Here is a 50258-nt window from a genome sequence, read left to right on the forward strand (position 1 = left end):
AGAGCCGGCTGCTGTTGGCGCTGCGACGCTGCCGGCCAGCGGCCGGCACTACCTGCGTGGATGCACAGCGTGCCAGTGTCCGCCGGGCATGGCTCGGCACAAACGCCGCGCGTCATCCGCCGACGATGCGCCCGTCCACCACGCGCGCCWCCTGCTGGCCGAACACCGCCACATCCTGATTTGAACCGTCCYTCGGGTAGAGCCGGCCGCTGGCCGGCTGCTSTTSGCRCTACGACGCTGCCGGCCAGCGGCCGGCACTACCYGCGTGGATACACGGCGCGCCAGGATATGGCCCGGCAYGACCGCCGCGCGTCATCCGCCGACGATGCGCCCGTCCACCACSCGCGCYACCTGCTGGCCGAACACCGCCACATCCTGCGGGTCGTGGCTGATCAGCAGCAGTGGAATACCGGTTTCATCCAGCACGGCTTCCAGCTCCTGGCGAAGGTGCTGGCGCAGGTCGTGGTCGAGCGCTGCGAACGGTTCGTCCAGCAGCAACGCCTGTGGCCGGGTCACCAGTGCACGCGCCAACGCCGTGCGCTGGCGCTGTCCGCCGGATACCTGCGACGGCAGCAGATCCGCCACGTGCTCGATCCGGAATGCCTGCAGCCACTGCTCCACTGCCTCGATACGGGTGCCGCGCGGTGGATTCAACCAGCCCCGCTGCAGCCCGAACGCCACGTTCTGGCGCACGCTCAGGTGCGGAAACAGCGCGTAGTCCTGGAACACGTAACCCAGTCGACGACGCTGCGGTGGCAGATCGACCCCCGCTCCCGCATCGAACAGTGTCTGCCCGTGCAGGCGCACATGCCCATGCTCCGGGCGCAGCAGGCCGGCCACCGCTTTCAGCGTCAGGCTCTTGCCGGCACCGGAAGGCCCGAACAGCACCACCTGCCGCTGCGTGCACTGCAGTGCAACGTCCAGCTCGAACGTCTGGCCGGACGCCTGCAATCGCCGCTGCACCTTTAGGTCAAGCCACATCGCGCAGCTCCCGACGGCGCCCGCCCACCAGCCGCGCGGCCAGCAGCAGGATCACGATGCACACGACCGACGTCAGGATCACCAGCGCATTGGCCCTGCCATCCTGCCCCGCCTGCACCGCTTCATAGATGGCGATCGACAAAGTCTGCGTGCGGCCCGGAATGCTGCCGGCCACCATCAGCGTGGCGCCGAACTCACCCATCGCCCGTGCGAACGCCAGCAGCAGGCCCGCCAGAATCCCGCGCCATGCCAGCGGCAGGGTGATGCGGAAGAACACCGCCGCTTCGGACACGCCCAGCGTGCGCGCGGCCTGCTCCAACTGACCGTCCACTTCCTCGAATGCAGCGCGTGCTGGCTTGAACACCAGCGGAAACGACGCCACCGCAGCAGCGATCACCGCCGCCTGCCAGGTAAACACCAGATTGATGCCGAACCACGACTGCAACCAGGCGCCGATCGGGCCATTGCGCCCGATCAGCACCAGCAGGTAATAGCCCAGCACCGTCGGCGGCAGCACCATCGGCAGGGTCAGTATCGAATCCAGCAGTTCCCGACCGGGAAAGCGCCGTCGCGCCAACAGCGCGCCAAGCGCCACGCCGGCAACAAGATTGATCGCCGTGGCCCAGCCGGCCACCTTCAACGACAATCCCAGTGCGCTCCAGTCCAGGTCCATCCGTCAGGGCTTGCCGAACCCGTGCTTGTGCAGGATCGTCTGGCCCTGCGCCGAGCGCACGAACGCCGCGAAGCGCCTGGCTTCCACCGGCTGCGTGCTGGCCTGCACCACCGCCAGCGGATAGGTGATGCGTCCGGCAACCGGAACCTCGAACGCGCGCCGCACGCGATCAGGCATTGCCTGCGCGTCGGTGGCGTAGACAAAGCCCGCATCCACCTCGCCCCGCGCAACGTAATCCAGCGACTGCCGCACGTTCTGCGTACTGATCACCTTGCCCTGCACGGCCGGCCACAGCTTGGCGGCCTGCAACGCCCCCTGCGCGTAGCGGCCCACCGGTACGCTGTCCGGGTTGCCCAGTGCGATGCGCTGCACGCCGGCACCCGCCAGATCGGCCAGTGCGCGCGGCGGCGCCTTCGCCCGCGGTGGCACGACCACCCACAACGCGTTCACCGCGAAGACCTCGCGCGTACCCGCCACCAGCAGCTTCTGCTGCGCGGCCTGATCCATCGTTGCCTCATCGGCCGAAGCGAACACATCCACCGGTGCGCCGCGCGCGATCTGCTGCAGCAGTACGCCGGAAGCGGCAAAGTTGAAGTCGACCCTGCTGCCCGGGTTCGCCTTCTCATAGGCTGCGCCCAGCTCGCGGAAGCTCTCGGTAAGGCTGGATGCCGCCGACACGGTGAGGTTGCCAGCCCACGCAGGCAACGTGGCCAGAAGACCCAGAAATACCAGTACCCATCGCTTCATCGTCGGCTCCCTGGCAAGGTTCAATCGGGTTCGTTTTCATCGGCCACGGCCAGTGCCGCCAGCCGGTCAGGTTGCAGCAGCAGGATTTCGCGCTGCTTCACCGCAATCACGCCATCATCGCTCAACCGCCGCAGCACGCGACTGGCCGTCTCCGGCGCCATCCGCAGATAATTGGCGATCTCGGTGCGGGCCATGGTCAGGTTGAAGCGGGTCGCGGAAAAACCACGCCGCGCGTAACGCGCCGACATATCCAGCAGGAACGCTGCCATCCGCTCCTCGGTGCGGTGATTGGCCGCCAGCGTGGCGACCTTGCCGATCTCCGCGCTGAGCAGGCTGAACAGCTTGGCCTGCAGCCCTGGCATGCGGGTGGCCAGCAGGCTCAGCTTGGGGAACGAAATGCGGCACAGGTGCACCGTATCCAGTGCCACCGCATTGCAGGGGAAGCGCGAACCGTGAATCGCATTGAGCCCGATCACCTCGCCCGGCAGAGCAAAGCCCAGCACCTGCTCGTTGCCCTGGCTGTCGTCGACGAAGGTCTTGACCATGCCTGCGCGCACAGCGGCGATGGAATCGAAGGCCTCACCCGCACGGAAGATGTAATCACCCGCATGGAACGGCCCCACGTGGTCGACCAGCACATGCAGTTCGCCCAGCGCCGTCTTGTCATAGCCCTGCGACATGCATGCATCGGAGAAGGCACAGGTGCTGCAGAAATGCAGCGCGTCGCCATCATCGGCGGCGGCAGGATTCGGCGTGGTCCGGCCGGGCCGGGCCTGTGAGGGCGGAGTTGAAGACATCGGGACAGCACTCAAGCGATGGCGGCCGCCGGCCGGAAACATGCGGCCATCATACGCCACAGCAACCGCCCTTCCTCGGCCAGGCGAAGCACGCGGCCGTCCCAGCGCGCCCAGCCCCGCGCGAGCAGCGGTGCGAGTGCAGGCAGGGTCTCGGCAAAGCATTCATCGAACGGAACATCATTGCGCCATTCGAAGGCAGCAGCATCCAGCGCATGATCGCAGGCGATGCTCTGCGCGACCTCCGCAGCCAGCCGCTCCTCCTCCGACAGGATCAGGCCAGCGGCCACGCCCACATGCCCTGCCCGCAGGCGAGCCTGCCAGCGCTCCAGGTCATCCTCCGTCCGGCAGAACACCTCGCCAATCTGGCTGCACGCCGCCAGGCCGATGCCGATGAAATCGCTGCGATCGCGGCGGGGCACGCCTGCCAGATCGCAATGACGCTGGCCGTCACCCGGGCCGTTCGGGTCCGGCAGGTCCCCGCGTTGGTAATGGTCGCCGCCGATACCCACATAGCCTGCCTCGCGCAGCAATCGCCATGCCTGCAGCCAGCGTTCCGATGAGGGATGCTCTGGCAGCGCACACGGCGCCGGCAACAGCACGCGTTCGGGCGCATCTGCCAGCACGGTCTGCAGGCGCCCGATGAATCCGGCATCCTCCGCAGCGGGCACACGCAGCTGGTAGTAGCGGGCAGTGAAGCCGGCATCGCGCGCCTGCGCCAGCACTGCCGGGCCAGGCGCATCGGCGCGGTCGATCACGTTCAGTCGCGTGCAACCCACTGCACGTAATTGTGCAGGCGACAAGCCGCTGCCGGCATCCAGCCGTGCCTCCACCTGCGGCCGGGCCACGGTGCGCAGGTACTGCGGCACTGCATCCAGCAGCTGCCCCAGCAGAACCGGCGGCAGTGCCTCGGCCAGACCCAGCTGCAGCACCATCGCCACTACCTCGCGGTCCTCGGCCAAGGCATCTGCCTGCAGGCGCAACCCGGCCAGCAATGTGTCGAGATAGCGTTCGGCCGGCACATCGGGCCCCATGCGCCCGGTCTGGAAGCCCAGCGTCAGGCCACGTGGAATCAGGTGCTCGTTGCTGGCCTGCACGGCAGTACGCCAGCCGCTTTCACCGAAGCCGGCACTGAAATGGCCGGCCGGTGGAAACAGCACATGGCGCGGCTGCCGCAGCAATGCGGCCTGCAGCGCTGTGTCCTCGCTCGCATCAACGTGGAAGCTCATGGCTGTCATCCTCGCGCGTTCCTCTTCGCGTAGCCCTGATTGAAATCAAGCGTGACGTATTGCGCTGAGGTGCCGGCCAGCGGCCGGCACTGCCATTCACGTGCCGCGTGCCCGTTCCGCGGCAGCCGCATCGATGGCCTCCGGCAGATCGGTCTCCCGAGCGATCTGCGGGAAGTGTCGACGCTCCATCCGGCGGATCGCGAAGTGCATCCACGCCAGGGCAGCGGACACCACCACGAACAGCAGCATGAAACAGCTGCTCCAGATACCCAGCGCATCGTTCAATGCACCGAACACGATCGGCAGGATGAAACCGCCGAGGCCGCCGATCATGCCCACCACGCCGCCCACCGCACCTACGTGCCGGGGGTAATACACCGGGATGTGCTTGTAGACCGCAGCCTTGCCCAGCGACATGAAGAACCCCAGCACGAACACCAGCACGGTGAACATCACCACGCCGATGGCCAGGTGGAAGTGGATCGGACCATGGATGCCCTTCACCACGTACTCGGTATCGGGATAGGCCAGCAGAAAGGTGCAGATGGCCGAGACGCTGAACGTCCAGTACATCACCCGGCGTGCGCCCATCCGGTCCGACATCCAGCCACCCACCACGCGGAACAGGCTGGCCGGAATCGAATAGCAGGCTGCCAGCATGCCGGCGGTGCCGACGTCCATGCCGTACGCCCCCACCAGGTAATGCGGCAGCCACAACGCCAGTGCCACAAAACCACCAAACACAAAGAAGTAGTACAACGAGAACCGCCACACCTGCAGGTTCCTCAGCGGAGCCATCTGCTCGGAGAACGGCACCGGCTTCACCCCGTCACGGCGGCGCTGTTCCAGCGACGGGTCTTCCTTGCTGAACAGGAAGAACAGCACGGCGGTGACCGCCAGCGCGACCGCCCAGACCTTGGCCACCATGGTCCAGCCCGCGGCCACCATTACCAAAGGCGCCAGCAGCTTGGTCACCGCCGAGCCGATGTTGCCGGCGCCGAATATGCCCAGGGCGGTGCCCTGCTTGCTGGCCGGGAAGAACCTGGACACATAGGCCACGCCCACCGAAAAGTTGCCACCGGCAATACCCACGCACAGCGCGGCGAACAGGAACTGGGGGTAGGTGTGGGCATAGGTCAGCATCCAGGTAGCCACTGCGCCGCACAGCATCACCAGCACCAGCACCTTGCGGCCGCCGAACTGGTCGGACCATATGCCGAGGAACACGCGGCTGACCGAGCCGGTCAGCACCGGGGTGGCGATCAGCAGGCCGAACTGGGTGTCGGTCAATCCCAGCTGCTCGCTGATCTGTATACCGATGATGGAAAAGATCATCCACACCGCAAAGCACACGGTGAAGGCGAATGTGCTCAGCCAGAGCGCACGCTGCTGCTGCCCGGCACTGGCGGGGGCAAGGGCCTGGTTCATGCAATCTCCTTCCTCAAGAGTGGATCAGCCGACCTCGGCTTCGGCTTCGATCTCGTCCAGTCCGCGCACCGGGTAGCGCTCCTGCAGCTCCAGCAGGTACGCCTGCACCTCGCGTTGGCGCACCTGCAGCTCCAGGTAGTCCCGGATCTGTGGCAGCACTGCGTCGAACGGCAGCGGCTGCCCCTCCTCGCGCCCATCGATGCTGACCACGTGGTAGCCCCAGCGTGATTCCACCGGGAAGCCAGCCAGGCCCTCGCGCAGGCGGAACACCTGGCGATCGAACTCCGGCGTGGTCTGCCCACGCTGCAGCCAGCCCAAGTCACCGCCGTCACTGCTGGACGGGCAGCGCGAATGGCGCAGGGCGAAGTCGGCGAACAGGTGCGGCGCTGCTTTCAGTTCATTGGCCAGACGCTCGCCCTCGGTGCGTGCGGCCAGCCGCCCGGCCACATCATCGGCCGGCGCGGCCAGCAGGATATGGCGCAGCCGTACCCGATCCGGTGAGCGGAATCGCTCCGGGTTCTGCTCGAAGTAGCGTTGGCAGTCCTCGTCGGTCGGCACGCGGTCTTCGATCGCGTCTTCCAGCAGTTGCTGGATCAGCACTTCCTCATCGCTGACCCGGCCGCCTGCCGGCGCCAGCAGGCCCAGGCGCTGCGCTTCCAACCGCAGCAGTTCACGCACCACCAGTGCGCGCGCCGCCTCGGCACGCGACTGTTCCGGGCGCAGTGCCCGATGGTGCTGCATCTCGCGGGCGATGTCGGCCTCGCTTATCGCCGTGTCCTCCACGAACAACCGGCACGGTGCCGGTTGCCCGAGCGAGCGCGGCCCCTCCCCTGCCCCGTCATGCTGGTGCTGGTGGGCCTCGGCCGGAACCGCCTGGGCGGAATCGATCACGGTGATCGGCAGGAACTTCGGCAGGTTGCCCACGGCTTACTCCCGCGGCCCGTAGCGCAGCGCCGCCTGGCGACGGCGCACCACCTGGTACGGCCGCCACAGATAGCTGACCGGAATGCTCCACACATGCACCAGCCGGGTGAAGGGCGCGATCAGGAACAGGGTCAGGCCCAGGAAGATATGCATCTTGTAGACCCAGCTGACGCCCTCGATGTAGTCAGCAGCACCGGCACGGAAGGTCACGATGTGCTGCGCCCATTCGGCCAGCTGCACCATCACCCCACCGTCCAGATGCCCGGACGATACGCGGATGCTGTACAGGCCAAGACAGAGCTGGGCGAACAGCAGCACCAGCACCAGGGTGTCACCGAAGCTACCGGTGGCGCGCACGCGGGCATTGGTCAGGCGACGCACCAGCAGGATGCTGATGCCGATGAAGCACAGCGCACCGAACACGCCGCCCACCACCATCGCCAGCATCTGCTTCTGCGAGGAGGTGATGAAGTGCTCATACACCGCGTGCGGGGTCAGCAGGCCGACCAGATGGCCGCCAAGGATGGCGAGGATACCGATGTGGAAGCAGTTGCTGCCGATCCGCATGCCCTTGTCCGACAGCATCTGGCTGGAACCGGTGCGCCAGGTGTACATGGCCTTGTCATAGCGCGCCCAGCTGCCGATCAGCAGCACCGCCACGGCAATGTACGGGTAGTACTGGAAGGCGAATTGATGCAGGTAGTAGTTCATGGCTGGACCTCACGATGCACAGGACGGGCCGGCGAGCGCGTCGGTGGCTTGCAGTCTTCAGCGGGCGCTTCGGCACCGAAACGCACCGCTTCCTCTTCCCACAACCGGTCCATCGCCTCGGCCGTATCGTCGCGGGGTTCCTCACTGGCGCGTTGCCGCAGCGCCTCCAGGTTGACCTTGCCGTCACCAGCTTCCACCAGGATCTCCAGCAGCGGCACGTGCGGCAGCTCACGCTCGGTGGCGCGCGCGGCCAGCATCCCGGCGATGTGGCCGATATGGTGCAGCCACTCGCGCGCTTCGGTCTCCGGCTGGTGGGCCAGGAACTCCAGCAGCAGCGGCAGGTAGTCCGGCAGCTCACGGGCATCCAGTTCGAAGCCGTTGCGGCGGTAGGTCTCCACCAGGTCCACCATGGCCTGGCCACGGTCACGCGATTCGCCGTGGATGTGTTCAAACAGCAGCAGGCTCATCGAGCGGCCACGGTCGAAGGTCGCCAGCCAGGCGGCCTGCGCATCCAACGGATCGCTGTCCAGCAACTGCTGTACGAAACCACGCAACTGCCTGCGCCGCGCCGGTGTCAGTGCCGCCTCATCGCACGCCGCCAGCAGTTCCTCGCCGTGCTGCCACAGTTCGTCGCGGGGGTAGTCCAGCAGCACCCCCACCAGCTTCAGTACGCTCATCACACCACCTCCTTGCGGCGGTGGTTCGGGCCGTTGTTCACCACGAAGCTGGTGCTCTTGCGCTGCCCGAACAGGTCGGCCGGGCTGTCGCCGTTGCAGCCGTTGCCGAATGTGAAACCGCAGCCGCCGCGCTCGCCGAAGGCATCGTTGGCGTACTCGCGGTGTGCGGTCGGAATCACGAAACGGTCCTCGTAGTTGGCAATGGCCAGGTAGCGGTACATCTCTTCAACCTGGGCCACGGTCAGCCCGGTCTGGTCCAGCACCGCCGTGTCTTCCACGCCGTCCACGTTCTTGGCCCGGCGCCAGGCGCGCATCGCCATCAGGCGTTCCAGCGCACGCACCACCGGCGCCTCGTCACCGGCCGTCAGCATGTTGGCCAGGTAGCGCACCGGAATGCGCAGCGAGGCCACGTCCGGCAACTCGCCGCTCATGCCGATGCGGCCACGCTCGGCGGCCGACTGGATCGGCGACAACGGTGGCACATACCAGACCATCGGCAGCGTGCGGTATTCCGGGTGCAGCGGCAGGGCCAGCTTCCAGTCGATGGCCATCTTGTAGACCGGCGACTGCTTGGCCGACTCCAGCCAGCTGTCCGGAATGCCTTCTGCACGTGCGGCAGCAATCACCGCCGGGTCATGCGGGTCCAGGAAGATGTCCAGGTGGGCCTGGTACAGATCCTTCTCGGCGGCCACCGATGCGGCTTCGGCAATGCGGTCGGCGTCGTACAGCATCACGCCCAGGTAGCGGATGCGGCCGACACAGGTTTCCGAACATACCGTCGGCTCACCCATCTCGATGCGCGGGTAGCAGAAGATGCACTTCTCCGACTTGCCGCTCTTCCAGTTGTAATAGATCTTCTTGTACGGGCACGCCGACACGCACATGCGCCAGCCACGGCACTTGTCCTGGTCGATCAGCACGATGCCGTCTTCCTCGCGCTTGTAGATCGCGCCCGACGGGCACGCCGACACGCACGCTGGGTTCAGGCAGTGCTCGCACAGGCGTGGCAGGTACATCATGAAGGTCTTTTCGAAGGCGCCGTAGATCTCCTTCTGTACTTCATTGAAGTTGTAGTCGCGCGAGCGCTTGCTGAACTCCGAGCCCAGAATCTCCTCCCAGTTCGGGCCCCACTCGATCTTCTGCATGCGCTCGCCACTGATCAGCGAGCGCGGCCGTGCGGTCGGCTGGTGCTGGCTGTCCTTGGCGGTGTGCAGGTTCTGGTAGTCGAAGTCGAACGGCTCGTAGTAATCGTCGATCTGCGGCAGGTCCGGGTTGGCGAAGATCTTGGCCAGCATCCGCCAGCGACCGCCAGCGCGTGGCACCAGCTTGCCGCTGCCGGTACGCACCCAGCCGCCGTTCCACTTCTCCTGGTTCTCCCATTCCTTCGGATAGCCGATGCCCGGCTTGGTTTCAACGTTGTTGAACCAGGCGTACTCGACACCCTCGCGCGAGGTCCAGACGTTCTTGCAGGTGATCGAGCAGGTGTGGCAGCCGATGCACTTGTCCAGGTTCAGCACCATCGCGATCTGTGCACGGACCTTCATCACACCACCTCCTTGGCCATTGCAGGAACACTTTCACCGGTCGCTCCTGCGCGTCCTGCGCCCGCGACACTCGAACTTCCCTGTTCATCGTCCAGCCAATCCACCTTGTCCATCTTGCGCACGATCACGAACTCGTCGCGGTTGGTGCCGCAGGTGCCGTAGTAGTTGAAACCGTAGGCCAGCTGCGCGTAACCGCCGATCATGTGGGTCGGCTTGAGCACGATGCGGGTCACCGAGTTGTGGATGCCGCCGCGGGTACCGGAAATCTCCGAACCCGGCACGTTGATGATGCGTTCCTGGGCGTGGTACATCATCGCCATGCCCGGCATCACGCGCTGGCTGACCACCGCACGTGCGGCGATCGCGCCGTTGACGTTGAACAGCTCGATCCAATCGTTGTCGACAATGCCGGCACTGCGCGCGTCGTCCTCGCTGATCCACACGATCGGGCCACCGCGCGACAGCGTCTGCATGATCAGGTTGTCGCTGTAGGTACTGTGGATGCCCCACTTCTGGTGCGGGGTGATCCAGTTCAGCACGATCTCCTTGTTGCCGTTCGAGCGCTGGTTGAGCAGCGGCTCGATGGTGCGGGTGTTGACCGGCGGCCGGTAGCTCATGAAGGCCTCACCGAAGTCGATCATCCACTCGTGGTCCTGGTAGAACTGCTGGCGACCGGTCACCGTGCGCCACGGAATCAGCTCGTGCACATTGGTGTAGCCGGCGTTGTAGCTGACGTTGTCGTCTTCCAGCCCGGACCAGATCGGCGAAGAGATGATCTTGCGTGGCTGCGCCTGGATGTCACGGAAGCGGATCGCCTCGTGTTCCTTGCCCACCGCCAGATGGGTGTGCTCGCGGCCGGTGAAGCCGCCCAGCGACTCCCAGGCCTTCACCGCCACATGGCCATTGGTTTCCGGGGCCAGGTGCAGGATCACTTCGGCCGCGTCGATCGCGGTCGAGATGGCCGGCCGCCCCTGGCTGACGCCCTCCTCGTGCACGGTGTGGTTCAACTTGCCGAGGAATTCCACCTCGTGCTTGGTATCCCAGTTCATGCCCTTGCCACCATTGCCGTGCTTGTCCAGCAGCGGCCCCAGCGAGGTGAACTTGCGATACAGGTTCGGGTAATCGCGTTCCACCACCGTCATCGACGGCATGGTCTGGCCGGGGATGGCCTCGCACTCGCCCTTCTTCCAGTCGGCCACGCCGAACGGCATGCCCAGCTCGTTGGGGGTGTCGTGCAGGGTAGGCACCAGCACCAGATCCTTCTCAACGCCCAGCACGCCGGGCGCCATCTCGCTCACGGTGCGCGCAACCTCCTTGAAGATGTCCCAGTCACTGCGCGATTCCCACGCCGGGTCCACCGCCTTCGACAGCGGATGGATGAACGGATGCATGTCCGAGGTATTGAGATCGTCCTTCTCGTACCAGGTGGCGGTGGGCAGCACGATGTCCGAGTACAGTGCGGTGGTGCACATGCGGAAGTCCAGCGTCACCAGCAGATCCAGCTTGCCTTCCGGCGCCTCGTCGCGCCACCTCACCTCCTCCGGCTTCACTGCGCCCATCTCGCCCAGGTCCTTGCCCTGCAGGCCGTGGCGGGTGCCCAGCAGGTGCCGCAGCATGTACTCATGGCCCTTGCCCGAAGAGCCCAGCAGGTTCGAGCGCCAGATGAACATCATCCGCGGGTGGTTCTGGATGGCATCCGGGTCGGCGAAGGCGAAGTCCAGCGAACCGTCCTTGAACTTGCCCAGTGCGTAGTCGGCAGGTGCCACGCCAGCCGCTTCGGCTTCGCGCACCAGCTGCAGTGGGTTGCGGTCCAGCTGCGGCGCACTTGGCAGCCAGCCCATGCGCACCGCGCGCAGGTTCAGGTCGGCCAGGCTGCCGCTGTACTTGCTGGCGTCGGCCAGCGGTGACAGCAGTTCGTCCACCTGCAGCTTCTCGTAACGCCACTGCCCGGTGTTGAAGTAGAAGAACGACGTACCGTTCATGTGCCGCGGCGGCTTGCTCCAGTCCAGGCCGAACGCCAGCGGCTGCCAGCCGGTCTGCGGGCGCAGCTTTTCCTGGCCCACGTAGTGCGCCCAGCCGCCGCCGGTCTGGCCCACGCAACCGCACATGATCAGCATGTTGATCAGGCCGCGGTAGTTCATGTCGTTGTGGAACCAGTGGTTCATGCCGGCACCGACGATGATCATCGAGCGGCCATGGGTCTTGTCGGCGGTACGCGCGAACTCGCGGGCGATCTCGATCACTTCCCCGCGCGACACGCCGGTGATGCGTTCCTGCCAGGCGGGCGTGCCCGGCACGTTCTCATCGAAGCTCCTGGCGACGTTGGCGCCGCCGAAACCGCGGTCCACGCCGTACTGCGCAAGCAGCAGGTCATACACCGTCGCCACCAGCGTCTGGCTGCCATCATCCAGCGCCAGGCGACGTACCGGAATGTTGCGATCCAGTACTTCCTCGGCCGGGGCGGCGGTCCAGCCGTCACTCTCGATGCCACCGAAATACGGGAAGCTGACCGCCTCGATGCCATCGTTGGCCTCGGACAGGCTCAGGCGCAGGCGCGTCGCCGCACCGTTGCTGGCCTTCTCCTCGATGTTCCAGCGCCCCTTCTCACCCCAGCGGAAACCGATCGAACCGTTCGGCACCACGATCTGGCCACTGGTCTCGTCGTAAGCGAGGGTCTTCCAGTCCGGGTTGTTGGCTTCGCCCAACCCTCCCAGCTCACTGGCACGCAGGAAACGGCCGGCCACCAGGCGGCCATCGGCGCGGCGCTCCAGGCGCACCAGCATCGGCATGTCCGAGTACTGGCGGCAGTAGTCCTGGAAGTACTGCGACGGCGAATCCACATGGAACTCGCGCAGGATCACGTGGCCGAAGGCGAACGCCAACGCGGCGTCGGTGCCCTGCTTGGGGTGCAGCCAATGATCGGTCAGCTTGGCCAGCTCGGAATAGTCCGGGCAGATCGAGACCGTCTTGGTGCCGTTGTAGCGGGCCTCGGTGAAGAAGTGCGCATCCGGCGTGCGCGTCTGCGGTACGTTCGAGCCCCAGGCGATGATGTAGCGGCTGTTGTACCAGTCGGCCGATTCGGGAACGTCGGTCTGCTCGCCCCAGATCTGCGGCGAGGCCGGCGGCAGATCGCAGTACCAGTCGTAGAAGGAAAGGCAGGCGCCGCCCAGCAGCGACAGGTAACGCGCGCCGGCGGCGTAGGACACCATCGACATCGCCGGAATCGGCGAGAATCCGACCACGCGGTCCGGCCCATACTGCTTCACGGTGTACAGGTTGGAAGCCGCGATGATCTCGTTGGCCTCTTCCCAGTTCAGCCGCACGAAACCGCCCATGCCGCGCCGGGTCTTGTACGAGCGCGCCTTTTCCTTGTCCTCCACGATGCTGGCCCAGGCATCCACCGGCCCCTGGGTCCTGCGTGCTTCGCGCCACAGGCGCAGCAGCGTGCCGCGGATCAGCGGGTACTTCAGGCGGTTGGCGCTGTACAGGTACCAGGAATAGCTGGCGCCACGCGGGCAGCCACGCGGCTCGTGGTTGGGCAAGTCCGGGCGCGTGCGCGGGTAGTCGGTCTGCTGGGTTTCCCAGGTGACCAATCCGTTCTTGACGTAGATCTTCCAGCTGCACGAACCGGTGCAGTTCACCCCGTGGGTGGAGCGCACGATCTTGTCGTACTGCCAGCGCTGCCGGTAGCTGTTCTCCCAGTCACGGCCTTCGCTCTTGGCAAACCCATGGCCATCGGCAAAGGGCTGGGGGTCACGCTTGAAGAACTGCAAGCGATCAAGAAAATAACTCATCGGGGGTCTCCCTTTGCGGACATCTGCATCGTGGCTGTGTGTGTCATCTGGCTGCGGTGCGTTTTCATGTCAGCAGGGCGTCTCAGCGCCACGCCGGTAGTACCACCACCAGGTCACGGCCAGGCAGGTGACATAGAAAACGACGAACCCGTACAGCGCCATATCGGGGCTGCCGGTCAACGTGATCGAAGAGCCATAGCTCTTGGGAATGAAGAAGCCGCCGTAGGCACCGATCGCACCAGAGAAGCCCACCACCGCAGCCGACTCGATGCTGGCCTGGTGCGCCGACGCGGCCTTGCCTTCAGCGTTGGCCCCTGCCGACAGGCGCTCATGCAGCGTGCGGAAGATCACCGGGATCATGCGGAAGGTGGTGCCGTTGCCGATGCCACTGAGCACGAACAGCGCCATGAAGCTGAAGAGGAAGCCGTAGAAGTTGCCGCCCTGGCCATCGCTGGGCAGGAAATGCAGCACGCCGAACACCGCTGCGATCATCAGCGCGAACACCCAGAACGTCAGCCGCGCACCACCCCAGCGGTCGGCCATGCTGCCGCCCACCGAGCGCATCAGCGCACCCAGCAACGGGCCGATGAAGGCGTAGGCCAAGGGGTTCACGGCGGGGAACTGGCTCTTCACCAGCATCGGGAAGCCAGCAGAGAAGCCGATGTAGGAACCGAAGGTGCCGATGTACAACCAGCACATCAGCCAGTTGTGCTTGCGGCGGAAGATCACCGCCTGCTCGGCGAACGAGGAACGCGCGCTGGTCAGGTCATTCATGCCGAACCAGGCCGCCACCGCGCAGAACGCAATGGCCGGCACCCAGATGAAGCCGGCATTCTGCAGGTACAGCGGTGCACCGCCCTCCACCACCGGCTGCGGCGCACCACCGAGGGCACCGAATACGCCCACCGTGATCACCAGCGGAATCACCGCCTGGGCCACCGACACCCCGACATTGCCCAGGCCGGCATTCAGGCCCAGCGCCAGGCCCTGCTTCTGCTTGGGATAGAAGAAGGAGATGTTGGACATCGACGAGGAGAAGTTCGCCCCACCAAAGCCGCACAGGATCGCGATCACCACGAACACCCAGTACGGCGTGGCCGGGTTCTGCACCGCAAAGCCCAGCCAGATCGTCGGGGCCAGCAGCGACGCAGTGGACAGCGCCGTCCAGCGGCGACCGCCAAAGATCGGAATCACGAACGAATAGAAGATGCGCAGCGTCGCGCCGGACAGGCTGGGCAGTGCCACCAGCCAGAACAACTGATCGGTGCTGAAGCCGAAGCCGATCTTCGGCAGGCTGATGGTCACCGCCGAGAACAGTACCCAGACCGAGAAGGCCAGCAGCAGCGAGGGAATGGAGATGACCAGGTTGCGGGTGGCGACCCGCTTGCCGGTGCGCTCCCAATAGCCGGGATCTTCCGGCGTCCAGTCGCTGATGACGCGACCGGGACTGGCAGTGCTGCGGACAACAGGATCGCTACCGACGGTCATACATGGCTCCAAGGCTGTGGAATGACGTGGGTACTGCTTTCAAGTTGTAACCCGTCGTCATGCAGCCATTAGGCCGTGCAGCAGCAACGACGGGGTTGATCTGGATCAATCAGGGGCGGGTTTTCAGCCTACCCCTGACAAATGTCAAACCGGTGACGCGGAACCGCGGCGGGTCACGCCACGCTGGCGCACGCTGTCGCGCACATCCACATCGAACTGCAGTTGCAGCGTGGTGCCGTCGTCCAGATACAGCGCAAAGGCCAGGCCATCGCGGCATGGCAGGCGCCCGGCCAGGTCCTCCACGGAAGACCGGGGCAATACCAGGCGGCAATCGGTGCCGCTGTCGAGCAGCACGGCCGATTCGCCACCGTGCAGCGAAACGGCGGTACCCCAACCACCACTGCCGCCGAACCGGGTCAGGTTCTCCACCGTTTCACCGGCCAGCAGCCGGGCCAGTTCGGCCTCGTCCAGGCGCAGACGCATTGTCTGTCCTTGCAACTGCACCTTCATGAGGCAACGTCCTCCCATTGGGTGGGGGTATTGCAGTTGATCAGGGCGCTTTCATCAGCGTGGGCCAGGCGCAGGCTCTGCGCATCCAGCCGGTGTTGCAAGGCCTGCAGGGAACGCGGGCCGAGGGGATCGTGGATCATGTTTTCGAGGATCGTGCGACTTTCATTGTCCACATTAAACAGCATCGGAAGCGGATGCCCGTCAAAGATCGTGCAAGCGCTGCGATGCCCGTCACGCAATTGCTGCAGCAGATCCGGGGTCAAGCGCGGCGTATCCACCGGAACTACCCAGGCCGGGCCATCGGGCATCTGCATCGCCACGCTGAACAGGCCTCCCAGCGGCCCGCAACGCGTGATCTGGTCGGGTATGCCACCGAAGGCAGGGTAACGCCCGCTCACCCAGACCCGGTCTGCCCCGGCCAGCCGCAAGGTGCCGCGCATGTGCTCCAGCAGGGTGCGCCCCTGCCAGGGCAGCAATGCCTTGTCGCGGCCCATCCTGCTGGACAGGCCGCCGGCCAGAAGGATGCCGGCAATGGGCGTTGTCACGCGGGAAACCCGACCACGCCATACGTGGCCGCTCCTGTCGGGCGCGAGGGGAAGGCGCCATCCACGCGTGGAGTAACCGTGCAGGTACGCCTCAGTAGAGCCACGCCATGCGTGGCTGCGTCTGCCAAGCGTGAGGGGAAGGCGCCATCCACGCATGGCGTGGATCTACTGGCGTCAGTGGTGCTCATGGGCCGGTTCACTGTCGGCGTGGCACAGCGTGCAGCCTTCGCTCCACTCGCTGTCGCCGTCCTCGTAATGTTCCTGCTTCCAGATCGGGCACTGGTGTTTCACCGCCTCGATCAACTGCCGGCACGCGCGGAACGCTTCATCACGGTGCGGGCTGCCCGCAGCCACCACCACCGCCACATCGCCAATGCCCAAGCGGCCCTTGGCATGCGCCACATACAGCTTCAGCTTCGGCCCGAACGTCGCCTCGATCTCCGCCGCCAGGCGCTGGATCTCGTTCAGCACCAGCGGTTCGAACAGGTCATAGGTGATGCCGGTCACCGGCCGCCCCACATTGAAGTCGCGCACCTTGCCGATGAACACATCGATGCCGCCGAATGCCGGGTCGGACACCGCCGCGATGCCTTCGACCGGGTCGATGGCTCGCTGCGCACGGTCCACCACCTTTGCCGTCACGTTGCTGCTCATGGCTCAGCCCCCGCTCACCGGCGGCAGGATCGCCACCTTGCCATCGGCAGGCAGCGCCTCGTGGTCACGCAGCACGCGCTGCTGGTCGGCAAAGGCAGAATAGTCCAGCAACCCGGCGCGGAAACCGGGAAAGCGCACCGGCAGCAGCTCTCGCAGCGCCTGGCGCAGGTCGGCCACCGTGCCACCGGCCACCTCCAGCGCAATCTCGCGGCTGTCATCCAGATCAGAAAACGCACCGAACAACTGCAGATTCACCTGCTTCATCATGACTCCTGGGTTGCCAGCTGCAGCGGGTCCTGGTGGCCCCAGCCCTGCACGCGCACCGGTGTGCCGGCCGCGACGAGGTCCCCCTCGCCCTCCAGCACCACCCAGGCGTTGGCCTGCAGCATGGATTTCAAACGGAACGATTCCTGCCCGGACAGCACGCGCGCGCTCAAGCGCCCCTGCGCGTCCACGTCCACCCGCGCACGCGCGTGGAAGCGCAGGCCCGGCGGTTTGCGCACATCGGCCTGCAACGGCAGCTGCAGCAGCGGCTCTGCGGCCAGGCCCAGCAGGCGACGCAGCACCGGTTCAACGAAGAAACGCTGCCCCACCGCCGCCGACACCGGGTTGCCCGGCAGACCGAAATACAGCGCGCCATTGGGCAGCACTGCAAACAACAGTGGCTTGCCCGGGCGGATCGCCACCTTGTGGAACACGATGCGGGCGCCGCGGGCGCGCAGCGCATCGGGAATGAAGTCGTAGCGGCCGGCCGACACTGCGCCGGTGCTGATCAGCACCTTCGCACCCGCAGCCAGCGCGTCGTCCAGCACCGCATCGAAGGCAGCCACGTCATCGCCTACCGTGCCCTGCCACACCACCTCCGCACCGGCGGCCTGCAGGCGGCCGATCAGGTAGGGCCGGTTGCTGTCACGGATCTGTCCGGACTCCAGCGCCTGCGCCGCTTCGGTCACCAGCTCCTTGCCAGTGGCAATGACCGCGACCTTCGGCCGTGCCACCACCGCCACCTCGGCCACGCCGATGGCGTGCAGCAGAGTGCGTGCATTGATGTCCAAGGCCTGCCCGGCCTGCAGCACGCGCTCGCCTTCTTCCACGTCCTGTCCGCGCAGGCGCACGTTCTGGCCAGGTTTCACCCCGCTCTTCAACGCAATGCGGGTCGGGCGACCCTGCTCGCTGGCAAGGATCTCCACGTTCTCGATCGGCACCACCGTATCCAGCCCAAACGGCATGCGCGCGCCAGTCATGATTTCCCAGGCGCCGTCGCCGCCCTCGGCACCGGCGTCGCCCGCCGCCTGCCAGCCCTGCACCACAAATTCGGTATCGCTTTCGAACGGCGTGCCATTGGCGCGCAGCGCGAAGCCGTCCATCGCCGAGTTGTCGAACGGCGGCAACGACTGCCCGCTGATGATGTCCGTGGCCAGGATGCGTCCACCCGCCTCATGCAGCGGCAAGTGTTCGGCCGGCAGCGGCGTGGCGGCCTCCATCAGGTGCTGCAGCGCTTCGCTGTAGGCAATCATGCGTGGCCACCGCCATCGACCATCGCCAGCGCGTGGCCCAGCACCGGCGCCAGAATGTCCAGGCACTGCGCGGCCGCACGCGGGCTGCCCGGCAGCGCAAACACCAGCATGTCATCCAGCTGCACCACCTCGGCCCGGCTCAGCCAGGCCATCGGCGTGTGCTGCGCACTCAACGCGCGCACCATCTGCGCCAAGCCGTGCACCGGTCGCGCATTCAACGAACGCAGCGCCTCCGGGGTCAGGTCACGCGGGCCAAGCCCGGTGCCGCCGGTACACAGGCACAGGCGCACGCCCTCGCCCGCCAGCGCACGCAGGCGACCCGCAAGCGGTTCGATGCCATCGGGCAGTACCTCGGCAGCCACCACCTCGCCACCGAGCGTCTGCAGCCCGCTCACCAGCTTCGGGCCGGACTCGTCGGCATAGCTACCCTCACTGGCGCGATCGCTCAGGGTGATCACCGCGCAGGCCGCACCGTTCAGGCCCTTCGGCGGGCGCGGCCTGAAGCGCGCGCGCTCACCCTCGTCCATGCCGTCGGGATGCAGCCACAGGCCGCGCTTGCCGCCCTCCTTGAACAACAGGCGGATGCCCTCGATGCGCAGCGCCGGCTCCACCGGCTTGCTCAGGTCGTACAGGGTCAGCAGTGCCGCGTTGACGCCGGCAAGCGCCTCCATCTCCACACCGGTGCGGGCCTCGCTGGCGCACTCGCACCACACGCGTATCGCCTGCCGCTCCGGCACCGGCGCGCAGTACACCTGCACCAGTTCCAGCGGCAGCGGGTGGCACAGCGGCATCAGCATCGAGGCCATCTTGGCGCCCTGCAGCCCGGCTATCTCGGCCATCACCAGCGCATCGCCCTTGGGCAACCGGCGCTCGACAATCAGCGGGTAGGCCACTGGCCCGGCATGCAGCTCGCCCACCGCCACCGCGCGGCGGCGGGTAACGCGCTTGTCACGCACATCGGCCATGTGGAAGGCCGCAGTCAATTCACCACTCATCGTGTTCCTCATCCTCCAATCGAAGCCAGATGCGGGGTCAACCCGGTCTGGCCCTGATGCAATCCGTGCCCGGCCGCTTTCAGGCCAAGCTGTGTGGTGATGCGTGCCAGCAGCGCGTCCTGGTCGTCGTCGCTCTGCAACAGCGGGCGCAGCGGCACGCCGAATTCGCCGAACAGGCACAGCCGCAGGTCACCCTTGGCGGTCACCCGCAGGCGGTTGCAGCCCTTGCAGAAGTCACGCGAGTACGGGGCGATGATGCCCACCGTGCCGCGATGCTGCGGGTGGCTGAACTCGCGTGCCGGGCCGGCATCGGCCGCGCGCGGGCGCTCGTGCCAGCCAGCGGCCAGCAGCTGCTCGATCACCACGTCGGCGCGCAGATGGTGGCGCTGGAAATAAGCTTCGTTGTCGCCGGTACGCATCAGTTCGATGAAGCGCACGCTGAAAGGACGGTCGCGCAGGAAGTCCATCCACTGCGGCAGCTCGTCGTCGTTCAGGCCGCGCAGCAGCACCGCGTTGAGCTTGATGGCCGGCAGGCCAAGTGCCTGCGCCATCTCCAGCCCCTGCTGGATTTCCGGCAGGCGGTCGTGGCCGGTGATGGTCCTGAAGCGCTCGCGCTGCAGGCTGTCCATGCTTACGTTCAGCGCGGTCAGGCCGGCGCGGTGCCAGCCCGGCAGGCGACGCGGCAGCAGCGTGCCGTTGGTAGTGATGGCCACCTTGCGGATGCCCGGCACGGCCGCCACCGTGGCGATGATCTCGTCCAGGTCCTTGCGCAGACTGGGCTCGCCACCGGTCAGGCGGATCTTGGTCATCCCCAGCATGGCAAAGGCGCGCACCAGGCGCGCGATCTCGTCCACCGCCAGGAAGCGCGGGCGGCCGTCGGCCCGGTAGCCATCGGGCAGGCAGTAGCTGCAACGGAAGTTGCAGGCCTCGGTCAACGACAGGCGCAGGTAAGGAAAGCTGCGCCCGAATCCGTCGGTGAGTTGGCTCATGGCTGGTCCACCTTGTTGTTCCACCGTCTTGCCTGTGCCCGGAACGGCCCGGATACCCTCGCCTGCTGAGACTGACGCCAGCCTACGCGGCAGGCATTGGCAGCGGGATGACTTAAATCAATCGCCGCCGACCACGCCGCCCGGACGTTATGGCAGCATGCGGCTTTCCGTGCAGCGTGCGTGTGACAGCCATCATGATGATGAATGATTTCCAGCAATTGCTGCAGGCCGCCAGCGAACAGGCCGAACCGCAACGCCTGCTGTTCGTATTCGCCCGCGCCGACCTGCCCGAATCGCCCACCGACGACCAGCGCGACCGGCATGACCGGCGTGAGGGCGGCACCCTGTCGCCTGTGCTGTGCGTGGACAAGCTGCCGGCCGAGGTGCCGAGCTTCCAGGCACTGGCCAGCGAGTCCACCACCACCGGCGTGGAGTGGGACATGGTGTTCGTGGCGGCAATGGATGGGCGTGCAGGCTTCGCCCCCAGCACCGACGAGGCCACCCGCCCGCTGCGGCTGATGGTCAACGCCATCAACGACGGCCAGATCGGCCGCTTCGCCGCCTTCGACCGCAGCGGTGAGCCGATCCAGTTCTATTGAGTCACCAGCTGCAGGGTCAGGAAGAAGATCACCAGCACCGTATTCAGGCCCCAGGCTACGGTCAGCCCGCGCGCGGCAACACCCAGGTTCGGGGTCCGCGCGGTGGGCGCCGCGCGCCAGACTGCGGGGATGATCCAACCGGTATAGAGCAGCAGCACGGCGAACATCGCCAGCACCAGTGTGGTGCGCTGGTTGGCGAGGGCCCAGAGGGCAACGGCCCAGAGCATGTTGCTGGGGATGACCCCTTGCAGCCAGAAGACGTTCCAGAGGCGTGAACGGCCTTGGGTGTCGGGCGTGGGATGCAGAGACGCGGTAGCTGTCATAAGTCTCCTTTGTGTTTAGGAAACGTGCTGGGCAAGCCTGCGCTTGGTGGCGGGGAACGTCAAGGCGCGACGGAAACGGTAGCGCCGGGCCATGCCCGGAGGAGTGCATCCGTGCGCCACACCACGTTGCTCGCCGGGCATAGTCCAGCGCTACCCATGGCTTGTCGCCATCAACCCGCTCACACATCCCGCGCATCCCCTACAACCACGACCCCTGTCGCAGATTGCCTGGTCGCGGTGGACCAACGCGGCAGCCAGCGCTGCCAGTACTTAACAGCGTGGTTCAATGCCGAAAGCGTCTCCAATCGTGAGTTATTTGCAACTTCTCTGATTGGCATTGCACAGCGACGCGGGCTCAGATGGCGTGCCACCGAAAACGGGTGGCCGGGTTTCGAATCCCGCGTTGGCGTTGAGTGATTGCGCTTGCCAGCCGGCGTCCACATTCCGTGGCGCCGGCTGGCAATCCGTCTGCCGGCTATGGCGGGCGGTGCGTGGGGGCGTTCGCGCCCACCGGCTTGACGTCAACCCGGATTCGAACCACGTACCGCCCGCCACCTCTGTGTGGCGGCTACCGATTGCCTTGCACGGAGCCTCGCCATGAACGGATCTGATCTTCCCCACCTGCACGCCTACCGTGACCCGGCCAATGCCGATGACCTGGCAGAGGCTGTGCCCTGCGCGGATGCGCATACCCTGATTGCCAACCTGAAGCGCATCGGCAAAGGCGCCGCCGCCGACGGGCAGCCCTGGCCAGAGCGACACCAGTTGCACGGGCGCTGCATGGCGCTGGCCGATTCGGATTGCGCGTTGGCCGGGTTGCGGGTGGTACAGGAAGTGCTGCTGGCGGCCGAGCGGACCCGGCAGAACGGCGAGCCCGAGGACTATGTGGGCGACCGGGTGATGGAGGGGCTGATGCTGGCGTGCCTGGCGTTGAGTGCGCAGGCTGTGGGGCGGTTGCAGGTGGAGGGGTGAACGGGACTCGCTTGGAATGCACCTTGCGCCTCCAGGCTCACCAGCGAACGGGAAAAAGCCCACCGGCACTGCAGCCCCCCCCCTTTGTCTCGCGTGTTACTCCGTCTCAACAACAGCATTGCCCCTCGCTCACTCGCCTGCCGCCCTCTTTCCGGATAGAGCAACCAGAAAGATCAGAACAAGCGCGATGCACACTGCCACGTTGAACAAGAGGATGGGCCGTATGGCGAGGTAGAGCTCACCGACTCCCAGAGAAAAAGACCCATGATTTGCCTGCGAACCCAGCGCTCTGGCAATGATCTGAATCCACACAAGTGCAGCTATCTGAACAACAACGATTCCGATCGAGGAGAACAGCCGTCTGGTAGGAGTTCTGCCGACCATTGCGAAATACGTAAGTACCGAGAGAACTGCGTAGAAAGTAACCAGCGTCCATATCATTGTCCTATCCCCCGCAGCCGCAGCCCGTAGGCCTGTTCCCCAACATCTCATGCATCGCTCTGATTGCACCGGCGTCGATATCGGCTCTGCTATCCATATCCCAGTTGTATGGTCGCCCCTGGAACACGTCTGCGATGTCATACACCATACCCGCGAGACTCGTCACCCCCCAGCCAACTGGGCCCCAAAGGTAGGCGGCACCATATCCCGCAACGTAGTTTCCGAAGCTCTCTGCACTCAACCTATTTCCGTCCACCAAAAAGGTATCTCGATCCTTTCCGATTCGACCATCATTCTTTGCCCTATAGTCAAGAATGGTGGTGCTATTCAAAAAAACCATCGTGACTCCAAGTGGATTGAGGGCGCTGCGCCTTGCGTACGTCAGTTCCTCGTTTGTCTCACATGCTGAATAGTCTTTCAGTCCAAGCGGATCCGTCCGGCCTGCAGGCATAGCAGATGAATAGAGATAGCTGTTGATCCCGCCACTCAGACCAATCGGATCACTCTGCGAATACCGCTCCACTGCGGGGTCATACTCGCGCTGGTAGTTATAGAACAGCCCACTCGCATCCGTCGACTGCTGCCCGGGGAAGCGCAGCGCCAAGTCGAACGCCACGCCATCGCCATCCGGATCAGCACTAGGAATCTGATCACCGAACACTTCGCTCTTGTTGCTCCACTCCCAGATCGCAACATCGTGCACGGGGTCGATCACCACGCGCGGCGTGCCTAAATGGTCCGGTTGGACGTAGGCCAGTTCCGGTACGCCCGCGCTCGGCACATTGATCAGTGCCACCGGATAGTTGTCCAGCCAGATCGACTGTTGCTGCGCCTGCCCCGTGGCCGAATAGTTGCCCAGCCACTGCCCTGCTTCGTCGTACAACGTGATCTGAGCCGCACCACCGGCCGGCTTGCGCAGCACGCGTTCGCCGCGATGGTTTTAGGCGTAGCTTTCCTGCACGGCATTACCCTGCTTCACCGCGTTCATGCGGTTGGTATCACTGCAGGTAAACGATCTGCTGCCAGAGCGTGGTATTCCCTGCTGCGTTAGGGCTACGCGCAGCGAGGCGATTCGCTACCGTCCGCTGCCCCAGGAGCTGCCGCCGACCAATCGAGCCGTCTGAACAGACCACGTCTCCAGAAGATGCTGCGCGCCCGATTCACCACCATTCTTCAGGACGGAGATAATCGCATCCAATCTACGTTGGACCGCACTGGACATTGGCAAAGCCAGGAGATTCTTCAGCGTGGCATCCGCCGCCAAGAAATCGCCAAGCCGAATGGCGGATATGTACTTTATCCATTCGGAGTAGTCGTTCCTGAAGTCAAGGTCGTCAACATAGATCAAAAGGTCTGCCGCAGTTCTCACCCTCTCAAGATTTTCGACGTACTCAGTATGCATGCCACAGAAGAAACGTTCATCTCCTTTCGCAACTGCAACCCTCTGGCCTAGAGACATGTGCAGGAACGGCAAATCATCATAGGTCGGAAGTACGAAGGTCCATAAGTAGATAGCAGACGGTGCAGGGTCTATCGCAAACCCAGAGATCACATCTCGCGTATACGAGGCAATCAAGAAATTTCCAACGACCCGCATGCCGCTTTTCTTCGCGTCCTTTTTCAATCTCCGCAGATCAAACGCTCTCATGCTATGCCTTCCTGGAGGGCTGAGGAGCTCCCTGTTTCATGTCTCACACATTAAGAATCCGCCGGATGACCGGAGAGTCGATCAGCAGGTTCTCGCCGAGCGCTTTCGCAAGATCCTGCAACTCGGCAGACCATCCCTCAACCTGCGGAAGCGCCACCCTGGTGAACAAGGTCCTCTTCCCATCTGCCCCCACCCGAAAAACAACCAATTCCTTTGCATCTTCATCAACACAGACGAGATGGTCATGCGTATTCATTGTCAATTGGTCCATGTATTCAATGGCGGAATAGGGCTTCCGCTAAGACACGCAGCATATCTCTGCGTCGCCGACGCATGACAGACCGCACCAGCTCTTGCGCCACGCCCCCCGGCGATTCAATTGCAGGTATCCGTGTCAGTCCGTAGCAGGGCCTCACAATCTTCTCCCTCCTCGGGAGATGCGCGAGGTTGTCTTGCTCTCCTGCGCCTGCGCGGCAAGGGGGGCTGCGCAGCCAAGCGCGGCCATCGTCAGCGGCACACACGCCAGCTTCATTTTCCGTCCGAACATCCGTGTTCTCCTTCCTGGGCGAATACCGTGCCGGGAGGGACGAAGGCGCACAGGCGGTTCACCGCCCTGTCGCGCCCTGCTTCGGATCGTCCCTGTTCCGGAATGCGGCGATGCCGCACGGGGCAGTTATCGCGCAAGCCCATTACATAATCAATTCAAGCCGTGGGATGTCGGTCACGATTATCGATATCGGCAACGCCCCTGCCCTGGTGATCAGGGTACTCCCCCAAACTGCTTCCAGTCTTCATTAGTGCTAGCGTGCACCGTCAAGCCAGTGATGCAAGGATGCGCTGCAGGATCGTCTATGACCCCGACATTACCTCTATTTCCAGACCGCATGAGGCTGTTCCTCCTCCTCGGACTCTGCTTAATACTCACCTCCTGCGATCTGGTGATGGACAGCTCCTACGCCACGAAGCAGGAAGCCGTCGACGCCGAGATGATTGCCAAGGGCTGGATTCCCGCGTGGGTGCCCGAGGAGGCGACCGACCTGCGCGAGGTGCACGACCTCGATTCAAACGTGAGCGCGCTTGCCTTCAGCAAACCACGCAGCAAGCAGTTGTTGTTGCCGCCCGGTTGCCGGCCCGTCAACCACAGCGCTACCCAGCCGGCGCTGTTCAATCGAAGCTGGTGGCCGAGTGAGACCGCTCTGAAGCGCTCCTATACCTTCTTTCGTTGCGAGCCCGAATTCGGCAAGTCGATCTTCGTCGCAACAAGCAGCACAGGCAATCGCGTGCTCTTCTGGCGCACGTACGCTCGCTGATGCGCATGCCCACCCTCCCCTTCAACCCGACACTGCAGATGCACACTCCAGGAACGGTCGTCACCACCCTCGCCCTTTGCCTGTTGCCCAGCCTTCCGGCCCACGCAGAGCAAAGCACCCCTGGCGATGTAGAAGCGATCGAACAGGTGATCGAGTCCTTCCGCACCTCGCTGATCAACAAGGACTGGTCCGCACCGAGCGGGGCTGGAAGATCTTTTCAGTGATCTATTCGATACGTGACAAACGCAGTTCCGCGGAGAGCTGATACTTCCTTCCAGCCAATCAACGTCAGCCAGTCACCATCAACCACCACGCGCAGCTAAATCCTGATTCCGCAACCGCTCCGCAAAATACCGCGTAGGCGATTGCCCCAGCGCCTTCTTGAACATCGTGATGAACGCCGTCACCGATTCATAGCCCAGGGTTTCAGACACCCGCTGCACCGCCGCGCCGCCGGCAAGCTCGCGAATCGCAACCAGCAGATGCAGCTGCTGCCGCCAGCGCCCGAACGACAGTCCGGTTTCCCGATCAATCAGCCGCGTCAACGTGCGCTCACCCAACGCCAGGCGTTTGGCCCACTCGCTGATGGTGCTGCGATCGGCCGGATTGGCTGACAGCGCCGCAGCCAGCGCACGGATCTTGGGGTGGTCGCTCACCGGCAGGTACAACCGCTCGGCCGGCATCTGCACCAGTTCGTCCAGCAGCACACGCGCCAGGCGATCGGTGTGCCCGCCGCGCGGGTAGTCGTGCGGCGCATCGGCCAGGTGCAGGATCATCTCGCGCACCATCGGCGAGATCGACAGCGTCACGCAGTGCAGTGGCAGGTCGGCAACGCCTGGCTCGACGAACAGATAGCACAGGCGCGCGTTGGCGGTCGCGCGGTTGCTGTGCGGCATGCTGCCGGGAATCCACACGCCGCACTGCGGCGGCACGATCCACAGCGCATTGGCCACCTCGCAGGTCACCGCGCCATGAAGTGCCAGGATCAGCTGCCCTTTCCGGTGGTCATGCACCGGAATCTCAGCATCGTGGTCGGCCACCTGCAGGCGACTGGCCACTGCCGGCCGATCCGTCGCGTCCGGGTCCAGATCAAAGCCAGGCAGAGAAATGCGAGTCATTCTCGATGACCGGATTCAGCGATAGATTGACATTATAGCGAAATTCGGTGGAGGGGCTCGCTGAATACGATGGCGGCATGCACATCCCCGCCCCCAACCGCCCTTGGCTTTCGCGCCCCATCGCGCTGTTGACGTCGCCCGCATTGAAGGTCGACCGCGAAGCGGTGCTGTTCTCGCTCAAATGCCTGCTCGCCGCGATCCTCGGGCTGTATGTCTCGCTGCGCATCGGCCTGACCCGCCCGTTCTGGGTGATCGGCACTGTCTACCTGGTGTCGCAGCCGATGTCCGGCGCGACACTCAGCCGTGGCCTGTTCCGGCTGCTGGGAACCGTCGGCGGTGCGGTTGCTACGGTGCTGCTGGTGCCGCGGTTCGCCAACGCGCCGATGGTGTTGAGCGTGGTACTGGCCGCCTGGATGGGCCTGTGCCTGTACCTGGCCATGCTCGACCRCACACCCCGTGCGTACGCCTTCCTGCTGGCCGGGTACACCACCAGCCTGATTGGTTTCCCGGCGGTGATGGTGCCCGATGACGTCTTCACCATCGCCATCACCCGCGTGCAGGAAATCTCCATCGGCATTCTTGCGGCGACGCTGGTCCATGGCCTGCTGTTGCCACGCCGGGTCTCGGCGCGTGTGCACGCGCGCGTGGCATCGATCCTCGCCGATGCGGAGCGCTGGACGCGGGACATGCGCGCTGGCGCAAACGAAACGGTACTGGCTGCGGATCGCTCCAAGGTAGCCGCAGATCTCCTCGAGCTGCACACGCTGTCCATCCACCTGCCGTTCGACAGTGTGCACGGCGTCGCCCAGGTGCAGATCCTGCGCGCACTGCATGACCGGATGCTCGATGTGCTGATGCTGTCCAGCGCCGTGGACGAATCACTGGCCCAGCTGCGCGCGCAGCCCGCCGGCACGGCGCGCACAGCATGGCCGGACCTGCTGCGTGCAAATCTCTGCGCACGTCAGGCCGAACTCGATGCTGCGCATCACGACTGCCGGTTGCTGGAAGAGCAGCTGCACACTGCCCGCCCGGACTGGCGCCGGCATGTACCCGTGCACCTTGCCAGGAAGGCGAACGGTCATGTGCTGCATCGTGACCACCGGATCGCCCTGCGCAGCGCCTTGGGCGCCTTCGTTGGCATCGTACTGGCCTGCGCGCTGTGGATCATTACCGCGTGGTCCGATGGTGCAACCGCCGTCTCCATCATCGGCACCGCCTGCGTGCTGTTCGGGACCACCGAGGCACCTGCCGGGCATGTCATGCGCTATCTGATCGGGTCGACCATCGGCGTGGTCATCGGGCTGTTCTACGCGCTGGTGATCTTTCCGGGTCTGTCCGATTTCGTCGGTCTGGCCATGGCACTGGCGCCGGCACTGCTGGTGTGTGGCTCGTTCCTCGCCCGCCCGCCGTTCATCATGGGCGCATTGGGGGTAGTGCTCACCTTCCCCCTCATCGCCGGGTTGGGCGCCACCAATGCCACCCACATCGCGGGCGCACTCAACAGCAGCGTAGCGCTGTTCGTGGGCACGGCGGCGGCGCTGTGCAGCATGTCGCTGTTGCAGACGCTGGACAGCAATCGAAGCCGCGCGCGCCTGCAGGATGTGATCCGGCGGGACATCGCACGCCGCGCCGCCGGGCAGGTGCGAAATGCCAGCGACTGGACAAGCCGCATGGTGGATCGGCTTGCGCTGCTTGCCCCTCGCCTGCGCGGCCATCCGGACGCAGCCCCCACGTTGCGGACGCTGTTTGCGGACATGCGCGCGGCCAGTGCCGTGGCCGAACTGCGTGTAATTGGCGGGGCGTTCACTGACCGCCGCAGCCGCGACTGCCTGGCCCAGTTGCTGCACAGCGCGTCTGCCCACTTCCGTATCCGTACCTCCACATGCCGCACAGTGGATACGCCGCTGCTGGAATCACTCGAGCGCACACGCGAGGTGGTCATTGCTGGCAACAACGGCGCATCCAAACGTGTTCTTCCGCTGCTCTGCGGCCTGCGCCGTGACCTGATCGCTCCGTTGATCGTACATGGGGACTGAGTCGATGTTCTCCGATATCTCCATTGACGGCGTCTTCGTTCCCGGCCTGCTGGCGGTGGCGCTCATCGCGCTGGCGCTGTCGATGGTGGCCTCGCGGCTGCTGGCAAGCCTCGGGCTGTACCGGCTGTTCGCCTATCGCCCGCTGGTGGGCCTTTCGCTGTTCGTGATCCTGGCGGAGCTGCTGATCCAGCTCGCGCCCCTGCTTGAGAGACTGAAATGAAGCACCTGTTGAGTGTCATTGGCCGCTGGAGCGCAACGCTCTGCCTGTTCGCCGTTGCCGTCATCGCGGCCCTGTCCCTGTGGAACCGATACGAAACGCAGCCCTGGACGCGCGATGGCCGGGTACGCGCGGATGTGATCCGCGTGGCATCGGACATGGGCGGACTGGTGACCCAGGTGCTGGTGCAGGACAACCAGCGGGTGAAAGCCGGACAGCTGCTGCTGGTGCTGGACCAGCCGCGCTATGCCGCCGCGCTGGACAAGGCCGATGCCGCAGTGAACAGCGCGCAGGCCACGCTTGCCCTTGCCCGCCGTGAATCGAAGCGGGACATCGCGCTGGGCAACCTGGTGGCTTCGGAAACGCGGGAGCGCAATGCCGCCAAGGTCGATACCGAAGTGGCCAGCCTTGCACAGGCCCGAGCGGAGCGGCGGGTGGCGCTGCTGAACGTGCAGCGCACCGAAGTGCGCGCCAGTGCCGATGGCATCGTCACCAACCTCGACCTGCACCCGGGCGACTTCCTGCAGCCGGGTGCCCAGGCGCTGGCGCTGATCGACGGCGCCAGCCTCCGGGTCGAAGGCTATTTCGAAGAAACCAAGCTCAACTGCATCAATGAAGGCGATGCCGCTGTCGCCCGCCTGATGGGCGATGGCCGCGACGTGCATGGGCATGTGGAGAGCATCGCCGCCGGCATTGCCGACGATCAGCGCGCGAGCACCCACAACCTGCTGCCATCGGTTGCGTCAACGTATACCTGGGTGCGGCTGGCGCAGCGGATACCGGTGCGCATCCACTTGGACGACGTGGCACCGGATACACGCCTGATCGTCGGCAGAACCGCCAGCGTGACCATCACTCCGCGCGCGCAGGGAGCCTGCAAGTGATCGGTACCGCATCACGCGTGGGCGTGCTCGCCTGTGCGCTGTCGCTGGCCGGCTGTGTGTCCGGCCCAGACTACACGCTGCCGGCCAACGCGGTTGCCGCCGCGCCGGCAGCCCGCCGCGCATTCGTATCGAGCCACCAAGCGGCCTACGCACAGGCCGAGCTGCCGGACCGCTGGTGGCAGCTGTACGACGATCCACGACTCGATGCCTATGTCAGCGAAGCACTGCGAGCCAACACCGATCTGCGCGCGGCCGATGCCAACCTGCGCCGCGCCACGGCGATGGTGCTGCAGTACCGGGCCGAGCGCTCGGCAAGCACCGACGCAGATGCATCGGCCACACTGGCCCATGCCGGGGGATATACCTCGCCCACCTCACCACCGCAGGTGTATGCGCTCGGCATCCACCTGGCCTACCCACTGGATCTGGCAGGTGGCATCCGCCGTGGTATCGAAGCTGCCAGCGCCGATGCAGAGGCTGTCGCTGCAGCACGTGACCAGGTACGGGTGGTCGCCGCCGCCGCCGTCACCCGCGCTTATGTCGGCATCTGTTCGACCAACCTCACCTTGGCGGCGACGCAGCGGGTGCTCGCTACGCAGCGCGCTACGTTGGACGCCACCACCCGCTTGGCGGCCGGCGGACGCGGAACCGAATTCGACGTCAGCCGGGCGCGCGCGGCGGCCAACCGCAGTGCGGCGGCGGTGCCGCATCTGGTTGCCGAACGGCAGGCGGCCCTGTTCGCGCTGGCGGCGCTGATGGGACGCGTACCAGCCGACTATCCGCAGGACGTCGCCAACTGCCAACAACCGCCGCGCCTGCAGCAACCGGTTCCGGTCGGCGATGGTGGCCAGCTGATCCAGCGCCGCCCAGATGTCCACGCGGCCGAGCGCAGCCTGGCGGCCGCCACCGCGATGATCGGCGTGGAAACGGCAGCCCTGTACCCACAGGTGAGCATCGGCGCGTCCGCCGGCACGGCAGGTTCATTCAAGCAGCTGCTGAGCAGCGACAGCATCGGCGCGTCCTTCGGACCGCTGCTGTCGTGGCGCTGGCCGAACCGCCGCGCAACCCGGGCGCGGATCGATGCGGCCGGCGCCAACGCCGATGCCACGCTGGCATCGTTCGATGGCGTGGTGCTGGACGCGCTGCGGCAGACCGAAACCGCGCTGTCGGCCTACGCGCAGGAGATCGATCGCGAGCACAGCCTTGCCCTCGCCCGCGACGACGCGGCACATGCGAGCGACCAGGCCGGGCAGTTGTACCGGTTCGGCAGGATCGACTTCATCGACGTGCTGTCTGCCGAGGCTGCGCTGGCCGATGCAGAGTCTGCCCTGGCAGCATCGCGCGCGCAGCTGGGGGACCGTCAGGTGGATCTGTTCCTGGCGCTGGGTGGGGGCTGGGCGGGACCGGCTGCCGCCCCGGAATCGACCACGCTGGTCGCGCCATAGAGCACTGCCGCATTTCCATTGCCTGCGGTAGAGTGGCGCGGACCTGGCGGGGAGCGCTGGGCACAACCTGGGATCACTTGAATGATGTACGCCAAGCAAGGCCGTACCGTTCCTCTGTGCGTGGCCGCAGCCATCATGGTCTTCGGTGCCACCGGCTGCACGTTGAAGAATCCGGCAATGTTGGGGAGCGCGCGGCTTCCGGCCGAACAACAGGTGGTCATCTCTGGGCAGGGAATCTACCCCGAACGCGAGTTGTCGCTGAATGTCTTCACCATCGATGGTACGTCGGTGAATGGACTGCGCACGCCCAGCTACCACCTGCCGCCGGGGCAGCATACCTTTAGCGTGCAGGCGACCTCCGAACTGCGCGCGGGTTCGGAGATGGGAATGCTGACATCCAGCATGAAGGTCGCCAGGTTGGAGGTCACGATAGACACCGTGGCTGGCCACACCTATGTGCCCAATGCACGCACGCGCGACGGCCGCATTGCGATCTGGTTCGATGACATGGGACCGGCCTACCCACAGGAATGCCTGCCGTTCTATCGCATCGCTGCGATACGGCCGATCCTGGCGATGTATCGGCACAAGAAGACCTGCAACCTGACCCAACCCGCCGTGCCACCTGCATCGAAGCCGCCTGCGCCGAAGGACATTTCGCCATCGCCGTCGCTGATGCACTATATGAAATGGTAGTCAGCCATCACCGGTACCCAAGCGTGCAGAACTGCAACGGACGCGCGTTGCTGTGCCACGAAACATCCACCAAGCAGGTTCATTCAAGCAGCTGTTGAGCAACGACTGTGTCAGCGCATCCCCGGACCGCTGCTGACGCGTATCGCGGCCGAATCGTCGCGCAACCCAGGCGCGGGTGGATTCTGGCGGGCACAACGCCGATGCCGCGCCGGCATCGTGAGCGGCTGGCCTGTGAAACCAGCCGCTCCCGCACTGCCATCAATGTTGCGGCCCTGGGCTTACTTCGGCATCAGCACCGAATCGACCACATGCACCACGCCATTGGACTGCCTCACGTCGGCGGTGGTTACTGCAGACTTGCCGCCTTTGGCGTCGACCACCCAGACCTTGCCATCCTGCAGCTTCACCGTCAGCGCTTCACCCTGCACCGTTTTCAGCGTGCTGCTGCCACCGTGGCTGCGCGCTGCTGCGGTCAGCTGGGTGGAGGTGTAGGTGCCCGGTACCACGTGATAGGTCAGGACCTGGGTCAGCTTGGCCTTGTTTTCCGGCTTCAGCAGCGTTTCCACGGTGCCTGCGGGCAGCTTGGCGAACGCCTGGTTGTCGGGAGCAAATACGGTGAAAGGACCCTTGCCGCTGAGCGTGTCAACGAGCCCGGCCGCCTTCACCGCAGTCACCAGGGTGCTCAGGTTCTGGGCGGTGGAGGCGTTTTCGACAATGGTCTTGTTCGCGTACATCGGCACGCCACCCATCATCGGGTTGTCGGCGGCAAAGGCGGCCGGGGCAGTTGCGCAGGCAACCGCGACGGTGGCGGCAAGGGTCAGGCGCTGGATCTGGGTACGCATGTTCGTGTCCTCGTTGATCGCCCTACCGGGCTGGGAAATGCGCAGCATTCGCTGCCGTCACTGCACCACCTTGCAGCCATGCGGGAATGCAGGGCATCCGTAGCAGCAGGGAAGAAGCGTTGCGTGCATAAGGGCATACGCCGCAAGCCGATGACCGGATGCATCGCCTGGCGCTGGGGCAGTGAACGGTTCAACAACGTGCACAGCGCGTCGCGAGCCCCATTTCCCGGCCGCAGGCTACCAGTCACCGGCTGCGGGCGTGTGTTGATGGTCCGCGCATTCAACCCTGGCGAACAGGAACATGGCCGCCCGCACACTTGCATCGGGCGTGCAGCGCGGCGACGATGCGATTCGGTTTAGGGGAACCCTGCATGGAATTGCTGACACTCGATCATTTCGCCCGCCACGTTGATCAGACCTTCTCGGCAGTCATCAACGACGGCGAGATTCCATTCGTGCTTGTGGAGGCACGGGCGCTGAATCCATCGCAACTGCCGCCAAGTGCGGCGCGGGCGCCTTTTTCGCTGCTGTTCCGCAACAGCTCGGCCTTCCTGTTTCCGCAGCAGATCTATCTGATGCGCCATGCCGACATCGGTGAAGTGGGGATTTTCCTGGTGCCGGTCGCGCGTGAGCAGGCCGGATTCCTGTATCAGGCGATCTTCAACTGAGAATGTGAGCCCGCGGCCAGGCTTGCGGCGGCGTGTCGCCGGCTCAGCCCGGTGCCCAACGCAGCAGCAGATGCGAGCCCTGGTCGTGGATCAGGGCAAAGCCCGCACGCCGGTACAGGCGCTGCGCAGCGACGTTGTCAGCCTGCACGTGCAGGGTCACGCCGCGACCCAGCGCGGCGGCCTCGCCTTGGCTGTGAGCAATCAGGGCCGCGGCCACACCGTGACCGCGCTCACCGGGAAACAAGCAGATATCGACGATCAGGTGATCCGGCGCACTGCGCTGCAGGTAGTAACGGCCCACCACTACGCCGTGGCGTTCGATGGCCAGGAAATCAGAGTCGCTGTAGTGCGCCTGGTAGTGCTGGTGCTGCAGTGCGAACTGGCTATCCAGAAACGCGCGCTTGCTCGCTTCGGGCCAAGGCACTGGCGCCAGTTCCTCCGCGCGGGTGCTGGCATACAGTTCGCGCAGCCAGCTCAGGTCATCGTCGCACAGTGGCCGCAAAGCGTACCCGCGCTCGCCAAGGAGCGCGGGGACGGCCAGGTGGTCGTTGCGGCCCGCCGGAAACGAAGTGAGCTGCGACATCGCTTGCATGTTGTCAGCCAAAGCTGGGGAACACCCCCTCCAACGCGATGCAGAAGTTCGTCGCGAGGTAGGGCTGGCGGTTCTCGTGGGGCTGGCTGCCACCGGACGGACCGATCATGTTGGAACTGAACTGCGTATTGGCGGTGTTGCCGGGCACGAAGGGTGAGCCCGACGTAGGCAGGCCAAGGTAGTTGCCCGCTGCCGGGACGCTGGTGCGCTTGCTCTCGGCAGGTTGGTTATAGATGGTCAGGGAGTGACTGTGCGACGGCATCTCGTTCTGGGTCAGCGTCACCCCATTGCTGCCGAAAGCCTCGCCGATGCTGTGCGGGGTCAGGCCAGGGCCTTGGCCCTGCTGGGTGGCTGCGCGGTTGACGAAGTTGGGCAACTGGAACGTCGTTTGTCCGTCGCCGCCATACTGAGTGCCCAGCAGCGAGAACAGGGCGGTGTTCTGCCGGATCGCCAAGGTGGCGCCATTGCAGCTGGCCCAGCCCTGTGGCGCGAAGTTGAAGCCGAACAACTGGATTTCGCCGATGAAGGGTTCGGTCATGGTCGTGTCCTGGAGGCGGGTATGCGCGGGTTGCGGCTCAGCTCTGCGACGGGAAGATGCCCGCCCACGCGATGCAGAACTGCACCGTGAGCGTAGGCATCTGGTTGTCGTGCGGCTGGTTGCCACCCGTGCTGACAACTGCATTGGGCGACATGACCGCAGCATTGGCGCCGGTGATGTCGGTGACATACATGGTTTCGCCCGAGAGCGCCGCCGGCAGCACGGCAGTGCCGACCGCGCCGGTGGTTGCCAGCGCCGTGGTTGCCATCAGCGATGGCGTGTGCTGCGGCAACTGCGTCTGCAGCAGGGTGACGCTTTCGCTGCCGGACATCTGCCCCATCACGTAGGAACTCAATCCCGTTCCACGGCCCTGATGGATCGGCACGCGGCCGCTCAGGTCGGGCACGCCGAACGTAGTGACGCCGTCACCGCCGAACGTGGTGCCGATCAGGGTATACAGCACTTCGTACTCGGCAATCGATTGAAGCGAACCATTGCATGCGAACCAGCCGTTGGGCACGCGTGCAAAGCCGAACATCCGGATTTCTCCGACGTAAGGGGTGCTCATGATTAACTCCTGTAGTGGATGCCGGGCGGTTCAGCCGCGTGACGGATAGATGCCGGACAGCGCGATCACGAAACTGATCACGGTGTAGGGCTGCAGGTTCGAGTGTGGCTGATTGCCCCCACCCGCCCCCACGCCCTGCAGTGGCACCAGGGTGCCGCTGGCGGGTCCGAAAATCGCGCTGCCATTGGTGCCGTACAGGCCATTGGTGGGATTTCGCGCCGTCCCCGCGCTGGTGGTGCCATTGACCACAGGACTGTGGAGTGGCACCTGCATGCCCTGCAGTGTCACGCTTTCCGCACCCGCAAGCTGGCCCTGGACGTAAGGTGCTGGGCTCCAGTTGGGATCCACCGAACTGCCGGCACCAACCGGGGTACACGACTGCATGTTGGGCAGGGCGAAGTTGGTGGTGCCGTTACCACCGTATTGGGTGCCCAGCAGCGAAAAAAGCGCCTGATTCTGGGCAATGGATAGCAGCTGTCCGTTGCAGAGGGCGAATCCCCTGGGTGCGAACGCAAACCCCGTGAGCATTATCTGCCCGAGGAAGACTTCGGTCATACCTTTTCCCCCGAAAGGTTGGTGGCACGGACATCATGTCCGGTGCGGGAGTAACTCTGGCTCACACGCCGAGGCCGGCACAAGTAAAACTTTTGTGCAATCGCAACATTAATGCTTCATGAACCATGCGGCACTTTCTTTTTTACCATGAATGCTGCTTGAATGGTCGCCAGCAGTTCGCAAGGGGTGCGGTCCGGGGAAAATCCCGGTTACCGCGGACAGGGGTTAAGTCTCGCCACATTGACTCGAAAGCCCTGGGGCATTCGAGCCGGTGCGGTGCCAACAGGGGCAGGACATGCATCAGTCATCGGCGCTACGCGTGGAGACGCCGCGTGCGCGTTCGCACGCTTTCTTTTCCTGGTTCTGCTCCTGGATCGCCATCGCGCTGTTGTGCGCGGGCAGTCTGTGGCCGCAGCCAGCGGCCGCCGCGCCATCGACCTTCTGCCCAACGCTGAGCATGTCAGTCGCCAACAGTGGCTCGCAGACGCTCAACATCAACAACTGCCATGGCGGCTTCGGCATCTCCGCAGGCACGGCGAGCACCCCGCACGGCACCCGCACCGTGGGCGTGCAATCCGGCGCCAACCTGCCGCTCACCTACACCCACAACGGCGACAGCGCCTCCACCGATACCTTCGTCATCCAGGACGACTTCGGCGGTGACATCACTGTCACCGTAACGATCGCTCCGGCGTCGGCCATCACCCTCGTCGCCACGCCCGCGGTCAACCTGACGGTGGGCGTGCCTTTCAGCACCAGCCTCAGTGCAAGTGGTGGCACCGGCCCCTATACCTACAGCCTGGACAGCGGCTCCATTCCGCCGGGGCTGAGCCTGAGCGGAAACACCATCAGCGGTACGCCGACCCAGCGCGGCGCCTACGCCTTCACCATCCGCGCCACCGACAGCGCCTCTGCCAGCGGCGTGCGCGCCTTCAGCGGTTCAGCAGCCAACCCGACCATTGCCATCGCGCCGTCGTCTCCGTCTGCCGCGCAGAATCTTCCCTACTCGGTGACCTTTACTGCCAGCGGTGGCGTGCCCGGCTACACGTTCGCGTTTGAAAACGGCACGCTGCCGCCTGGCTTGACCCTGAGCGGCGCGACCCTGAGCGGCACGCCCACCACCCAGGGCAGCTACACCTTCGGCATCCGCGTCACCGACAGCAGCAGCGGCACCGGCAGCTATGCCGAGGTCAAATCCGTGACCCTGCAGGTGATTCCGCCGCCGACCATCTCGATCAGCCCGGCCACCGTTCCGGGCGCAACCGTCGCCGTGGCCTACAACCAGACTCTCAGCGCCAGCGGCGGCACTGCGCCGTACAGCTTCGCCATCACCGCAGGCGCTCTGCCCGCAGGGCTGGGCCTCAACACCGGCACCGGCGCACTGACCGGTACGCCGACCGCGGCCGGCACCTTCAACTTCACCGTGACCGCAACAGACGCCAATAGTTTCAACGGTTCCCGCGCCTACACCCTGGTGGTGGCGCCGCCGGTGATCCTGATCGCGCCGTCCGCGCTGACAGGCGGCACAGTCGGCGCGGCCTACAGTGATACCTTCATTGCCAGCGGCGGCATCCCCTCGTACAGCTATGCGATCACTGCCGGTGCCCTGCCGGCGGGGTTGACGCTCAATGGCAGCAGCGGCGTCATCAGCGGTACACCCAGCGCAGGCGGCACCTTCAACTTCACCGTTACCGCCACCAGCAGCAGCACCGGCGTCGGCGCCCCGCACAGCGGCTCGCGTGCCTATTCGACGACGTTCCTTCCGGCCACGGTCCTGTTGCCGGCCACCACGCTGGCCAACGGTACCCAGAACACGGCGTACAGCGCCACGTTGAACCCGGCCAGCGGCGGCACCTCGCCGTACTCCTATGCGTTCACCGCAGGCGCCCTGCCAGCGGGCATGACGCTGAACACCGCAACGGGCGCATTGACCGGTACACCTACCGCATCGGGCACCTTCAATTTCTCCGTGACCGCAACCGACAGCAGCACCGGCACCGGGCCCTACAGTTCCGCGCCGCGCGGCTATACGCTGCAGATCATCAACACCCCGCCTGTCGCCAATCCGCTGTCGGCGAGCGTGGCCTACAACAGCAGCGCCAATCCGATCACGCTGAACATCTCTGGCGGCGTGCCGTCCTCGGTGGCCGTCGGTACCGCGCCGCTTCATGGCAGTGCGAACGCCAGCGGCACCTCCATTACCTACCAGCCCACCGCGGGTTACGCGGGCCCGGACAGCTTTACCTACACCGCAACAAACACCGCCGGCACCTCGTCGCCCGCCACGGTCAGTGTCACTGTCGGCAACCCGACCATCACCGTGACTGCGGGTGGCCCCATGAGCGCGCAGGTCGGCGCCAGCTACAGCCAGACGTTCACCTGGAATGGCGGCACTGCACCCTATAGCGGCTTCACTGTCACCGGCCTGCCAGCAGGCCTCAGCGTTGGTGGCACTACCGCCACCAGCGTGACCGTAAGCGGCACGGTGAGCGCGGCGGGCAGCTTCAGCCTCGTCGCCACTGCCACCGACAGCAGCACCGGCACCGGTCCGTTCACCACCGGCCAGGGCTTCACGCTGACCGTTGGCGCGCCGACCCTGAGCATGACCCCGGCGCCGGGCAACCTGCCGATGAACTACGGCACCGCCACCACCATCAACTTTGCCAGCAGCGGCGGCACCGCGCCGTACAGCTACGCACTGGCGGCCGGCTCGTTGCCGGCGGGTGTGAGCTTCAACTCGGCCGGTGTGCTCAGCGGTACGCCGACCGCGCCGGGCAACTACAACATCGCCGTGCGTGCCGCAGATTCAAGCACCGGCGCGGGTGCGCCGTTCTCGCTGCAGCAAAACTACACCATCGTCGTAGGCCTGCCGACGATCAGCATCGATCCGCCCAGCCTGCCCAACGGCAGCGCTGGCGTGGCCTACAACGCGCAGTTGAGTTCCAGCGGCGGCATAGCGCCATACAGCTACACGCTGCTCAGTGGTGCGCTGCCGACCGGCGTGTCCTTCACCTCTGCAGGCACCCTGTCCGGCATCCCCCGCTCCGATGGCAACTTCAGCATCACGTTGGGTGCCACCGATTCCAACGGCCAGACCGCCAGCCGCGTGTACACCTTCACGATCACTCCGGCGACCGTGGTGCTCGCACCGGCCCCCCTCGCAGGCGGCGCAGTCGGCACCGCCTACTCACAAAGCCTGAGCAGCAGCGGCGGTATTGCGCCCTATACCTACGCGATCGTCTCCGGCACCCTGCCCCCCGGCATTGCCTTCAGCTCAGCGGGCGTGTTCAGTGGCACGCCGGTCACGGCCGGCAGCTACACCGTGGTGGTGCGCTCCACCGACGACGCCGGCTACAACGCTACCCAGAGCTACACCATCGTCATCGCCAATGCGGTGCCGGTGGCTGTGGACGACAGCGCCACCACGCCGTCGCAGCAGGCGGTGACCATTCCGGTCGCCGCCAACGACAGCAGCGTGATCACCTCGGTCGCTGTGGCCAGCGCGCCAGCGCACGGCACTGCCACGGTCAGCGGCATGAGCGTTGTCTATACGCCATCCGGCACCTACTTCGGCGCCGACAGCTTCACTTACACCGCGACCGGTCCGGGCGGCACTTCGGCGCCGGCGACCGTGTCGATCACGATCACCGCTCTGCCCGTGCCTGCGGGCCAGCCGCGCGCGGCCGTCACCACCGTGGCGGGGCAGCCGGTGACCATCGACACCACGGTGGGTGCCACCGGCGGTCCGTTCACCGGCGTGACGCTAGTGACACCGCCGGCAACCGGAACCACGACCGTGACCGGCACCAACATCACCTACACCCCGCTGGCCACCGCCTCGGGCACGGTGAGCATCGTCTACACATTGAACAACGCCTATGGCGCTTCGGCTCCGATCACCACCACGATCACCATCAATCAGGTGCCTGTGGCGGTCTCGCGCCGGGTCAGTGCAAATGCGGGCGTTGCGGCGGTGGTCGAGCTGACGACTGACGCCACCGGCGGTCCGTTCACTGCGGCCACGCTGGTGTCGCTGTCGCCGGCCAGTGCGGGCACGGCCACCGTCGCGCCTTCCGGCAGCGGTGCCAGCGCGGGCTATCGTCTGACCTTCACTCCGGCGGCCACCTTCGCCGGTACCGCCACGGCCACCTTCACCCTGAGCAACACGTTCGCGACGTCGGCGCCGGCGACCATCGACTTTGATGTAATCGGCCGACCGGACCCGACCCTGGACGCGGAAGTGATGGGACTGTTGGGCGCACAGGCCGCTTCCACGCGGCGTTTCGCCACTGCCCAGATCGGCAACTTCCAGCGCCGCATGGAAGGCCTGCATGGTGCTGGCAGAGGGGAGCGCTTCGAGAATGGCCTGAGCTTCGGCGTCGACCGCGATCGTCGCTGCCAGGATGAGGTACGACGCATGCCCGGTGGCGATTGCCGCCAGGTGACCGCGCTGGACGAATCTGTTCTGAGGGACGACGTTGCTGTCGCGCCCGCCGCTGGGGATCGCGGCACACGTAGGGGTGATGGAGATAACGGTGCCCTTACCCTGTGGACCGGCGGCTCGATCAACAGCGGTGATCGCGATGGTCGCTCGGGCAGCGCGGGCTTCGACTTCCAGACCAGCGGCATCAGCGCCGGTGCCGATACCCGGGTGAACCAGGCATTCGCCTTCGGCGGTGGTATCGGCTACGGCCGCGACACGACCGACGTCGGTCACAACGACACCCGCAGCCACGGCGAAAGCTACACCCTGGCCGCGTACGGCAGCTACCACCCGGGGCAGTACTTCTTCGTTGATGGCCTGCTGGGTTACCAGTTGCTGTCATTCGACTCACGTCGCTACGTGACCGCCAATGGCGCGATGGTGCAAGGCGACCGCGATGGCAAGCAGTGGTTCGCCTCGCTGTCGGTCGGCGGCGACTACCAGCGCGACCGGTTGTCGGTGAGTCCGTATGCGCGGCTGGACCTGGCCCGTGCAACATTGAACGGCTATACCGAACGCGGCGACGCGATCCACGCCCTGCGCTACGAGGACCAGGATGTGGACACCACCACCGCCAGCCTGGGCGTGCACATGGACTATCGCTACCCGGTCCGCTTCGGCACGCTCTCGCCACAGCTGCGGCTCGAATACCAGCACGATTTCCAGGACGCCAGCCCGGTGACGATGGGCTACGCCGATCTGCCGGGCGGCCCGTTCTACCGCAGCGAAATCGATGGACTCAAGCGCAACCGGTTCGTTTTCGGTCTGGGTGCGGTGCTGCAGACTGAGCGCGACTTCAGCCTGCGGATCGAGTACCGCGGCCTGTTCGGCAGCAGCGAAGACACCGACCATGGTCTGCAGCTGAACCTGGAAAAGAAGTACTGATCACCTGGGGCGCGGCGACGCGCCCCAATCTCCCGGCAACGCCGGTCGTGCATGTCGAAAGCATCGGCTGGTCCTGCTGCCGATCAAAGCGGCCGGGCATGGGCCCGGCCTTACGACACGGCCGTCAATTGGCCAGAGCGAAATCCAACCCCGCGCACACCGCTGCCACCTGGGCGTCGTTGCATTCCTGCGGGTTGGTGCGCGGGCTGTCCGGGTACACCTCGGTGGTGGTGGCATACAGCGCATCGGTGAAGCCGGCACATGCACCAATCGAGCGCGACTCGCCCCACACCACGCCCAGCGACTGCAGCGGCATGCCCACCAGATTGCCTTCGGCGTCGGCCGGGGCAATGTGGGTGATCGGCGCCACGGCGGCGATCAGCGCCTTCTGGAATTCGTGCTGCGGGTCTTCGCTGTTGCCGATCACATAGAAGCCATCGGGAATGGTGTCGCGCTCGAAGGGCTTGCCATCGCGGGCACAGCGGGCCGGGTCGAACTCGTGCAGATCGCTGTCGGTGGTCTCGTGCAGGTCCAGGTGGACCCGGATGTTGGCCTTGCGTTCGGCCACCCAGCGCATCAGCGAGGCGGCTTCCTCGATCAGGCCGCCGTCACGGAAGCTGCGGTTGGGATCGATGGCATTGGGATTCCAGCGCTGGATGCGCTCATAGCCCCACGGGCTCACGCACGGGGCCACGATCAGGTTGAAGCGGCCCAGGTATCGCTCGGCGTGCTGCTCCAGGAACTGCAGGGCGCCATGCACGCCGCTGGTTTCGTAGCCATGCACGCCGCCGGTGACCAGCGCGGTCGGCAGGGCCGGGTTCCAGTCGTGGTTCACCACCGCAAACAGCGGGTAGTGGTCCGGGGCGTAGTCCAACTGGCCGTACTGCACCACGTCGAAGCGCTCGTCCAGCCGTTCCAGCGCGGTCACCACGTCTTCGTGGTAGCTGCGCTGCCGCTGCTGGCGGGCCCGCCACTGCGCGCGTTCGGCGTCGCCCCAGGGCTGTCCGGGGGTGCCGATCGGGTAGAACTGCGCAACGGTCATCTCAAGCTCCAGAAGTCGGGGTGCGGTGGTACAGCCGACCATTTTAAGCCTTGTGGCCCGATCGGTGCTGCCCCTCGCCCCGCCTTCATACGGCCGGCCTCATCTGGTTGTAAAATCAACGGTTTTTGGCCCCCACCCCCTTGATGGCGAACGCAGCGCAGCCGGTCGTGGATGGACCGGACTTCCTCCGTCTGCTCGCCCGTCTCAGCGACGGCGCGATGCCGGCCTCCAGTCCCGCCCTGACCGATCGCCTCGGCCAGTGGGTGGACTGGAGCCGTGCCGTGGCCCTTGCCGGGGCGCTGGATGGCCGCCTGGCTGAACCGGCCGAGGCCGCCGAAGCGCTGGATGACCTGCTGGCCGATTGCGCCCAGGCCGAAGCGAGCCTGTTGGCCTCGCTGAGCGAGGATGCCGAGGCCGAGCGCCTGCTGGACCTGGCCGAGGCCGCCGCCGCGCCGAACTTCGCTTCGTTGCGGCAGCGCTACCGGGTGCTGCAGCAGGCCATCCAGACCGCTACCGGCCGTCTGCGCGGCCGCCTGCGCGACCAGCTGGTGCAGGCGTCACCGGAGCTGGCGCGGCTGGCCGAGGTCGATGCGGTGATGGAGCAGACCTTGAGCCCGCGCGAGCACAGCCTGCTTGCCACCGCCCCGGCGGTGCTGGGTGCCCGATTCGAACGCGTGCACGGCCAGCCCGGCTGGCGCGCGTCCTTCCGCCACGACATGCGCACGCTGCTGCTCGCCGAGCTGCAACTGCGCTTCCACCCGATCCAGGGGCTGCTTGCCGCCCTGCGCTCACACTGACCGGAACACCATGTCCAGAACTGTTTTCCACGTCCTTGTCTTCCTTGCTGGCCTGCTGGCCGTGTGCTGGATCGGCGTCGGCTATGTCTCGGTGCACCCGCTGGGTGCAGCCGTGGCAGCGATCATCGCAGCCTGCTACATCGCCGGTGGCGTGGAGCTGTACCGCTACCGGCAGGCCAGCAATGGCCTGCGCGCCGCACTGGCTGACCTTTCGCTGGCCAAGGAAAGCCTGGCACCGTGGCTGGAGCGTGTGCCGCTGGGCCTGCGCAATGCCGTGCGCCTGCGCGTGGAAGGCGAACGCACCGCCCTGCCCTCGCCGGTGCTGACGCCCTATCTGGTAGGCCTGCTGGTGCTGCTGGGCATGCTCGGCACGCTGCTGGGCATGATGGACACCCTGCGCGGCACGGGCCTAGCGCTGCAGAGCGCCACCGACATGGCGGCCATCCGCGGCTCGCTGGCCTCGCCGGTGCAGGGTCTGGCGGTGGCCTTCGGCACGTCCATCGCCGGCGTGGCCAGCTCGGCCATGCTGGGCCTGCTGTCGGCGCTGCTGCGCCGCGACCGCCTGCACGTGGTGCAGCAGCTGGACCGCGCCATCGCCACTGACCTGCATCCGTATTCGCAAGCCTGGCAGCGTGCCGAGTCGCTGCGCCTGCTGCAGTCGCAGTCTGCGGCGCTGCCTACGCTGATCGATCGCCTGCAAGCGATGACCAGCACCTTCGAACAGCACAGCGCGGCCGCCAATGAGCGCCTGCTGGCCGGTCAGGCTGAGTTCCTGACGCAGAGCCAGGCGTTGCAGGAACGCCTGGCCACCTCGCTGCAGCAGTCGTTGCGCGAAGGTGCTGAAGCCAGTGCCGCGGCCATTGGCGGCGCGCTGCAACCGATGGCCGAAACCACCCTGGCCGGTCTGGCCAGCCACGGCCAGGCGCTGCATTCGCGTGTCGAACAGGCAGTGCAGCAGCAGTTGAATGGTCTGGCCGAGGGCTTCGAGCGCAGCCGCGTGGCGACCGAAGCGAGCTGGGCCAAGGTAGTGGCCGAGCAGACCGGCGCGCAGCAGGCGCTGGTTGCCGAACTGCGCCAGCATCTGCAGTCCTTCAGCGAAGGCCAGAGCGCACAGAGTGAAGCGCTGGTGGTGCGCATCGGCGAGCGCCTGCAGGCCGATGCCAGCGGCAACGCCGACGCTTGGCGTGCCGCTGCCGAACAGCAGCATGCGTTGAACAGTGAACTGGTCGAGCGCCAGCAGCAGGCGCTGCAGCATGCCAGCAGCCACCTGGATGACCGTGCGCAGGCGCTGCTGCAGGCACTGGATGAGCGCCACGCCGCCGGCCAGTCGCTGCTGCAGGAACACGAGCAACAGCGCTTGCAGGATTGGCAGGCCGCACAGGCCGCCACCGCCACGGCGCATGCCGAACTGCAGGCGGGCCTGGATGCACGCGAACAGCAGCGCCAGCTGCGTTGGGACGCGGTAAGTACCGAGCTGCAGCAGGCGCACGCGGCGTTGCAGGCCCAGCTACTGGCAGGCGACGAACAGCGCCTGCAGCGCTGGAGCGATGCGTTGCAGAGCGTTTCGGCCGATCTCGCCGAGCGCCTGCAGGCCAATGGCCAGCGCCTTGCCGAACAGCAGCAGCAGGTCTGCGACACGTTGGCACAGACCGCGCAGCAGATCGGCGAGAACGGCCGTGCCCAGGCCAGCGCCACGCTGGCCGAAGTGTCCACCCTGCTGCAGACTGCGGCCGCAGCACCGAAGGCAGCCGCCGAGGTCATCAACGAACTGCGCAGCACCCTGTCCGAAAGCCTGGTGCGCGACAACAAGATGCTGGAAGAACGCGGCCACCTGCTGGCCACCGTGCAGACCCTGCTGGACGCGATCAACCACGCCTCGCACGAGCAGCGCACCGCTGTGGATGCACTGGTCGGAGGCTCGGCCGAACTGCTGGAACGCGTCGGTAACCGTTTCAGCGACCATATCGCGGCCGAGACCGGCAAGCTCGATGGCATCGCCGCGTTGCTCAATGGCAGTGCCGGTGAAGTGGGCCAGCTGGCCGGCACCTTCGGTTCTGCCGTCGAGCAGTTCGGCACCGCTTCGGCAGAGCTCTCCGGACGCCTGGAGCAGATTGGCGGTGCGCTGGACGCCTCGCTGGCGCGCAGCGATGAGCAGTTGGCGTACTACGTGGCGCAGGCGCGCGAGGTGGTCGACCTCAGCCTGCTGTCACAGAAACAAGTGATGGAAGAACTGCAGCAGCTGGCCGCGCGCCGCGGCAAGGCCGGCAGCGCATGAGCGACGAGCTGGAGGTCGACGGCGGCTCACACGCCCCGATCTGGGCGGCATTCGGCGATCTGATGTCGGTGCTGCTGGGCGCGTTCGTGCTGATCCTGGTCGGCGTGGTCGCCGTGCAGCTGGAGTTGTCGCAGCGCCTGGACCAGGAGGTCAAGCAGCGCCAGGCCGAAGCCAAGCGTCTGCAGACGCTGGAACAGGCGCTGGCCGGCCCGCTCGCCGCCGGCCGGGTGACGCTGGTGAATGGCCGCATCGGCATCAGCGGCAGCGTGCTGTTCGCGCTGAACTCGGACCAGCTGCAGCCGGAAGGCCAGGAACTGCTGCGCAGCCTGGCCGCGCCGCTGGCGGCCTATCTCGGCACGCGCGAAGAGATCCTGATGGTCAGCGGTTTCACCGATGACGCACCGGTGCGGGAAGGCAACCGCCGCTTCGCCGACAACTGGGAGCTGTCCGCGCAGCGCTCGCTGACGGTGACCCGTACCCTGATCGCCGACGGCGTACCGGCCGATGCGGTGTTCGCCGCGGCGTTCGGCAGCGAGCAGCCGGTCAGCTCCAATGCCAACGAAGATGGCCGCGCGCGCAACCGCCGTGTGGAGATCGCGCCGATTCCCAAGCCCAAGGCTGCTGCGCCGGGCGAGAAGAACGGCAATGGCAGCTGAGTCCTTGCCTTTGGAGGGATTGCGTGCCCTGGTGCGCGACCTCGACAGCGGGTCGCGATCGCTGCTGCACTACCCGCAGGTGCCGATGCTGGACGACGTGCGCCGCGAGTGGTCCGAGCTGCGCAGCGAACTGCAGGTGCGCCGCTCGCTGCGCACCGAGGCCCCCGCCGACGGCGGCCCACTGAACTCGGCAGTGCTGGTGCAGCGCATGCTGGACACGATGCAGGCGACCAGCCCCGGGTATCTGCGCCACTTCATCGACTATGTCGATACGCTGTCGTGGCTGCAGGCGTTGCAGGATGGTGCCGCCAGCGGCGGTGATGCAGCAAAACCCAAACGCACACGCAAGCCGCGCAACGCGGGTTGACCGATACCGGTAGTGCCGGCCGCTGGCCGGCAGCCTCATGAACCCTCCGCAGCATCCCGCAGTTGCCGGCCAGCGGCCGGCACTACCCACCCGTATGTCCGCAGATGAAGCTGCGGGCATTGCAGGATGCGACGCTAAAGCGCACACGCAGCAACGCTTCCCCTTTCATCTGCCTGAGCTCCGCTTCCATGCGGCGGCTCGCGCTTGCCTGAGTGCCTGTTCCATGACCAAGACCCTGTTGGCTGCTGCGTTGTCCCTGGCCCTTGCACCGACCGCGTGGGCGCAGCAGGCGCCGTCCGCCACCGACCTCGATGCAGTTTCAGTCATCGGCAGTGGCGAGGCGCGCCAGGTGCAGCGCATCACCCGCGAGAACCTGGACATCCTGCCGCCAGGCACCAGCCTGCAGAAGACCCTGAATCTGCTGCCCGGCGTCAACGCGCAGTCGGCCGACGCGCTGGGCACCAACGAACAGTCGATGACCCTGAGCCTGCGCGGTTTCAACTCCACCCGCCTGGGCTACGTGCTGGACGGCGTGCCGCTGGGCGATGGCGCGTACAACAACTACAACGGCCTGACCATCAACCGTGCGTTGATCAGCGAGAACATGGCTGGTGCCGAACTCGCGGTGGGTATCGGCAGCCTCGGCACGCCGTCCACCAGCAACCTCGGCGGCAGCATTTCCTATACCTCCGACCGACCGGCGCAGGAACTGGGCGGCCGCGTGGTGCAGACCTTCGGCAGCGATGCCAACCGCCGCACCTTCGTGCGCGTGGACAGCGGCGAGTACAACGGATTCTCCGGCTACGTATCGGGCATGAACGCGGTCTCGGACCTGTGGAACGACCAGACCGCCTACAACAAGTCCACCACCAAGCAGTTCAACGCCAAGGGCGTGTGGAATTTCGGCAGCGGCCAGATCACCGGCTTCGTCGACACCTCGCGCACCAGCCAGGCGGACTACTTCTACCTGTCCAAAGACGAGATGTCCCGCGGCCTGGGCTGGGACTGGGGCGGCTATGCACCGGACTGGAACAAGGCCGTGGCCAAGGCCTACTGCAACACCGCCAGCCTCAATGCGAAGAAGTGCGACAACAGCGGTGCGGACAAGGATGCCGACGGTGCCTTCACTGCCGGGCAGATCCTGCGCGATGACAACCTGTACTACCTGGCCGGCGACTTCTTCCTCGCCAACGGCTTCACCCTGCGGGCGCTGGCCTACCACCACGACGACCGCGGCGAAGGCCACAACTGGAACAGCGGCGCCTGGTCGAACAAGGGCACTGCACAGGAAATCCCGATCATCTTCCGCAACACCGTCTACACCATCGACCGCGATGGCGGCACGCTGTCGTTCGATTGGGAGCTGGGTGCACACCGCATCGAAGGTGGCGTCTGGTACGAACGCAACACCAGCAGTGCCGAACGCTACCAGACCGCTGTGGACGGACCACGCGACCTCAGCGGCATGAATACCCTGCCCTCGGACGTGGGCGTATTCGCCCAACGCACGCGCTGGAAGACCCACCAGTTCTTCCTGAAGGACACCTGGCGCCTGCTCGACGACCGCCTGACCCTGGAGTTCGGCGCCAAGAGCCCGCATGCCACCTCCGATGCGCAGGCGCTGCCCGGCGATGCGAAGACACCGATCTCGCCGAGCTCGAACAACCAGTTCGCCACCGGCTCGCTGAAGGCCAGCAAGAATTTCCTGCCCAGCGTGGGTGCGAACTTCCGCCTCAGCGAGCATCACGAAGTGTTCGCCAGCTACGCCGAGAACATCGCCATGTTCCAAGGCGGCTTCAAGCTCGGCCCGCAGGCGGTCAGCCAGGCCACCTGGAACGCGCAGGGCAACCTGAAGCCAGAGGAATCACGCTCGCTGGAAGCGGGCTACCGCTTCGTCACCGACACCCTGCAGGCATCGGTCGCCGCCTACAGCGTGCGCTTCGACAACCGCCTGCTGCAGTACAACCCCTGCGACTCGCGGCAGGCGGTCGGACCGACCTGCGGCAACCGCTTCTACAACGTCGGCGGCGTCGACAGCCGCGGTGCCGAACTGACCGTGTTGTGGACACCGAACGAGCACTTCAGCTGGTACACCTCGGCGTCGCTGAACCGCTCAACCTACGCCTCCAACTACTTCCAGGCCGGCGTCGAACAGCAGATCAAGGGCAAGATCCAGACCGACACGCCCAAGCAGCTGCTGGCCACTGAGATCACCTGGCGCGACAACGGCTGGTTTGCCAGTCTGCGCGGCAAGTACACCGGCGAGCGCTTCTACACCTATACCAACGACCAGGGCTTCGGTGGCTTCACCGTGTTCGACCTGGCCGGCGGCTACGATTTCGGCCAGGTCGGCTTCGCCAAGGGAATGCGACTGTCGCTGAACGTGACCAACCTGGGCGACAAGCGCTACGCCAGCAACCTGGATTCGAGCGTGTTCGCACCCAGCGACCCGTCGGGCAAGCTGTATGTGTTCCATGCGTCGGCACCGCGCCAGGTGTTCGGTACCATCGACATCCGCTTCTGATCGCCGGCCGAGGAGTCACCCATGTCCGCTACTGCCCTGCTGTTGGCCGCGCTCTCGGTCAGCGGCTACAACGCACCGCATGAAGCCCGCGGCGTGCCGCCACGCGCGGTGGACGTGGGCAGCTTCACCTACGTGGACAAGGGGTTGGTCGCCGCCGGGCGATTGCCGGCAGGCACCGTGGACTTCCTCGGCGATACGCTGGGCTCGTTCTCGTCGTTGGCGATACAGCCGGGCACGTGGCGGCGCACCGCGCGGGGTTACCAAGGGGTGCTGTGGACCCTGCCCGACCGCGGCCGCAACGATCCGGAGGCCGGGCTGTTCTACGACTATGCCGGCCGTCTGGAGCGCATGAAGCTGCGCATCGACTGGCCGCAGGGAACGTCCAAGGGCTTCGGCGTGGTGACGATGACGCCAGAAAAGGGGCTGGTGCTGAAGGACTACAACGGCCAGCCCTTCACCGGTGCCGACCCGGGTGATCACACGATCAACCAGCGTGGCGTGGTGCTGCCCTCGCCCGCCGTGGGCGCGGGGGCCGGCAAGGTCGCGCTTGATGCCGAATCGCTGCAGTTCACTGCCGACGGCCACTTCTACATCGGCGACGAGTACACCGCCAACGTCTACTACTTCGATGCACAGGGCCAGCTGCAGGGAGTGATCGTGCCGCCGCAGGCGATCCAGCCACAACGTGATGGCAAACCTGCCTTTGGATCATTGGCCCCGCCGCAGACCGGGCGCCGCAACAACCAGGGCGTGGAAGGCATGGGCCTGTCGCCCGACGGCACACGGTTGTTCGTTGCCCTGCAGAGCGCGCTGATGCAGGACAGCGCGGCGGGCAATGCCGCCGGCCGCATCAACACCCGCGTGCTGGTCTACGACGTGTCTGCCAACCCGACGCCGACGCAACCGGTGGGCCACCATGTGATGATCCTGCCCGCCTACGCCCATGATGGCAAAGGCAAGCTCGACCGTACCGCTGCGCAGAGCGAGCTGCGTGCGCTGGACAACGAGCGTTTCCTGATGCTGGCGCGCGATGGCAATGGACTGGGCAAGGAGGGCAACGACCCGATCGTCTATAAATCGGTGCTGCTGGTGAACGTGGCGCAGGCCTCCAATCTGGTGGACACGGAATATGAGACCGGCACGGCATCGGTGCTGGCCGATCCGGCTGACGCCATGTTGAAGACCGGCATCGTGCCCGCCAACGTCAAAGAGGTGCTGAACCTGCTCGACCGACCGCAGCTCGCCCGGGCCGGGCTGGACCTGGACACAGGGCGTGGCCCTCACCCGGGATTGCTGTCGGAGAAATGGGAGGCGATGGATGTGTTGCCTGCGCTTGATCCAGAGCACCCGAACGACGTACTGCTGCTGATCGGCAACGACAACGACTTCACCGCCCGCAACTGCCGCATGCAGGGCGAGCACTGCGACAGTGCGTACGACAACGACAACCGGGTGCTGGTGTATCGGCTCACCCTGCCGTAGTGCCGGCCGCTGGCCGGCAATCTCACAAACCCCGACACTTGGTAGTGCCGGCCGCTGGCCGGCAACTTCATGAACCTCCGGACGCACCGCCTGGT

Annotated in this window: 48 protein-coding genes and 1 pseudogene; 17 read left to right on the forward strand and 32 right to left on the reverse strand. The window is 65.7% G+C overall.

Annotated elements, in window-relative coordinates; genetic code table 11:
• Window positions 1-312 precede the first annotated feature (312 nt).
• The 19 genes from AB4Y98_RS18095 to moaA form a co-directional block, all read right to left on the reverse strand.
• A complete protein-coding gene (locus AB4Y98_RS18095) occupies window positions 313-981 on the reverse strand; it encodes a sulfate/molybdate ABC transporter ATP-binding protein (protein ID WP_442244849.1) in 669 nt (222 codons plus the stop codon).
• Window positions 971-1654 (reverse strand): molybdate ABC transporter permease subunit, encoded by a 684-nt coding sequence (modB, locus tag AB4Y98_RS18100; RefSeq protein ID WP_442244850.1) that lies wholly within the window; start codon window positions 1652-1654, stop codon window positions 971-973. Before modB ends, AB4Y98_RS18095 begins: the two co-directional genes overlap by 11 nt.
• A 3-nt stretch (window positions 1655-1657) precedes the next feature.
• The gene (gene modA, locus AB4Y98_RS18105; RefSeq protein ID WP_442244851.1) at window positions 1658-2401 is read right to left on the reverse strand and encodes a molybdate ABC transporter substrate-binding protein; all 744 of its coding nucleotides are present in this window, start codon (window positions 2399-2401) and stop codon (window positions 1658-1660) included.
• Window positions 2402-2421: 20 nt separating this feature from the next.
• Window positions 2422-3198 (reverse strand): helix-turn-helix domain-containing protein, encoded by a 777-nt coding sequence (locus tag AB4Y98_RS18110; protein ID WP_033831271.1) that lies wholly within the window; start codon window positions 3196-3198, stop codon window positions 2422-2424.
• An 11-nt stretch (window positions 3199-3209) separates the two neighbouring features.
• A complete protein-coding gene (locus tag AB4Y98_RS18115) occupies window positions 3210-4424 on the reverse strand; it encodes a coproporphyrinogen III oxidase (RefSeq protein WP_100436422.1) in 1215 nt (404 codons plus the stop codon).
• A gap of 96 nt (window positions 4425-4520) precedes the next feature.
• Window positions 4521-5852 (reverse strand): MFS transporter, encoded by a 1332-nt coding sequence (locus AB4Y98_RS18120; RefSeq protein WP_442244852.1) that lies wholly within the window; start codon window positions 5850-5852, stop codon window positions 4521-4523.
• A 24-nt stretch (window positions 5853-5876) separates the two neighbouring features.
• Entirely contained in the window at window positions 5877-6776 is a 900-nt protein-coding gene (locus tag AB4Y98_RS18125; protein WP_033831273.1) for a peptidylprolyl isomerase, read from the reverse strand.
• A gap of 3 nt (window positions 6777-6779) precedes the next feature.
• Window positions 6780-7487 carry a respiratory nitrate reductase subunit gamma gene (gene narI / locus AB4Y98_RS18130; RefSeq protein WP_088100111.1) on the reverse strand — a complete coding sequence of 236 codons (708 nt, stop codon included), beginning with the start codon at window positions 7485-7487 and terminating at the stop codon, window positions 6780-6782.
• On the reverse strand, window positions 7484-8164 hold the full coding sequence (gene narJ, locus AB4Y98_RS18135; protein ID WP_025874348.1) for a nitrate reductase molybdenum cofactor assembly chaperone: 681 nt from the start codon (window positions 8162-8164) through the stop codon (window positions 7484-7486). The genes narI and narJ overlap by 4 nt, the downstream gene beginning before the upstream one ends.
• The gene (gene narH / locus AB4Y98_RS18140) at window positions 8164-9708 is read right to left on the reverse strand and encodes a nitrate reductase subunit beta (protein ID WP_442244853.1); all 1545 of its coding nucleotides are present in this window, start codon (window positions 9706-9708) and stop codon (window positions 8164-8166) included. Before narH ends, narJ begins: the two co-directional genes overlap by 1 nt.
• Window positions 9708-13502 carry a nitrate reductase subunit alpha gene (locus AB4Y98_RS18145; protein ID WP_442244854.1) on the reverse strand — a complete coding sequence of 1265 codons (3795 nt, stop codon included), beginning with the start codon at window positions 13500-13502 and terminating at the stop codon, window positions 9708-9710. Before AB4Y98_RS18145 ends, narH begins: the two co-directional genes overlap by 1 nt.
• Before the next feature lie 69 nt (window positions 13503-13571).
• Window positions 13572-14990, reverse strand: a complete 1419-nt coding sequence (locus AB4Y98_RS18150) for a NarK family nitrate/nitrite MFS transporter (protein WP_099842670.1) — start codon at window positions 14988-14990, stop codon at window positions 13572-13574.
• 144 nt (window positions 14991-15134) lie between these two features.
• A complete protein-coding gene (locus AB4Y98_RS18155; protein WP_033831278.1) occupies window positions 15135-15500 on the reverse strand; it encodes a hypothetical protein in 366 nt (121 codons plus the stop codon).
• On the reverse strand, window positions 15497-16045 hold the full coding sequence (mobA, locus tag AB4Y98_RS18160) for an NTP transferase domain-containing protein (RefSeq protein ID WP_033831279.1): 549 nt from the start codon (window positions 16043-16045) through the stop codon (window positions 15497-15499). Before mobA ends, AB4Y98_RS18155 begins: the two co-directional genes overlap by 4 nt.
• 174 nt (window positions 16046-16219) lie before the next feature.
• A complete protein-coding gene (locus tag AB4Y98_RS18165) occupies window positions 16220-16699 on the reverse strand; it encodes a molybdenum cofactor biosynthesis protein MoaE (protein ID WP_033831280.1) in 480 nt (159 codons plus the stop codon).
• 3 nt (window positions 16700-16702) lie between these two features.
• Window positions 16703-16963 carry a MoaD/ThiS family protein gene (locus AB4Y98_RS18170; RefSeq protein WP_025874341.1) on the reverse strand — a complete coding sequence of 87 codons (261 nt, stop codon included), beginning with the start codon at window positions 16961-16963 and terminating at the stop codon, window positions 16703-16705.
• The gene (locus tag AB4Y98_RS18175; protein WP_442244855.1) at window positions 16963-18216 is read right to left on the reverse strand and encodes a molybdopterin molybdotransferase MoeA; all 1254 of its coding nucleotides are present in this window, start codon (window positions 18214-18216) and stop codon (window positions 16963-16965) included. The genes AB4Y98_RS18170 and AB4Y98_RS18175 overlap by 1 nt, the downstream gene beginning before the upstream one ends.
• Window positions 18213-19211 (reverse strand): bifunctional molybdenum cofactor biosynthesis protein MoaC/MoaB, encoded by a 999-nt coding sequence (gene moaCB / locus AB4Y98_RS18180; protein ID WP_033831283.1) that lies wholly within the window; start codon window positions 19209-19211, stop codon window positions 18213-18215. Before moaCB ends, AB4Y98_RS18175 begins: the two co-directional genes overlap by 4 nt.
• Window positions 19212-19219: 8 nt before the next feature.
• Window positions 19220-20200, reverse strand: coding sequence for a GTP 3',8-cyclase MoaA (gene moaA, locus AB4Y98_RS18185; protein ID WP_117310564.1), 981 nt, complete (start codon window positions 20198-20200; stop codon window positions 19220-19222).
• 194 nt (window positions 20201-20394) lie between these two features.
• Here moaA and AB4Y98_RS18190 point away from each other — a divergent pair, with 194 nt between their 5' ends.
• Complete coding sequence (locus tag AB4Y98_RS18190) at window positions 20395-20799, forward strand: hypothetical protein (protein ID WP_025874337.1); 405 nt, start codon at window positions 20395-20397, stop codon at window positions 20797-20799.
• Here AB4Y98_RS18190 and AB4Y98_RS18195 read toward each other — a convergent pair.
• Window positions 20793-21122 carry a hypothetical protein gene (locus AB4Y98_RS18195; protein ID WP_025874336.1) on the reverse strand — a complete coding sequence of 110 codons (330 nt, stop codon included), beginning with the start codon at window positions 21120-21122 and terminating at the stop codon, window positions 20793-20795. The two genes, AB4Y98_RS18190 and AB4Y98_RS18195, sit on opposite strands and share 7 nt — an antisense overlap.
• 597 nt (window positions 21123-21719) lie before the next feature.
• Here AB4Y98_RS18195 and AB4Y98_RS18200 point away from each other — a divergent pair.
• The gene (locus tag AB4Y98_RS18200) at window positions 21720-22094 is read left to right on the forward strand and encodes a hypothetical protein (protein WP_442244856.1); all 375 of its coding nucleotides are present in this window, start codon (window positions 21720-21722) and stop codon (window positions 22092-22094) included.
• Between the two features lie 129 nt (window positions 22095-22223).
• Here AB4Y98_RS18200 and AB4Y98_RS18205 read toward each other — a convergent pair whose 3' ends face one another.
• The 4 genes and pseudogenes from AB4Y98_RS18205 to AB4Y98_RS18220 all read right to left on the reverse strand — a co-directional run bounded on the left by AB4Y98_RS18205 (window position 22224) and on the right by AB4Y98_RS18220 (window position 24439).
• The gene (locus AB4Y98_RS18205; protein WP_033831286.1) at window positions 22224-22535 is read right to left on the reverse strand and encodes a hypothetical protein; all 312 of its coding nucleotides are present in this window, start codon (window positions 22533-22535) and stop codon (window positions 22224-22226) included.
• Window positions 22536-22947: 412 nt separating this feature from the next.
• Window positions 22948-23596: pseudogene (locus tag AB4Y98_RS18210) on the reverse strand (RHS repeat-associated core domain-containing protein); the annotation flags it as partial.
• Between the two features lie 14 nt (window positions 23597-23610).
• Window positions 23611-24183 (reverse strand): hypothetical protein, encoded by a 573-nt coding sequence (locus tag AB4Y98_RS18215; protein WP_312108846.1) that lies wholly within the window; start codon window positions 24181-24183, stop codon window positions 23611-23613.
• A gap of 43 nt (window positions 24184-24226) precedes the next feature.
• Window positions 24227-24439, reverse strand: a complete 213-nt coding sequence (locus tag AB4Y98_RS18220; RefSeq protein WP_312108848.1) for a hypothetical protein — start codon at window positions 24437-24439, stop codon at window positions 24227-24229.
• A gap of 685 nt (window positions 24440-25124) precedes the next feature.
• Here AB4Y98_RS18220 and AB4Y98_RS18225 point away from each other — a divergent pair.
• Both AB4Y98_RS18225 and AB4Y98_RS18230 read left to right on the forward strand, forming a co-directional pair.
• The gene (locus AB4Y98_RS18225) at window positions 25125-25493 is read left to right on the forward strand and encodes a hypothetical protein (protein WP_312108850.1); all 369 of its coding nucleotides are present in this window, start codon (window positions 25125-25127) and stop codon (window positions 25491-25493) included.
• Window positions 25493-25717 carry a hypothetical protein gene (locus AB4Y98_RS18230; protein WP_425541349.1) on the forward strand — a complete coding sequence of 75 codons (225 nt, stop codon included), beginning with the start codon at window positions 25493-25495 and terminating at the stop codon, window positions 25715-25717. Before AB4Y98_RS18225 ends, AB4Y98_RS18230 begins: the two co-directional genes overlap by 1 nt.
• Before the next feature lie 78 nt (window positions 25718-25795).
• Here the strand turns inward: AB4Y98_RS18230 and AB4Y98_RS18235 are convergent, their stop codons facing one another.
• Window positions 25796-26611, reverse strand: a complete 816-nt coding sequence (locus AB4Y98_RS18235) for an AraC family transcriptional regulator (protein ID WP_312786668.1) — start codon at window positions 26609-26611, stop codon at window positions 25796-25798.
• Window positions 26612-26688: 77 nt separating this feature from the next.
• Between AB4Y98_RS18235 and AB4Y98_RS18240 the strand changes: the two genes are divergently transcribed.
• The 5 genes from AB4Y98_RS18240 to AB4Y98_RS18260 all read left to right on the forward strand — a co-directional run bounded on the left by AB4Y98_RS18240 (window position 26689) and on the right by AB4Y98_RS18260 (window position 31889).
• Window positions 26689-28647: an FUSC family protein gene (locus tag AB4Y98_RS18240; RefSeq protein ID WP_442244857.1), complete on the forward strand. Its 1959-nt coding sequence runs from the start codon at window positions 26689-26691 to the stop codon at window positions 28645-28647.
• A 4-nt stretch (window positions 28648-28651) separates the two neighbouring features.
• On the forward strand, window positions 28652-28867 hold the full coding sequence (locus AB4Y98_RS18245; RefSeq protein WP_442244858.1) for a DUF1656 domain-containing protein: 216 nt from the start codon (window positions 28652-28654) through the stop codon (window positions 28865-28867).
• Window positions 28864-29748: an HlyD family efflux transporter periplasmic adaptor subunit gene (locus AB4Y98_RS18250; RefSeq protein WP_442244859.1), complete on the forward strand. Its 885-nt coding sequence runs from the start codon at window positions 28864-28866 to the stop codon at window positions 29746-29748. The genes AB4Y98_RS18245 and AB4Y98_RS18250 overlap by 4 nt, the downstream gene beginning before the upstream one ends.
• A complete protein-coding gene (locus AB4Y98_RS18255) occupies window positions 29745-31193 on the forward strand; it encodes an efflux transporter outer membrane subunit (protein ID WP_442244860.1) in 1449 nt (482 codons plus the stop codon). Before AB4Y98_RS18250 ends, AB4Y98_RS18255 begins: the two co-directional genes overlap by 4 nt.
• 81 nt (window positions 31194-31274) lie before the next feature.
• On the forward strand, window positions 31275-31889 hold the full coding sequence (locus AB4Y98_RS18260) for a hypothetical protein (RefSeq protein WP_442244861.1): 615 nt from the start codon (window positions 31275-31277) through the stop codon (window positions 31887-31889).
• 278 nt (window positions 31890-32167) lie between these two features.
• Here the strand turns inward: AB4Y98_RS18260 and AB4Y98_RS18265 are convergent, their stop codons facing one another.
• Window positions 32168-32731 carry a fasciclin domain-containing protein gene (locus AB4Y98_RS18265; RefSeq protein ID WP_442244862.1) on the reverse strand — a complete coding sequence of 188 codons (564 nt, stop codon included), beginning with the start codon at window positions 32729-32731 and terminating at the stop codon, window positions 32168-32170.
• Between the two features lie 371 nt (window positions 32732-33102).
• Between AB4Y98_RS18265 and AB4Y98_RS18270 the strand changes: the two genes are divergently transcribed.
• Entirely contained in the window at window positions 33103-33399 is a 297-nt protein-coding gene (locus AB4Y98_RS18270; RefSeq protein WP_025874322.1) for a DUF6916 family protein, read from the forward strand.
• A 43-nt stretch (window positions 33400-33442) separates the two neighbouring features.
• Here AB4Y98_RS18270 and AB4Y98_RS18275 read toward each other — a convergent pair whose 3' ends face one another.
• From AB4Y98_RS18275 to AB4Y98_RS18295, 5 genes are all read right to left on the reverse strand, one after another.
• The gene (locus AB4Y98_RS18275; protein WP_160170333.1) at window positions 33443-33982 is read right to left on the reverse strand and encodes a GNAT family N-acetyltransferase; all 540 of its coding nucleotides are present in this window, start codon (window positions 33980-33982) and stop codon (window positions 33443-33445) included.
• Between the two features lie 13 nt (window positions 33983-33995).
• Window positions 33996-34529, reverse strand: a complete 534-nt coding sequence (locus tag AB4Y98_RS18280; RefSeq protein ID WP_442244863.1) for a phage tail protein — start codon at window positions 34527-34529, stop codon at window positions 33996-33998.
• A 37-nt stretch (window positions 34530-34566) separates the two neighbouring features.
• Window positions 34567-35097: a phage tail protein gene (locus AB4Y98_RS18285; RefSeq protein ID WP_033831297.1), complete on the reverse strand. Its 531-nt coding sequence runs from the start codon at window positions 35095-35097 to the stop codon at window positions 34567-34569.
• 30 nt (window positions 35098-35127) lie between these two features.
• A complete protein-coding gene (locus AB4Y98_RS18290) occupies window positions 35128-35652 on the reverse strand; it encodes a phage tail protein (RefSeq protein ID WP_442244864.1) in 525 nt (174 codons plus the stop codon).
• Window positions 35653-35952: 300 nt separating this feature from the next.
• Window positions 35953-36111 (reverse strand): hypothetical protein, encoded by a 159-nt coding sequence (locus AB4Y98_RS18295; protein ID WP_312108506.1) that lies wholly within the window; start codon window positions 36109-36111, stop codon window positions 35953-35955.
• On the opposite strand from AB4Y98_RS18295, the gene AB4Y98_RS18300 reads away from it, so the two are divergent.
• Window positions 36110-41020, forward strand: coding sequence for a putative Ig domain-containing protein (locus AB4Y98_RS18300; RefSeq protein ID WP_442244865.1), 4911 nt, complete (start codon window positions 36110-36112; stop codon window positions 41018-41020). The two genes, AB4Y98_RS18295 and AB4Y98_RS18300, sit on opposite strands and share 2 nt — an antisense overlap.
• Window positions 41021-41144: 124 nt before the next feature.
• Here the strand turns inward: AB4Y98_RS18300 and AB4Y98_RS18305 are convergent, their stop codons facing one another.
• Window positions 41145-42062 carry a M14 family metallopeptidase gene (locus AB4Y98_RS18305; protein WP_025874316.1) on the reverse strand — a complete coding sequence of 306 codons (918 nt, stop codon included), beginning with the start codon at window positions 42060-42062 and terminating at the stop codon, window positions 41145-41147.
• Window positions 42063-42205: 143 nt separating this feature from the next.
• Between AB4Y98_RS18305 and AB4Y98_RS18310 the strand changes: the two genes are divergently transcribed.
• The 6 genes from AB4Y98_RS18310 (at window position 42206) to AB4Y98_RS18335 (ending at window position 50163) form a co-directional block, all read left to right on the forward strand.
• Window positions 42206-42859, forward strand: a complete 654-nt coding sequence (locus AB4Y98_RS18310) for a DUF3348 family protein (RefSeq protein ID WP_032975341.1) — start codon at window positions 42206-42208, stop codon at window positions 42857-42859.
• Between the two features lie 10 nt (window positions 42860-42869).
• The gene (locus tag AB4Y98_RS18315; protein WP_442244866.1) at window positions 42870-45134 is read left to right on the forward strand and encodes a DUF802 domain-containing protein; all 2265 of its coding nucleotides are present in this window, start codon (window positions 42870-42872) and stop codon (window positions 45132-45134) included.
• The gene (locus tag AB4Y98_RS18320; RefSeq protein WP_025874313.1) at window positions 45131-45790 is read left to right on the forward strand and encodes an OmpA family protein; all 660 of its coding nucleotides are present in this window, start codon (window positions 45131-45133) and stop codon (window positions 45788-45790) included. Before AB4Y98_RS18315 ends, AB4Y98_RS18320 begins: the two co-directional genes overlap by 4 nt.
• Complete coding sequence (locus tag AB4Y98_RS18325; RefSeq protein WP_442244867.1) at window positions 45780-46157, forward strand: DUF2894 domain-containing protein; 378 nt, start codon at window positions 45780-45782, stop codon at window positions 46155-46157. The genes AB4Y98_RS18320 and AB4Y98_RS18325 overlap by 11 nt, the downstream gene beginning before the upstream one ends.
• 223 nt (window positions 46158-46380) lie before the next feature.
• The gene (locus AB4Y98_RS18330; protein WP_442244868.1) at window positions 46381-48681 is read left to right on the forward strand and encodes a TonB-dependent receptor; all 2301 of its coding nucleotides are present in this window, start codon (window positions 46381-46383) and stop codon (window positions 48679-48681) included.
• A gap of 21 nt (window positions 48682-48702) precedes the next feature.
• A complete protein-coding gene (locus tag AB4Y98_RS18335; protein ID WP_442244869.1) occupies window positions 48703-50163 on the forward strand; it encodes an esterase-like activity of phytase family protein in 1461 nt (486 codons plus the stop codon).
• Window positions 50164-50258: the final 95 nt, after the last annotated feature.

Origin of the sequence: Stenotrophomonas sp. 2YAF26 (assembly GCF_052114625.1) — a bacterium.
Taxonomy (GTDB): domain Bacteria; phylum Pseudomonadota; class Gammaproteobacteria; order Xanthomonadales; family Xanthomonadaceae; genus Stenotrophomonas; species Stenotrophomonas indicatrix.

Coding starts and splice junctions, on each gene's coding strand:
- modB (WP_442244850.1), bottom strand. CDS start 1,654: ATGGACCTGGACTGGAGCGCACTGGGATTGTCGTTGAAGGTGGCCGGC.
- modA (WP_442244851.1), bottom strand. CDS start 2,401: ATGAAGCGATGGGTACTGGTATTTCTGGGTCTTCTGGCCACGTTGCCT.
- AB4Y98_RS18110 (WP_033831271.1), bottom strand. CDS start 3,198: ATGTCTTCAACTCCGCCCTCACAGGCCCGGCCCGGCCGGACCACGCCG.
- AB4Y98_RS18115 (WP_100436422.1), bottom strand. CDS start 4,424: ATGAGCTTCCACGTTGATGCGAGCGAGGACACAGCGCTGCAGGCCGCA.
- AB4Y98_RS18120 (WP_442244852.1), bottom strand. CDS start 5,852: ATGAACCAGGCCCTTGCCCCCGCCAGTGCCGGGCAGCAGCAGCGTGCG.
- narI (WP_088100111.1), bottom strand. CDS start 7,487: ATGAACTACTACCTGCATCAATTCGCCTTCCAGTACTACCCGTACATT.
- narJ (WP_025874348.1), bottom strand. CDS start 8,164: ATGAGCGTACTGAAGCTGGTGGGGGTGCTGCTGGACTACCCCCGCGAC.
- narH (WP_442244853.1), bottom strand. CDS start 9,708: ATGAAGGTCCGTGCACAGATCGCGATGGTGCTGAACCTGGACAAGTGC.
- AB4Y98_RS18145 (WP_442244854.1), bottom strand. CDS start 13,502: ATGAGTTATTTTCTTGATCGCTTGCAGTTCTTCAAGCGTGACCCCCAG.
- AB4Y98_RS18150 (WP_099842670.1), bottom strand. CDS start 14,990: ATGACCGTCGGTAGCGATCCTGTTGTCCGCAGCACTGCCAGTCCCGGT.
- AB4Y98_RS18155 (WP_033831278.1), bottom strand. CDS start 15,500: ATGAAGGTGCAGTTGCAAGGACAGACAATGCGTCTGCGCCTGGACGAG.
- AB4Y98_RS18165 (WP_033831280.1), bottom strand. CDS start 16,699: ATGAGCAGCAACGTGACGGCAAAGGTGGTGGACCGTGCGCAGCGAGCC.
- AB4Y98_RS18170 (WP_025874341.1), bottom strand. CDS start 16,963: ATGAAGCAGGTGAATCTGCAGTTGTTCGGTGCGTTTTCTGATCTGGAT.
- AB4Y98_RS18175 (WP_442244855.1), bottom strand. CDS start 18,216: ATGATTGCCTACAGCGAAGCGCTGCAGCACCTGATGGAGGCCGCCACG.
- moaCB (WP_033831283.1), bottom strand. CDS start 19,211: ATGAGTGGTGAATTGACTGCGGCCTTCCACATGGCCGATGTGCGTGAC.
- moaA (WP_117310564.1), bottom strand. CDS start 20,200: ATGAGCCAACTCACCGACGGATTCGGGCGCAGCTTTCCTTACCTGCGC.
- AB4Y98_RS18190 (WP_025874337.1), top strand. CDS start 20,395: ATGATGATGAATGATTTCCAGCAATTGCTGCAGGCCGCCAGCGAACAG.
- AB4Y98_RS18195 (WP_025874336.1), bottom strand. CDS start 21,122: ATGACAGCTACCGCGTCTCTGCATCCCACGCCCGACACCCAAGGCCGT.
- AB4Y98_RS18200 (WP_442244856.1), top strand. CDS start 21,720: ATGAACGGATCTGATCTTCCCCACCTGCACGCCTACCGTGACCCGGCC.
- AB4Y98_RS18205 (WP_033831286.1), bottom strand. CDS start 22,535: ATGATATGGACGCTGGTTACTTTCTACGCAGTTCTCTCGGTACTTACG.
- AB4Y98_RS18215 (WP_312108846.1), bottom strand. CDS start 24,183: ATGAGAGCGTTTGATCTGCGGAGATTGAAAAAGGACGCGAAGAAAAGC.
- AB4Y98_RS18220 (WP_312108848.1), bottom strand. CDS start 24,439: ATGAATACGCATGACCATCTCGTCTGTGTTGATGAAGATGCAAAGGAA.
- AB4Y98_RS18225 (WP_312108850.1), top strand. CDS start 25,125: ATGGACAGCTCCTACGCCACGAAGCAGGAAGCCGTCGACGCCGAGATG.
- AB4Y98_RS18230 (WP_425541349.1), top strand. CDS start 25,493: ATGCGCATGCCCACCCTCCCCTTCAACCCGACACTGCAGATGCACACT.
- AB4Y98_RS18235 (WP_312786668.1), bottom strand. CDS start 26,611: ATGACTCGCATTTCTCTGCCTGGCTTTGATCTGGACCCGGACGCGACG.
- AB4Y98_RS18245 (WP_442244858.1), top strand. CDS start 28,652: ATGTTCTCCGATATCTCCATTGACGGCGTCTTCGTTCCCGGCCTGCTG.
- AB4Y98_RS18250 (WP_442244859.1), top strand. CDS start 28,864: ATGAAGCACCTGTTGAGTGTCATTGGCCGCTGGAGCGCAACGCTCTGC.
- AB4Y98_RS18260 (WP_442244861.1), top strand. CDS start 31,275: ATGATGTACGCCAAGCAAGGCCGTACCGTTCCTCTGTGCGTGGCCGCA.
- AB4Y98_RS18265 (WP_442244862.1), bottom strand. CDS start 32,731: ATGCGTACCCAGATCCAGCGCCTGACCCTTGCCGCCACCGTCGCGGTT.
- AB4Y98_RS18270 (WP_025874322.1), top strand. CDS start 33,103: ATGGAATTGCTGACACTCGATCATTTCGCCCGCCACGTTGATCAGACC.
- AB4Y98_RS18275 (WP_160170333.1), bottom strand. CDS start 33,982: ATGTCGCAGCTCACTTCGTTTCCGGCGGGCCGCAACGACCACCTGGCC.
- AB4Y98_RS18280 (WP_442244863.1), bottom strand. CDS start 34,529: ATGACCGAACCCTTCATCGGCGAAATCCAGTTGTTCGGCTTCAACTTC.
- AB4Y98_RS18285 (WP_033831297.1), bottom strand. CDS start 35,097: ATGAGCACCCCTTACGTCGGAGAAATCCGGATGTTCGGCTTTGCACGC.
- AB4Y98_RS18290 (WP_442244864.1), bottom strand. CDS start 35,652: ATGACCGAAGTCTTCCTCGGGCAGATAATGCTCACGGGGTTTGCGTTC.
- AB4Y98_RS18300 (WP_442244865.1), top strand. CDS start 36,110: ATGTCAGTCGCCAACAGTGGCTCGCAGACGCTCAACATCAACAACTGC.
- AB4Y98_RS18295 (WP_312108506.1), bottom strand. CDS start 36,111: ATGCTCAGCGTTGGGCAGAAGGTCGATGGCGCGGCGGCCGCTGGCTGC.
- AB4Y98_RS18305 (WP_025874316.1), bottom strand. CDS start 42,062: ATGACCGTTGCGCAGTTCTACCCGATCGGCACCCCCGGACAGCCCTGG.
- AB4Y98_RS18310 (WP_032975341.1), top strand. CDS start 42,206: ATGGCGAACGCAGCGCAGCCGGTCGTGGATGGACCGGACTTCCTCCGT.
- AB4Y98_RS18315 (WP_442244866.1), top strand. CDS start 42,870: ATGTCCAGAACTGTTTTCCACGTCCTTGTCTTCCTTGCTGGCCTGCTG.
- AB4Y98_RS18320 (WP_025874313.1), top strand. CDS start 45,131: ATGAGCGACGAGCTGGAGGTCGACGGCGGCTCACACGCCCCGATCTGG.
- AB4Y98_RS18325 (WP_442244867.1), top strand. CDS start 45,780: ATGGCAGCTGAGTCCTTGCCTTTGGAGGGATTGCGTGCCCTGGTGCGC.
- AB4Y98_RS18330 (WP_442244868.1), top strand. CDS start 46,381: ATGACCAAGACCCTGTTGGCTGCTGCGTTGTCCCTGGCCCTTGCACCG.
- AB4Y98_RS18335 (WP_442244869.1), top strand. CDS start 48,703: ATGTCCGCTACTGCCCTGCTGTTGGCCGCGCTCTCGGTCAGCGGCTAC.